Annotated in this window: 41 protein-coding genes; 15 read left to right on the plus strand and 26 right to left on the minus strand. The window is 64.9% G+C overall.

The window, feature by feature from the left end:
* From topA to VGE27_RS16185, 18 genes are all read right to left on the minus strand, one after another.
* On the minus strand, positions 1 to 1,943 hold a 1,943-nt coding region (gene topA, locus VGE27_RS16100), incomplete at its 3' end, for a type I DNA topoisomerase (RefSeq protein ID WP_331050696.1).
* A gap of 4 nt (positions 1,944 to 1,947) precedes the next feature.
* Positions 1,948 to 2,376 carry a DUF494 family protein gene (locus VGE27_RS16105; RefSeq protein WP_331050697.1) on the minus strand — a complete coding sequence of 143 codons (429 nt, stop codon included), beginning with the start codon at positions 2,374 to 2,376 and terminating at the stop codon, positions 1,948 to 1,950.
* Positions 2,377 to 2,379: 3 nt separating this feature from the next.
* Positions 2,380 to 2,931, minus strand: coding sequence for a shikimate kinase (locus VGE27_RS16110; RefSeq protein WP_331050698.1), 552 nt, complete (start codon positions 2,929 to 2,931; stop codon positions 2,380 to 2,382).
* 8 nt (positions 2,932 to 2,939) lie between these two features.
* Positions 2,940 to 4,136: a chorismate synthase gene (gene aroC, locus VGE27_RS16115; RefSeq protein ID WP_331050699.1), complete on the minus strand. Its 1,197-nt coding sequence runs from the start codon at positions 4,134 to 4,136 to the stop codon at positions 2,940 to 2,942.
* A 150-nt stretch (positions 4,137 to 4,286) separates the two neighbouring features.
* Positions 4,287 to 6,698 carry a hypothetical protein gene (locus VGE27_RS16120; protein ID WP_331050700.1) on the minus strand — a complete coding sequence of 804 codons (2,412 nt, stop codon included), beginning with the start codon at positions 6,696 to 6,698 and terminating at the stop codon, positions 4,287 to 4,289.
* Positions 6,699 to 6,720: 22 nt separating this feature from the next.
* Positions 6,721 to 8,886, minus strand: a complete 2,166-nt coding sequence (locus tag VGE27_RS16125) for an AMIN domain-containing protein (RefSeq protein WP_331050701.1) — start codon at positions 8,884 to 8,886, stop codon at positions 6,721 to 6,723.
* Complete coding sequence (locus tag VGE27_RS16130) at positions 8,883 to 9,416, minus strand: hypothetical protein (protein WP_331050702.1); 534 nt, start codon at positions 9,414 to 9,416, stop codon at positions 8,883 to 8,885. Before VGE27_RS16130 ends, VGE27_RS16125 begins: the two co-directional genes overlap by 4 nt.
* Entirely contained in the window at positions 9,413 to 10,033 is a 621-nt protein-coding gene (locus VGE27_RS16135; protein WP_331050703.1) for a type 4a pilus biogenesis protein PilO, read from the minus strand. The genes VGE27_RS16130 and VGE27_RS16135 overlap by 4 nt, the downstream gene beginning before the upstream one ends.
* A gap of 12 nt (positions 10,034 to 10,045) precedes the next feature.
* The gene (locus VGE27_RS16140; RefSeq protein WP_331050704.1) at positions 10,046 to 10,789 is read right to left on the minus strand and encodes a PilN domain-containing protein; all 744 of its coding nucleotides are present in this window, start codon (positions 10,787 to 10,789) and stop codon (positions 10,046 to 10,048) included.
* Between the two features lie 11 nt (positions 10,790 to 10,800).
* Complete coding sequence (gene pilM / locus VGE27_RS16145) at positions 10,801 to 11,841, minus strand: type IV pilus assembly protein PilM (protein WP_331050705.1); 1,041 nt, start codon at positions 11,839 to 11,841, stop codon at positions 10,801 to 10,803.
* Positions 11,842 to 12,129: 288 nt separating this feature from the next.
* On the minus strand, positions 12,130 to 13,182 hold the full coding sequence (locus VGE27_RS16150) for a hypothetical protein (RefSeq protein ID WP_331050706.1): 1,053 nt from the start codon (positions 13,180 to 13,182) through the stop codon (positions 12,130 to 12,132).
* Positions 13,183 to 13,259: 77 nt separating this feature from the next.
* On the minus strand, positions 13,260 to 14,126 hold the full coding sequence (locus VGE27_RS16155; protein WP_331050707.1) for a hypothetical protein: 867 nt from the start codon (positions 14,124 to 14,126) through the stop codon (positions 13,260 to 13,262).
* Positions 14,123 to 14,545, minus strand: a complete 423-nt coding sequence (locus VGE27_RS16160) for a hypothetical protein (RefSeq protein WP_331050708.1) — start codon at positions 14,543 to 14,545, stop codon at positions 14,123 to 14,125. Before VGE27_RS16160 ends, VGE27_RS16155 begins: the two co-directional genes overlap by 4 nt.
* 54 nt (positions 14,546 to 14,599) lie before the next feature.
* On the minus strand, positions 14,600 to 15,802 hold the full coding sequence (locus tag VGE27_RS16165; RefSeq protein WP_331050709.1) for a sensor histidine kinase: 1,203 nt from the start codon (positions 15,800 to 15,802) through the stop codon (positions 14,600 to 14,602).
* Positions 15,803 to 15,985: 183 nt separating this feature from the next.
* Positions 15,986 to 16,366: a type IV pilin protein gene (locus tag VGE27_RS16170; RefSeq protein WP_331050710.1), complete on the minus strand. Its 381-nt coding sequence runs from the start codon at positions 16,364 to 16,366 to the stop codon at positions 15,986 to 15,988.
* Positions 16,367 to 16,680: 314 nt separating this feature from the next.
* Positions 16,681 to 17,046, minus strand: coding sequence for a type IV pilin protein (locus VGE27_RS16175; protein WP_331050711.1), 366 nt, complete (start codon positions 17,044 to 17,046; stop codon positions 16,681 to 16,683).
* A complete protein-coding gene (locus VGE27_RS16180) occupies positions 17,043 to 18,422 on the minus strand; it encodes a sigma-54 dependent transcriptional regulator (RefSeq protein WP_331050712.1) in 1,380 nt (459 codons plus the stop codon). Before VGE27_RS16180 ends, VGE27_RS16175 begins: the two co-directional genes overlap by 4 nt.
* Entirely contained in the window at positions 18,419 to 20,131 is a 1,713-nt protein-coding gene (locus VGE27_RS16185; protein WP_331050713.1) for a two-component system sensor histidine kinase NtrB, read from the minus strand. Before VGE27_RS16185 ends, VGE27_RS16180 begins: the two co-directional genes overlap by 4 nt.
* A gap of 115 nt (positions 20,132 to 20,246) precedes the next feature.
* On the opposite strand from VGE27_RS16185, the gene VGE27_RS16190 reads away from it, so the two are divergent.
* Positions 20,247 to 21,605 carry a hemolysin family protein gene (locus VGE27_RS16190; RefSeq protein ID WP_331050714.1) on the plus strand — a complete coding sequence of 453 codons (1,359 nt, stop codon included), beginning with the start codon at positions 20,247 to 20,249 and terminating at the stop codon, positions 21,603 to 21,605.
* Positions 21,602 to 22,045, plus strand: a complete 444-nt coding sequence (gene arfB, locus VGE27_RS16195) for an alternative ribosome rescue aminoacyl-tRNA hydrolase ArfB (RefSeq protein ID WP_331050715.1) — start codon at positions 21,602 to 21,604, stop codon at positions 22,043 to 22,045. Before VGE27_RS16190 ends, arfB begins: the two co-directional genes overlap by 4 nt.
* A 36-nt stretch (positions 22,046 to 22,081) precedes the next feature.
* On the opposite strand, the gene VGE27_RS16200 is transcribed toward arfB, so the two are convergent.
* Positions 22,082 to 22,789, minus strand: a complete 708-nt coding sequence (locus tag VGE27_RS16200) for a hypothetical protein (protein ID WP_331050716.1) — start codon at positions 22,787 to 22,789, stop codon at positions 22,082 to 22,084.
* A gap of 389 nt (positions 22,790 to 23,178) precedes the next feature.
* On the opposite strand from VGE27_RS16200, the gene VGE27_RS16205 reads away from it, so the two are divergent.
* From VGE27_RS16205 to VGE27_RS16235, 7 genes are all read left to right on the plus strand, one after another.
* Positions 23,179 to 25,407: an ABC transporter ATP-binding protein gene (locus VGE27_RS16205; protein WP_331050717.1), complete on the plus strand. Its 2,229-nt coding sequence runs from the start codon at positions 23,179 to 23,181 to the stop codon at positions 25,405 to 25,407.
* 2 nt (positions 25,408 to 25,409) lie between these two features.
* Entirely contained in the window at positions 25,410 to 26,789 is a 1,380-nt protein-coding gene (locus VGE27_RS16210) for an HlyD family secretion protein (RefSeq protein WP_331050718.1), read from the plus strand.
* A 5-nt stretch (positions 26,790 to 26,794) separates the two neighbouring features.
* Positions 26,795 to 28,297, plus strand: a complete 1,503-nt coding sequence (locus VGE27_RS16215) for a TolC family protein (protein ID WP_331050736.1) — start codon at positions 26,795 to 26,797, stop codon at positions 28,295 to 28,297.
* Between the two features lie 118 nt (positions 28,298 to 28,415).
* A complete protein-coding gene (locus VGE27_RS16220; protein ID WP_331050719.1) occupies positions 28,416 to 29,909 on the plus strand; it encodes a CHAD domain-containing protein in 1,494 nt (497 codons plus the stop codon).
* A gap of 10 nt (positions 29,910 to 29,919) precedes the next feature.
* Complete coding sequence (locus tag VGE27_RS16225; protein WP_331050720.1) at positions 29,920 to 31,125, plus strand: HDOD domain-containing protein; 1,206 nt, start codon at positions 29,920 to 29,922, stop codon at positions 31,123 to 31,125.
* Positions 31,126 to 31,157: 32 nt separating this feature from the next.
* Complete coding sequence (locus VGE27_RS16230; protein ID WP_331050721.1) at positions 31,158 to 31,505, plus strand: hypothetical protein; 348 nt, start codon at positions 31,158 to 31,160, stop codon at positions 31,503 to 31,505.
* Positions 31,492 to 31,929, plus strand: coding sequence for an RNA-binding S4 domain-containing protein (locus tag VGE27_RS16235; RefSeq protein WP_331050722.1), 438 nt, complete (start codon positions 31,492 to 31,494; stop codon positions 31,927 to 31,929). The genes VGE27_RS16230 and VGE27_RS16235 overlap by 14 nt, the downstream gene beginning before the upstream one ends.
* Before the next feature lie 49 nt (positions 31,930 to 31,978).
* Here VGE27_RS16235 and VGE27_RS16240 read toward each other — a convergent pair whose 3' ends face one another.
* Entirely contained in the window at positions 31,979 to 32,260 is a 282-nt protein-coding gene (locus tag VGE27_RS16240) for a hypothetical protein (protein ID WP_331050723.1), read from the minus strand.
* Positions 32,257 to 32,694 (minus strand): RidA family protein, encoded by a 438-nt coding sequence (locus tag VGE27_RS16245; RefSeq protein WP_331050724.1) that lies wholly within the window; start codon positions 32,692 to 32,694, stop codon positions 32,257 to 32,259. Before VGE27_RS16245 ends, VGE27_RS16240 begins: the two co-directional genes overlap by 4 nt.
* Positions 32,695 to 32,719: 25 nt before the next feature.
* Here VGE27_RS16245 and VGE27_RS16250 point away from each other — a divergent pair, with 25 nt between their 5' ends.
* Positions 32,720 to 33,856 carry an alanine racemase gene (locus VGE27_RS16250; protein WP_331050725.1) on the plus strand — a complete coding sequence of 379 codons (1,137 nt, stop codon included), beginning with the start codon at positions 32,720 to 32,722 and terminating at the stop codon, positions 33,854 to 33,856.
* 7 nt (positions 33,857 to 33,863) lie between these two features.
* On the opposite strand, the gene ybaK is transcribed toward VGE27_RS16250, so the two are convergent.
* Entirely contained in the window at positions 33,864 to 34,334 is a 471-nt protein-coding gene (gene ybaK / locus VGE27_RS16255; protein ID WP_331050726.1) for a Cys-tRNA(Pro) deacylase, read from the minus strand.
* A 69-nt stretch (positions 34,335 to 34,403) separates the two neighbouring features.
* Between ybaK and VGE27_RS16260 the strand changes: the two genes are divergently transcribed.
* Positions 34,404 to 35,729, plus strand: a complete 1,326-nt coding sequence (locus VGE27_RS16260) for a DNA polymerase IV (RefSeq protein WP_331050727.1) — start codon at positions 34,404 to 34,406, stop codon at positions 35,727 to 35,729.
* A 136-nt stretch (positions 35,730 to 35,865) separates the two neighbouring features.
* Positions 35,866 to 36,129, plus strand: a complete 264-nt coding sequence (locus VGE27_RS16265) for a hypothetical protein (RefSeq protein ID WP_331050728.1) — start codon at positions 35,866 to 35,868, stop codon at positions 36,127 to 36,129.
* Positions 36,130 to 36,209: 80 nt separating this feature from the next.
* On the opposite strand, the gene VGE27_RS16270 is transcribed toward VGE27_RS16265, so the two are convergent.
* Entirely contained in the window at positions 36,210 to 37,832 is a 1,623-nt protein-coding gene (locus VGE27_RS16270; protein ID WP_331050729.1) for an ATP-binding protein, read from the minus strand.
* Positions 37,833 to 38,108: 276 nt separating this feature from the next.
* Here VGE27_RS16270 and VGE27_RS16275 point away from each other — a divergent pair, with 276 nt between their 5' ends.
* Positions 38,109 to 38,684 (plus strand): PEP-CTERM sorting domain-containing protein, encoded by a 576-nt coding sequence (locus VGE27_RS16275; RefSeq protein WP_331050730.1) that lies wholly within the window; start codon positions 38,109 to 38,111, stop codon positions 38,682 to 38,684.
* A 78-nt stretch (positions 38,685 to 38,762) separates the two neighbouring features.
* On the opposite strand, the gene VGE27_RS16280 is transcribed toward VGE27_RS16275, so the two are convergent.
* Together VGE27_RS16280 and VGE27_RS16285 are read right to left on the minus strand one after the other, a co-directional pair.
* Positions 38,763 to 39,932, minus strand: coding sequence for a GGDEF domain-containing protein (locus tag VGE27_RS16280; RefSeq protein ID WP_331050731.1), 1,170 nt, complete (start codon positions 39,930 to 39,932; stop codon positions 38,763 to 38,765).
* A 160-nt stretch (positions 39,933 to 40,092) separates the two neighbouring features.
* Positions 40,093 to 41,883 carry an acyl-CoA dehydrogenase C-terminal domain-containing protein gene (locus tag VGE27_RS16285; RefSeq protein ID WP_331050732.1) on the minus strand — a complete coding sequence of 597 codons (1,791 nt, stop codon included), beginning with the start codon at positions 41,881 to 41,883 and terminating at the stop codon, positions 40,093 to 40,095.
* Positions 41,884 to 42,098: 215 nt separating this feature from the next.
* Between VGE27_RS16285 and sppA the strand changes: the two genes are divergently transcribed.
* Together sppA and VGE27_RS16295 are read left to right on the plus strand one after the other, a co-directional pair.
* Positions 42,099 to 44,006: a signal peptide peptidase SppA gene (gene sppA, locus VGE27_RS16290; RefSeq protein WP_331050733.1), complete on the plus strand. Its 1,908-nt coding sequence runs from the start codon at positions 42,099 to 42,101 to the stop codon at positions 44,004 to 44,006.
* Between the two features lie 10 nt (positions 44,007 to 44,016).
* On the plus strand, positions 44,017 to 45,078 hold the full coding sequence (locus VGE27_RS16295; RefSeq protein ID WP_331050734.1) for a hypothetical protein: 1,062 nt from the start codon (positions 44,017 to 44,019) through the stop codon (positions 45,076 to 45,078).
* Positions 45,079 to 45,108: 30 nt separating this feature from the next.
* Here VGE27_RS16295 and VGE27_RS16300 read toward each other — a convergent pair.
* Positions 45,109 to 46,837: TonB-dependent receptor domain-containing protein (locus tag VGE27_RS16300; RefSeq protein ID WP_331050735.1), on the minus strand; the 1,729-nt coding region annotated here is incomplete at its 5' end.

Consider the following 46,837-nt stretch of genomic DNA (forward strand, 5'->3'; position numbering starts at 1 on the left):
GGCGTCCAGAAATCACCCAAGGCGCGCACCCAATCGATCTCACCTTCGGCGATTTTATCGAGCTCCTCTTCCATCTGCGCGGTGAAGCCAACGTTGAACACGTCGGGGAATTTCTTCACCATCACCTTCTCCACGGTCTCACCAAGCGACGTGGGGAAGAAGCGACGCTGTTCGAGCGAGACGTAACGCCGCTCGACCAGCACCGAAATGATGGACGCGTAGGTGGACGGACGGCCGATACCGGCGCGCTCGAGCTCCTTGACCAGCGAGGCTTCGGAGAAGCGCGGCGGGGGTTCGGTGAAGTGCTGGGTGGGCGTGATCGCCTTCACCGGCACCTTTTCGTCGACCTCGAGCACGGGCAGTGCCTGTTCGTCTTCGAGCGCCTTGGCGTCGCCTTCTTCACGCGCTTCACGGTACAGCGCAAGGAAGCCTTGGAACTTCACGACCGAGCCGGTGGCGCGGAACAGGTAGCGGCGATCGCCCTCCTTCACCGGGATATCGAAGTCCACGGTGGTGGTGTCGAACACCGCTGGCGACATCTGCGACGCCATGAAGCGCTGCCAGATCAGCTGATAGAGCTTGAACTGATCGGCCGTCAGGTACTTCTGCACCTGCTCGGGCCGACGCGATGGATCCGTTGGGCGCACCCCTTCGTGGGCGTCCTGCGCGTTGGCCTTGCCGCTGGGATAGAGCTGCGGTGTGGGCGCGAGGAAGTCGTCCCCGAACTGTGCGCGCAGCGATTCACGCGCCGAGTTGGCGGCGTCTTCGGAAACGCGCGTGGAGTCGGTACGCATGTAGGTGATGAGGCCCGTGGCCCCATCGATGCCCACGTCGATGCCTTCGTACAGGTCCTGCGCGAGGCGCATGGTGCGCTTGGAGCCGAAGCCGAGCTTCTTGGCGGCTTCCTGCTGCAGCGTGGACGTGGTGAACGGCGCCGCCGGATTCTTGCGCCGTTCGCGGCGCTTCACCTCGGTGACGACGAACTCCTTGCGACCGGCGAGATCGGTGATGATGCGATCGGCTTCGGTGCCGTTGTGGATCTCGGGCTTTTTGCCGTCGACCTGGTGCAGCTTGGCGGTAAACGGCTGCTGTCCCTTCTGCAGATCGGCGGCGATGCTCCAGTACTCGACGGGTGTGAAGGCGCGAATCTCGCGCTCACGCTCGACGATGAGGCGCAGCGCCACGGTCTGCACGCGGCCGGCCGAGAGACCCTTCTTGACGGTCTTCCAGAGCACCGGACTGGCCTTGTAGCCGACCAGGCGATCGAGCACACGACGGGCCTGCTGGGCCTCGACTTTCTTGTTGTCGATGTCCATGGGCTTGGCCATGGACTTGTGCACGGCGTCCTTCGTGATCTCGTGGAACATCACGCGGCGAATGGGCGCCGAGACGGCGTGCCGCTTGGGCTGCGTGAAGTACTGCTCCACATGCCAACCGATCGCTTCACCTTCGCGATCAGGGTCGGTGGCGATGAAGATCTCGCGCGCGCCCTTGGCGACTTTCTTGAGATCCGTGAGGATGTCTTCCTTGCCCTCGATGGTGACGTACTCGGGGGCAAATCCGTGATCGATATCGATGCCGAGCTTCTTGGCGGGCAGGTCGCGCACATGCCCGACCGTGGCCTTGACCGTGTAACCGCGGCCGAGGTACTTGCCGATGGTCTTGGCCTTGGCTGGCGACTCGACGATGACCAGCGCGGTGCCACCTGCGGGAGCCGGCTCATCGTCTTCCGGCAGGTCCACGGCTTCGGCGCGTGCGGCCGCCTTGCGGGCGGTGGTCTTACCGGACGCAGTCTTTCGCACGGCCGCCTTGGAGACGGGCGTCTTGCGCGCAGGCGCCTTGGTCGCGGTCTTGGCCGCAACCTTGGTTGCCGCCTTTTTCGCGGGGGCCTTTGCAGCGGTCTTTTTCGTCGCCGCCTTCTTGGCGGCCTTCTTGATTGGCATCAGCTCAGTGAATCAGGGGGCGCTCGCGTCCCATGGCGCCGTCGTCGACCCCGAGATCCTCCGCGATGGCGCGGACATCCGACAGGGTGATGCGGCCATCGACATGGATCAGCGCGCGCTCCACAAGTTGCTCGAAGTCGATCAGACTCAGGGACCCCGCCCGGTGCAACGCAATGAGGTGGCCCCAGGCATCGGTCGAGAACCGACCACGCTCGTGAGGACCCTGTACCCGCAGGGATGGTTCCAGAGCACTGTTGGTACCGCCCCACGCCGGGGTCGGCACAGTATCGCTATACAGTAAGGAAAGGATCTCACCAATTTGACGCCGGCTGTATCCCTGCGACGAGAGATACGCCTCAACCTCCACCACATCGGTGTCGGCGGCAAATCTCTCCCGCAATTCGGCAAGAACAGGCGTCCAGCGATCGTCCATTTCCTAACCTATCGCCGGCATCCTTCCGTGGGCAAGCGCCACGATAGAATCTGTAATCGCTTGCGGTTCAACAACTTCCACATTCAGGATCGTATCAGCGCTATTGTAGAGCCCGGCTCTCGCATCCCACAGGGCCTGCATTTTTACTGACGGGTCCGCCTGCAGTAGCAGTGGTCTGGTGGTACGCGAGCGCGACAACCGGCGGACCGCTTCGGCCGGGGAAACCAGCAAATGAATCAGGCAGCCGGGGGGCCGGAGCATCGCGATCACCCCCGAATTGGTCACCCAGCCGCCACCGGGCGACAGGATCATCGGGGGGGCGGCGGAGAGTTCCCGGGTCAACTCGACCTCCATGCGCCGGAAGGCCGGTTCGCCCAGTTCCGCGAAGATGCGCGCCACCGACATGCCGGCACGGCGTTCGATCTCGAGGTCGAAGTCGAGAAACGGTCGGCCGAGCGCCTTCGCTACGGACCGCCCGACGGTGGTCTTCCCCGCCCCAGGCAGCCCCACCAAGACGATATGCCCGTCGATCTGGCGCGGTGCGTCGCTGACCACTGACCGGCTCAGCGCACGCGCTCGTCGAGCCGCGCCAGGTACGCGTCGAGATTCCGCTGCACCTCGGCCAGCGAGTCTCCACCGAACTTGTCGAGCACCGCGTCGGCGAGCACAAAGGCCGCCATGGCTTCGGCGATCACTCCCATCGCCGGAACGGCAGTCACATCGCTGCGTTCGGCCACAGCCTGCGCCGACTGGCCGGTCGCCACGTCGACCGTCCCCAATGGACGCATGAGCGTGGAGATGGGCTTCATGGCCACCCGGATCACCAGATCTTCGCCGGTGGTCATGCCGCCTTCGGTGCCACCGGCCCGATTGCTACGGCGCTGCACATGTCCCGCGCGGGTGCGGCCGAGCGCCGGCTCGATCTCGTCGTGCACTTCAGCGCCTGTGCGGCGGGCGGTTTCGAAGCCCATGCCGATCTCCACGCCCTTCACGGCCGGGATGGAGAGCATGGCCTGCCCGAGGCGACCATCGATACGGCGATCCCAGGAAACGTGGGATCCAAGGCCCACCGGCAGGCCGGTCACGACCACTTCGCAGATGCCGCCGAGCGTGTTGCCCTCTTTCTTGGCCGCGTCGATGCGCGTGATCATCTGCGCCTCGGCGTCCTTGTCGAGCGTGCGCAGGGGCGACGCGTCGGAGGCGGCATTGAGGTCTGCGGGCAGCGTTTCCGGGCGCGTGGCGTCCACCCCGCCAAGGTGCACGAGGTGCGACCCGATGTGCACGCCGAGTTCGCGCAGGAGCACACGGCAGATAGCCGACGCTGCGACGCGGCAGGTGGTCTCGCGGGCGGAGGCGCGTTCGAGAATGTCGCGTGCGTCGTCGCGATCGTACTTGAGGATGCCGGTCAGGTCGGCATGTCCCGGGCGCACACGGGTGACGTGACGCTTGCGAAGCCCGGCCGCGTCCGTTTCGCGAGGCGCCGGGTCCATGATCTCCTGCCAGTTCTTCCAATCGCTGTTGCGCACGAGCATGGAGATCGGCGAACCGAGGGTTTCGCCGGCGCGCACGCCGGAGAGGAACTCGATGCGGTCCGTTTCGATCTGCATGCGCCGTCCGCGTCCGTATCCCTGCTGCCGCCGCGCCAGTTCAGTGTCGACATCGGCGGCGAGGAGTGGGACGCCTGCGGGCATCCCCTCGAGCACGGAGACGAGTGCGGGTCCGTGGGACTCGCCAGCGGTGGTGAAGCGGAGGTTGGACATACCCCGGAACGTAGACGGGAGGAGGGCTCGGCTGTAGGGCGGCGCCCGGGAGTCCCGTTGGGATCCCCGTTTGCCACCCGCACATGCCGTGCGCCTCCTCCCGTACTGTGCCGTCGGTGCCCTGATCAAGGGCACCGACGGGGCTATCGACTACAAACAGGTCGTCGTGAAGGTGTCCGGCAGAGCCACCATGGTCACGCCACGGACGGTCGCGCCGATCAACATGAGCTGACCGTTGGGGCGTACTGCGGCACGCACCGGTCCGATCATCGGGTCACGGACGGCGATCGATGCGATCTTACGGTAGCAATAGGTGTCGAAAACGTCGATCACCGGATCGCTCGAGGCGACAAAGGCAAGACGAGTCCGCAAAACCGTAGACCGCGGCCCTGCGTTCTGTGGGTGGAAATCCAGCCCACCCGTACTGGGCTTCGACTCCAGAATGCCCTGCAATCGCAGCGTGGGATCGAACACATAGGTCGAGTCGCCCTTCACCGCACTCAACTCGCCGTCGAAGTTGATGCCAACGCCCTGTACACGAGCGAACGTGTTGGAAATAAAGTCCGTCACGTCAATCGGCCGGGAGATACCGCGATCGATGACGGGAAGCGGCGGGGTACGATCGAAGCCCATCGTGGCATCGTACATCATCGCCCGGCTGCCGAGCACGGCACCACCTTCACCGAACACCGCGCGCCGGAAGTTGCCGGAGCTGCGAACAAAGGTGGTATCTCGGAAGGCCAAATAGTCGAGTCGACCAACGATGGAGTACTCCCAAGTCGTTCCGTCTGCTCGTCTCACCGTCTGCTTGTATGGCAGAAGGACCGAATCCGAACCGACACCTGCGGCAGCGAAGCGCACGATTTCAAGAGTATCAGACCGTCCTTCGCTCTGCCCGATCGCCTGCTCGAAGAAGAAGTGCGACGATTGCTTCGAAAGGTTCTCCCAGCGAATCGTACCCATCTTCGGGAACGGGCCACTTTGCCCAGGCGTCGGCGTGGTCGAGTACACCGCCACCACGTCTTCGCACGGAGAGGTCGGGGTGAGACCACCAGTGCAGGTGCCCGCCACGAACTGCGGGCGATCACTGAAGTCGTAGGCCGTTCGCTGCGTGATGATCTGGTCTGTGGTGGCAGACCGCGTCGACGTGATCGAGTAAACCATCAGATTCGGCAGCGGGTACCGATAGACTTCGCGTCCGTTGGATCCCGCACGCAGATCCACATAACTCAGGTTCGTACCACCCGAGTTGGCGACGATCAAGGTATCCCCCACATCGCCGCTGCGATTTCGCGGCCACGTTGCGAGCCCCCATGGACGCGAACCCACTGCAATCGGAGAACCGAAAGTGGAATCCGCGACATTGAACACCTCGAGCCAATTGCGCTCGATGTTGGTGAGGTACAAGCGATCGTTGCGTGAGAAGTAGAGCGCATCAGCCACCTGGCCGCCCTGTGGCAGCGACCGCGTGTGCCCCGCCACAACGAGCACCGTATCCTGACGCAGCGCGCCGTTAGTGAGGCGGGCGACATCCCGTCGACCATTGGCGTTCCGAGCGAAACCGTACACCGCGACTTGTGTCGGAAACACCGTTACGGGGATCCGGGTGCGGAATGTGCGGACCAACGTGGAGAAGGCCCCCGTTGACGACACAGAGTCGGCCGCCAGGAGCTGGCCCGTGGTGCTGCGCACTTCGTAGCCGAGGGTGGAGATGCCGACCGGATCGGTGCCTTCGACAAAGATGGTGTCACTCACTTCCACGCGGCGCGCAACACCAGTGCGGACCACCGGCACCGTATTCGCATTGGCCGGGCTCTGGACGGCATACGACACCGCCGTACCCGGGACACGCTGGTTGAGCGAGTCGATCACGAACGGCGTCACCTGAATGGTGGCACCGCGTACCGAGTCGGGGATGACGAGGGTGTCGAGCATGCCCACCGAGTCACGGAGCGGAGACGAGTACTGCACCGAGTCACGCGTGTTGTAGGCACCGGTGATCTGATAGCCGAGCGTGCGGACCTTGTAACGCGCCTTGCCGGACAGCGACAGCACCAGCGCCTTGCCACTCACGACGGGCGAGTTGGCGACCGGGCTGGTGATGAGCGATACGGGCGGCTCGAGGTTGCCGACCGTCAGGGACACCCGTGAGGTATCCGAGCTGTTGCCGGCTCCGTCCACGGCGACGGCGCGAGCGGTGACCGTGGCGCCGATCGGAGCGTTGGAGGGCACACGGACATTCACGTACAGTGTCAGTGTGGTCACCGCGCTTGTCATCGTGGTGTCGTAGGCGGCAGTGATGCCTCCTTCGAGCATCAGATGCACACGCTTGAGACCGATGTTGTCGCGGGCATTGATCGTGACGGCCAGCAAGGAGTCGGCCGTGGCATTGCCCTTGGCAACGGCCACCGTCGGCTTGATGGAGTCCTTGAACGGCGGGTCGATGACTTCGTCGCCACTGCAGGCGCCGAGGGCCAGGGAGGCCCCGATGGCGACCAGCGACGCGAGGCGACGCGTCAGGCTGGGGCGCGTCGATGCGCGCCCGGTGTTGTGTGAATTCATGATGGCAGCGTCCTTGGTCGCGTTAACGGCCTGGGGGCGTTACGCCTTCGTCCAGGATGTGCGGCGTGACCAGGATGAGCAGGTCGCGCTTGGTCTCGTTTTTGGTGTTCTGCGAGAAGAGCCGGCCGACGAACGGAAGATTCATGAGCACGGGGATGCCGCTGCGGAAGCGCGTCGTTTCGGTCACCGTGAGTCCGCCGATGACAGCAGCTTCACCGTCCGCCACCAGCACCTGCGATTCGGCGCGCTGGCGGTTGAAGATGACACCCACATCCGTGGCCGAGATTTCGGCGCTCGAGTTTTCCGCCTTGATGTTCAGCATCACCATCTTGTTGTTGGTGATCTGCGGCGTCACTGACAGCTTGATGCCGGCTTCTTCCTTGGACACAGTCGCGCGTGGGAAGAAGGCCGCCGCGTTGGGCTGCCCCGCAGCGCCACCACCGCCGCCACCGCCACCGCCGCCACCCTGTCCGCCGCCGCCGGACGAGGCGTCGATGACGCGGATCGGGATTTCCTGGCCGACGAAGATCTCGGCGCTGCGATTGTTCAGGATGGTGATGCTGGGCTCCGACTGTACGTCGGCCAGCGATGATGTCTGGAGGGCGTTCAAGAACGCGGTCAACTGATAGCGACCGAGGGCCGTGCTGTAGATCAGATTCAGTGCGTTGGGCTTGATCGCGTTGTTGGCATTCGCGATACCGGCGATGGCGTTGCCACCGAGGTTGATGCGCGCAGGGCCTTCATACGGCGACCCACCACCCATCGCATCCGGTACACCATCACCATCAGTATCAACTGGCGTCAGCGTGTTCGGATCGGTACGCGGCACGAGCTGCTGGAAGAACTGCTTGTTGCCGGTGCCGAGGTCGTACGCGAGGCCGATGTCCTGGATACCGGTGCGATTGACGAAAACGATCTTGGCCTTGATGGCCACCTGCGGCGTACGGATGTCGAGCTGCTGCAGGCGGGCCACGATCTCGGGGAGGCGCGAGGGCACTTCCGTGATGATCAGTTTGTTGGTTGCGCTGTCGGCGGCGACCGATCCGCGCACCACACAACCCTGTCCGCCCATCTGATTCTGCTGCCCGTTGCCACTGCCGTTGCCCTGCGCCATGCCGACACCCATGTCCCGGCCCGTTGCCGCGGTGCTCATGCCGGTGCAATCGCGTGCCAGCAGGGACTGCACCGTTCCGCGCAGCACGGTGGCCTTGGCGTAGTTCACGTCGACGATCTGGGTGATCAACGGCTCGAGGGCCTGGTTCTGCGCCAGATTGCGATAGCTGTCAACGGCGATGATGCCGCTGGCATCTTCGGTGGCGGCGAGGCCCTGCGCTTGCAGGATGGCCTGCAGCGCGACGTCCCATGGCTTGTCGGCGATGTCTGCCGTCACCACACCCTGCACATCCTTGCCGACCACGATGGTGCGGCCGGAGAAAGTGGCAAATGCGGCAATCACGTCGCGAATGTCCGTGCCATCGTAACTGACGGTGATGCGCGGCTTCGGCTGCGCCTGGCGACGCGTGCTGTTGACCGCGACTGGCGCGGCCTTCGGCAGTTCGGTCGGAACCGGCTCTGCCTTGACCACTTCCACCTTGGGCGCTTCAACCTTCGGTGCCTCGACCTTCGGCGCTTCCGTCATGAGTGCGACGGGCGTCGCCGGCACGATTGCCGCAGGTACGTCCAGGTGACCAGCTGCCACGGCCGTCGTGGTGCGCACGGTGTTGTTGCTGGCCCAGGGCGCGAAGGCCATGGCCGGTGCGGTCAGCGCGATGCGCACGCTGTTACCGTCGCGCTGCACGGTGTAGCGGCGCGAGACGTCGAGATCGATGACGAGGCGCACCGTGTCGGCACGGTACTGCGAAAGACGCACGTTGCGAATCGGGCCACGGGCCTTGCCGTCATACGCGGTGCGCACGGCGAGGTTCGCACCGCCGAGGTCGACGACGATGCGTGACGGGCCTTCGAGCGAGAAATGGGCGAGCGTCAAGCCGGAGTCCGCGGCGATGACAACATCCGCGCCACCAGCGGCCGGCGCGACTTCGACGGCGTGCACGCGTCCGCGGATCGGCGCACCATCTTCATGGGTGATGGCCTTGGCGGCCGAGGGGGCGGTTGTCGCCGGGGTGCTGGGCGCGAAGCCATACACCAGAAGGGCGGCAGTTACCGCTACGGTCGTCGGTCCCATCATGGGTTCCTCACTTTCGTCGTGTCGCTGCTCAGAGACAGCGTTTCCTGCCGATTGAATCCGAATTCTTCGATGGTGAACTGCACCGCCTTCTGGCGGATCGCGCTGACGCGGAGGCGTCCAAGCTGCTGACCCACGCGAATGCGGTACTGGAGCTTCGAGTAGCTGTCGCGCAGGATGGCGACGGAATTCTGGCCGTCGGGATCGAACGCCACTGCCGTCAAGCGGAGGTCACTGAGCAGCGGACGCACGTCGCTGCTGGACATGAGCGACTTGTACGGATCACGGCGACCGCCCCCGCTGTACGAGAACACTTCGCGATGCAGCGTGATTTCAGTGGCCGGCGCTGGAGCCGCACCCTTGCGAGCCGCCGCGGCCGCACCGACGGTGCTCACGGTGCCGGCGGCTTCCGCAGAGACGACGCGCGCAGGCGTGGCGGGCTTGGTATCTACAACACCCTGCGCGACGAGCGCCTGGGGTGCAGCGATCATCATCGCCGCCACGGCGAGACGGGACATGGTGCTACCGATCACGAGGCACGCTCCTTGGCCTTCGGGGCTGGGGTCGTCTTCTCGACATAAGTCTGCAGCGTGATAGTCGACGCGAGGGCGCCCTTCTCAGAGGTGCGAACCTGTCCGGGGCGATACGTGCCAGCCGCTCCGGAAGCGATGGAGAAGTTCACCGGTGCCACGATGCGAGGCAGAGAACCGACGTTGGCGAGGAACTCGCCGAACTGGTGATAGCCGCCGATGATGGTGACCGTGTATCGATAGGTGTCGAAGCGATCCCCGATGATGACGGGCTCGGGCACCACGCCGCCAACATCGAGGCCGGCACGACGAGCCGCCGTGCTGACTTCCTCGAGTAGGGCGGGCACTTCGTTGCCGGTGGGCACGAGGCGACGCATGACGGTGAGTGCCGAGCGGTTCTCGGCGGCCTGCGTCCGTAGCGTCTCGATGCTGCCGGAAGCGAACTCACGCGCGGCGCGCTGGTTCGCACCTTCGATGACGGAGATGCGCGCCTCGTCGAGCGCGAGCTGCTCGTCCTTGGCGGTGTGGGGGTACATCCAGTACAGGACGGCGAGCGCGATCCCGGCGAAGCCAATGAGAAGCTTCACCTGGTCGCGCTGACTGATGGGGGCAAGGGCCATGGTGATCTCTGGTCAGCGCACGGGAACAACGAGCGGCGACGTCTGCACGACGCCAGCGGGCGGAACTTCATAGGCAGCCGTCAACTCGAACTGCGTGACGTCCTTTCCGTCGACAATCACGATTTCGGACTTCGTGAGAGACACGGCCTGCACGAACGGCGAGCTCTCAAGCTGCCGCATGAACATCGTGAGCGCCTGGATATCGACGGTCTGGCCAACCACACGGAAGGTGAGCGGCGGATGTACATCCACCGTATCCGGCTTGGCCTCAGCGTCCTTCTTCGCCGCCGCGTCTGCCACCTTCGCCTCGGTATCAGTGCCCGGTGGGAGCGGCGTCTTGCTGGTCTGTTCGATGGTGGTCAACCAGGTGTACGCGGGCAGCGCGCGGCTGACTTCATCGAGGATGTGTGCCCAGTTGTAGCGATTGTCATCGATGGTGCGGATGATCTGCAGCTGGCGGTGCACGGAGTCACGTTCAGCTGTGAGGCGATGGCGTGCGTCGAGCACCTTGGCGTAGCGGGTCGAGTCACGCAGCGCGCGTTCGAGACGGACATCGAGCTCACTCGCACGTGCACTCTGACTGGTGAACAACACAGCTACCACGGCGATTGCCGCGACGACCGACGCTGCCGAACCCAGCAGGAACGGGTCACGGATGTTGGCGGCAATCGATGCCAGTGAGCTGGGCAACGCGAAGCCACCGGCGTTGCGGGCTCCCTTGCGAGCACCAGGAGCGAGGTTGATTTCGAGCATCATGGCGTAGATCCTCAGGCCGCGCGGAGCGCGAGTCCCACCGGCAGCATCAGCAGCGGTGCCACTTCATCGGTGGACAGAAATTCCAGCGCGCCTTCGCGCACCGTGAGCTTGGCCAGCGCGTTCGCCGGCTGTACCGGGATGCGGAGGCGATCGGACAACCAGGGCAACAGGCCTGGAACGCGCGCACCGCCGCCGCAGGCGTACACCGCACGGATCTGCCCGAAGCTACGTGACGAGGTCGCGAGGAATGTCGCGGCGCGCTCTACACCGACTGCGAGCTCTTCGCCGCGCATGGCGATGGCGTTGTCGAGAACGGACTGCCGATCGAAGCTGCGAATCAGATCCTCAGCCTCGTCGGCGCTCAGCCCTTGTTCACGCTGCAGGTCCTCGCGAAAGCGGCGGGTGCCCACGCCGAGGTCACGCGTGAGGATGGGCACGCCATCATCGAGAATATTGAGGTTCGTGACCTCGTTTCCGATGTTGAGCAGCGCCACCGTGCCATTCATGGCATCGGGATAGTTCGTTTCGAAGGCGTTGTGCAAGGCGAACGCATCGACATCGATCACCGCAGCGGCCGCACCCGCTTCCTGCAGGAGGCTCTGTTTCGACTCGACCAGTTCACGCTTGGCCGCGACAAGCAACACGCTCATGTCGAGTCCATCGCCATCGGGGTCGAGTACCTGGAAATCGAGTTCGACGGAATCCATGTCGAACGGCACATGCTGCTCCGCCTCCCATCGCATGAGCTCCCGGGCCTGCGCTTCCTTCACGCGCTCCATGGAGATCTTTTTGACAATGACATCACGGCCGCCGACAGCGGTCACGATGTGCTTGGTCTTGATGCCGGTTGCCAAGATGGTCTGGCGAATGGCATCTGCGACGATCCCATGGTCCATGACTTCGCCTTCGACGATCGCCGTGTCGTTGAGCGGCGTGATGACGACTTTAGCCAACTCGGGCGTGCCGTTGCTGTGGTCGATGACCACAGCCTTCACGAGTCCGGAGCCGACATCCAGTCCGACAGTCAGTTTCTTGCGGCCGAAGAGCGCCATGGGAGTGAGTGGTTGCAGCGTGAGTGCATGTTTGCACATGCGGGTGTCTCGCCGTGGGCCCATCCGACGGGACAGATTGACCTGCACAATCCGGTCATGTCTCCCTTGAAACGACCCGAGCCTCACGAGGTAACGGCTGCCCCTAGGAGGACGGCCGGTACGGCTGCCCACACCGTGATACTGGAGGCCTATTTCGGCCACACCGTCGGTCGGCCGTTCTGACCGGCTTGTGTCCACTCGATGGTGGTCGTGAGCGTCCTGCGTGGGCTCCGCACGTACCGCAGCGGTTCAAGGCGCGCCGGGATTCCACAGTTGAAACGGCGCCATTCGCGGGGTCGCCACCGTGGCGAGAGCCATGCCGACGCGACAGCGATCGAACTGCACACGTGTCGCATGCCCCAGTGTTGCAATCACTTGCCCGACAGCACCTCCATTCCCCAGCACCACCACCGCACCGTGCACAGTGAGCGCTCCCCCGCGTGCATCGAGAGCACCGCTTACCACCAGGAGCCCTTCCAGCGCGAGTGTTCCTGTGAGCACCAGATCACCGTCGATGAGGAGTAGCCCGCGATGATGGCTGTTCCCGTTGAGGCGGATGACGGGCCCCTGCAGTGACAGCAATTGCCAGTTGGGTGATGTACTGCCTGTGACGTTGACGGGAGCGGGGTCTGCCGAACGTGAGACGACGGGGCCAAGCCGCAGTGCTGTGAGGCGCAACCGGTCAAGTCCGGGAAGATCATCAGATGTGAGTGGTGAGCGCTGGGGCAGCGTCCAACCGTTCACTGTCTCAGGACTCACATCGTACGCCGTCACGGATCCAACGCTCAGCGTGTCGCGATCAGCTCCACACGGCGATGCCGCGTCGTTCAGATCGACCCCTGACAGTAGAGTGGGATCGCGTGCGGTGACGTCGCCTGCAGCGGTCAGCGCCGCCGTCAGATTGGCATCAGGCGGCTCAAGCCACACGATGTTCTGCGCATGCCGACGCATCTCCACTGCGTGTCGAGGATCGCGATAGCGCGCGTCGACATCCAACACCGCCACGAGGGGGTGTGTGCGGCGCACGGTGAGTGTCAGGCGGTCGCCTTGCGTCGCGACAGTGGTTCGCGTGATTCCCGCTGACAGCGGATGTGCCCAGAGTGAATCGGCGCGCCATCGGTCCATGGCCAATGCGAGCGCAGCATTGGCCGCCATGGCAAGGCGCTGCGCATGGGCGGCGCGATCGACAGCACTGGCGTCACGGATGGTGACTGTGACAAAGGTGAGGGCCATGATGCCGACGGCACCGAGTGCGATGATGACAAACGGTAGCGTAAATCCCGCGCGTACGGGTGCGGGCATATCGGTCGGGCTTGTTGCGGATGTGCGGGTCGCCGCGGCGTTCACTCGCCCGCACGTTGTCACGGCAAAGTTGGTGTTCATGGTGATGGCACCGCGCGTGCGGAAGCTGCGGCACCGCGCATGGCGATCTCGAAATGCACGGATTCATCGGCGGCGACTGGAGTCATGCTGACGGTGCGTGGTGCGTGCAGTTTCACGACCAAAGCGGCTGCCGAATCCGTCGCAGATGTGATGCTGCCCATGGCGTTCACGAGGTGCACGCGCATACCACGTTTTGCGTAGGACTGCAGGGGGCCGGCGAGTGGCTGTACGCCATCCCATGTGTGGGCGTCGCGGGTACGCCTGCCGAGCCACCAGTGCGTTCCGCTGCGGTAGTGGGAGTAGCGAGTGAGCCGCTGCAGTCGAGCTGGCGTTCCGACGAGGAAGGTCCCCGGGCCGACTCCAGCAATAGGGATGTTCCACCGTGCCTGGTTGGTGTCTGCGCCACAGGAACCGCGGCCGGTGGACGTTGCCGTTGCCAGTACGGTTGTCCGCACCGAGGTTGGCCGCGCCGTCGGTGAACGCCCTCCGCGCCATAGCGTGATGATGTCGCCAGCGCGCAAGCCGGCGAGCCAGAGTCTATCAGCATCCGCAATCGTCACGGTGACAGACCCAGTGGGATCGACGGCGCAGCTACGGGCGATCCCAAGGTGCGCCCGGAACTCGATGAGCGAATCGGCGACGCTCACCACGTCCTCTGCATTGAGGGATGCGAGATCGGTTTCCATGGTCAGCCGTGCGTGTCGCAGTTCGCGGACAGCACCGCTACGTGACTCGGATGTGCGCACATGCTGCGCCTGCCGCACCAGGATCACCGCTGCCAGTGCCGCGACGAGGATGGCGAGCGGCAGCGCAACGGTGAGTTCGACGAGGGTGAAACCGCGACGGGCGACAGCGGCACTCATGGGTCGCACCGGAATGCGGCGGTCAGGATTCGCTCGTGCTGGCGGGTGTCGCCGACAGCGAGGGCGGAGACCGTCCACATCGAGCGTGTGCTGAGGCCATGGAGAGCGCCATTGGCCTCCGGCACGACCGTCATGTCCAGGCGCACGGGCAGGGTGGGCATCCAGTGCCCAGGGCTCCCGTTGGCACAGGTGGCGCGGATCCACCGCTGGTGCACCAGATCCACCGTCCCGAGCGTGGCGTCCACCTGCAACGCTCGATCAAGCGTGGTAGCGCTACTGCTGGCGATGAGTTGCAGCAGCGCGGCGGCGCCTGCCAACAGCACCAGAGACACCAGGCATTCCACGAGCACCGTGCCCCCACGATTGGTGGGAGCGGGACGCTTCAGTGCGGTGGCGGTGTGACACGGAGGATTCGACATGGGACCACAGTAGGTTTCCCCTGCCGATGTTGTGTCACCAGAACGTCGCGGGACTTACCCTGGCAACGCCGTTGCATCCGGCACCACGGCACGCATGCCGCTACCGTGCAGTGGCAGCAGGATCACAAAGGCGGCCCCGCCTTCGCGTGCACGTTGCACCCACACGGTACCGCCCAGATTTTCGATCGTACTGGCCACGATGGCCAATCCCAAACCGGTTCCCTTGCCGGGCTGCTTGGTGGAGAAGAACGGCTCGAAGATCCGCTCCTCATCTTCCGGTGCCACGCCAGTCCCGGAGTCAGCCATCACGATCTGAAGAAACCGAGCCGGTGACTCGGGGCGGGCGAGCCAGGCCAGTGCTCGCTTGCTCGGGCGATGCGCCCAGCGCTGCGGTGCGGGGTCGGTACGACGCTTCTCAATCGAATCGGCAAACGCACTGGCCTCATTGATGCGCGAACGGATGACCACCTCACCTTCGCGATCCATGGCATCCACGGCATTCAGCAGCAGATTCACGAACACCTGCTCCAGATCATGCCGTTCTGCGTACACCACGCCATCGGGCGCTTCGAGCTCACGCGAGATGCGAAAGCGGCGGGTCAGCCCCTGGTCGGCGAGCAGCCGCAGCACATCGGTGATGACCTCATCAACCGCGATGGGCTTGGGCGTGAGGCGGCGTGGCCGGGCATAGTCGAGGAGCCCACGCATGATGCGATCGATGCGGGTGATCTCCCGCTCGAGGGCATCGATCGGTTCGGTAGTGCCAGGCACCTGCGACGTCCGCATACGCAACACATGCGCATAGTTCGCAATGGCCGCCACCGGATTGCCGATCTCGTGCGAGATGCCGGCAGCGATTCGGCCCATCGTCGCGAGCTTTTCCACGCGCATGCGGGACTGCGTCGCCGCGAGCATCTGCTCGGTCATGCGATTGATGCTCGTGGCCAACTGATCGAATTCACGCGTTTCCGCCCTGGGCACGATGCGGTTGCTGTCGCCGCCCGCGATGGCTTCGGCCACCTCTACCGATTCGGCCAGCGGTCGCTCGACATGCCGTGCGACCTGGCGTCGCAGCACGGAGGCGAAGACGATCACCACCAGCAACACGAGGAGCGCGACGACCGGCCATCGCGTGGCATGGGGTAGTTCCTCGGTCACCCACATCGTCACGATGATGGCCAGAATCGTCGGCGCGCAGGCCACAGCGAGCACGCGCTGCAGCCGATCGTGAATCCGTGGGCGGGTGGGTTCGGTCACGCCGTTCAGGATGCGTGCTCGGCGTCCGAGTGGCAACCGTCACTTTTGTATGAACGTGACGTGGCGCATTGCACCAAGGTCCATCAAACGGCAAAGGGGCCGGGCTTTCGCCCGACCCCCTCCCCCAATCCGGTGCAACTCGTCAGACGAGCCGGCCGTCGGTATTGCGTGTTGCGGACCTGCTTACTTGCAGGTGGTGCCGCCCGGCTCGCCTTCGGCGAGTGCCGCCGGCTTGCCCGTGCCGACGCCGATTTCGCAGCTCGAACCTGCAGCGTTCGTGTGCGTCGCCGTGGCCGACCAGCCCGTGGCCGAAAGCGTGCCCGGGGCGATCGCGACGCCCGACGAGCCGACGGTCGGCATGGCCCAACCCACATACGTGTTGTTCTCAGAGAAGAACGCTTCGCCGGCCGAGACCAGGTTCTTCAGGTCGGACTTCATGGCGGTGATGTAGGCCTTCTTCTTCGTGTCGTTGAACTTCGGGATCGCGATCGCGGCCAGGATGCCGATGATGACGACGACAATCAGGAGTTCGATGAGCGTGAAGCCCTTGCGCGTGCGGTTCATGGTGTTCTCCAGTTTGGGGGGGTTCGGCAAGTCCGCCGGTAGTGGCGAGCCTTGCGACACCGACGCATATGGCAACAGCCTTGCCACAGCATCTGGCACAATAGAACCCGTTGTCATTCAACGACTTGCATCATTTCTTCGCACACCTGGCCATTTCATTTCCGCTGGTGTTTCGCAAGAATCCTTGCAGCGTGCAACAGCTGAGCGCCCCCACGAGGATAGGTCGTGGCACGGGCCTGTGCCGGGAATGAAACAGCCGGTCTCCGTACGTGACGGACACCGGCCAGTCGCTAGCCTGAACGTGTAACGATGCCCTAGTGACAGTCGATCGACGACTGAAGCCCAGGTCCAGATTCCAGCGTGCAGGTCACGCCGGGCAGACTGCTGTGGGTCGCCGTTGCTTTCCAAGCGGTGATCGCTCCATCGAATGTCAGCGTCACACCGGCAGATCCCTTTGGCACTGGCATGTTGGCGTAGGAGTTCTCAGAGGTGAACCGAGACTCCGCAGTCGTTGCAAGAGAATGCAAATCCGACTTCATCGCCGCCAGATAGGCCCGGCGCTTCGAATCGCCGAACTTGGCCACGGCCAACACCGCGAGTAATCCGATGATGGTCACGACCGCGAGCAGTTCGAGCAGCGTGAACCCGATGCGGCGTCGCATTCCGGTATTCAACATCATGCGTCTCCGTAGCGTGCAAGTTTACGGTACAGTGTGGACGGGTCGATCCCGAGCATGTCAGCTGCCCGGCTCTTGTTGCCCCCCTCGTTCTGCAGCACCCACTGGATATAGGCGCGCTCGATCGCTTCCAGCGTGGGGTTGACCGGGGCTTTTTCACTCACGAGGGGCTCGGCGCGACGCGCGGTCACGCGTTCCGGCAGGGCCTCGACCGAGATGTTGTTGCCACTGCACAGGATGACGGCCCGTTCCAGGGCGTTCTCCAGCTCACGCACATTGCCGGGCCAGGTATAGGCCATCAGCGCGTCCAGGGCGCTATCGGTGAGCAGCTTCGGCTCTTCTTTGCGCAACGACGCCGAGCGCGCGAGGAAACCTTCGGCCAACAACGGAATGTCGTCGGCACGCTGACGCAGAGGCGGCAAGTGCACCGCGATCACATTGAGACGGTAGAACAGATCGGCGCGGAATCCGCCCCGTTTGATCTCCTCCTCGAGGTCCCGATTGGTCGCCGCCAGCACGCGCGTATCCACCGTGACCGATTCCGTGGCACCGACCGGAATCACTTCGCGCTGTTGGAGCGCACGCAGCAGCTTGACCTGCGTGGACGGCGTGGTCTCGCCGATTTCGTCGAGAAAGAACGTGCCCTGATTGGCAGCGGCGAACAAACCCTGCTTGTCCTTCACGGCACCGGTGAACGATCCCTTCACGTGACCGAACAGTTCGCTCTCGAGGAGCGACTCCGGCAGGGCGCCGCAGTTGATCGACATGAAGCTGTGATCGGTGCGGGCGCTCAACTCATGAATGTAGCGGGCAATGACTTCTTTACCGGTACCTGACTCGCCCGTGATCAGCACGGTGGAATCGGTGGGCGCCACCGTCTCTGCCAGGCGCAACACTTCGAGCCAGCTCTTGCTGCGACCCACCGGACGCTGCGACGCATTGCGCTCGCGACGACGGATCTCCTGCTTGAGCACCTGATTCTCGACGCGCAGCTTGCGGTGTTCTGCCGCACGGCGAAGAATCGCGATCAACTCGTCGTTGCGAAACGGCTTCTGGATGTAGTAGAACGCCCCCTCATTCACCGCCTGCACCGCCGACTGCAACGTGGCCTGTGCCGTCATGAGGATGACCGGCACGTCGGGATCCATCTGGCGCGCAGAGCTGAGCACCTGCACGCCCGTGACGTCAGGCATCCGCACATCGGTGAGCACGATGTCCGGTCGCAGCTCGGGTAGCCGCTCAACACCCTGGCGTCCCCCCTGTGCAGTGAAAGGCGCGAAGCCCTCCGTCTTCAGCAGGATGCGCAGGGAATCGAGAATGCTCGTCTCGTCGTCGACGACGAGCACGCGCGGAGCATCTTCCGAAAGAGCGTAGGTCACGCGGCCACTCCAAGATGGCTGGAACTGGTGCTCACCGCTGACAGCGGCAAGACAATAGAAAAGCGCGTGCCCTGGGGGAGTGAATCCACCAACACCACGCCACGGTGTGCTTCGACAGCTCGATGTACGACAGGAAGGCCAAGCCCCGAGCCGCCGCTCTTGCTGGTCACAAACGGTTCGAACAGACGCTCCCGCAGCTCTGCGGGGATGCCCGGGCCGTCGTCGGTCACGCTGATCGCAATCAAGTCACCCGTGATGGCGGTGGTGGGCACGCCATGCGATGCGGGGTGATAGCGATCCACCTCCACGAAGACATGCCCTTCGCTGCCAAGCGCCTGAATGGCATTGAGCACGAGATTGAACACGGCGCGGTGCAGCAGGTCTTCGTCGCCATGCGTGCGTGGCAGATCAGGCACGACATCCACCGTGACCTGCACGCCGGGGGCACGATCGGGATGTGAAGCGGCCAGCATCGCAGCGGTGTGCGCAAGCGCGCCCAGATCCAACGTTTCCATGCGCGTCACGCGGGCACGCGCAAAGTCGAGGAAGTCGGCCAGCAATCGACTCAGGCGATCCGCTTCGCGCACCACAAGTCCGTGCAGGATACGCTCGTCTTCATCGGCGTCCACCTGACGCGACCGCCGCCGAGCCAACTGCTCGGTGGCGCTGCGAATGGAGGCCAAGGGATTGCGAATCTCGTGGGCCAGCGAGGCACTCAATTCCGCCACCGCTTGCAACCGCTCGGCGCGCACATTCAACGCCTGCAGCCGCTTGCTGTCCGAGATGTCCTGAAAGATGGCGGTGGCGCTGGTCGTGCCGTCTGCGCGTACGGCATCGGCCACCGTGGTGGTCACACCGATCTCAATCTCTTCGCCGTCGCGGAAGATCATCCCTTCCGCGCGTGTCGTCCGAACGTGGTCACGCGCGCTGTGCTCGAGCAGCTCGGCGAGCCGCGGCGCGACGCGCATCAGCAGCGGAAGGATCGGGTGTCCGGTGTGTCCCCGCAGATCTATCCCCAGCAACTCCGAGGCGGCCGGATTGGCGTACAGCAGAAAGCCGCGCCCATCGATGGTCATGATACCGGAGCGGATCGTGCGGAGGATGTCTGCCGCTTCGAGCTGCACCTTGATGAGCTGCGCGGCCAGGGCCTCGCGTCCGATGCCAGCCTGCCGGAGTCGCAATACCACAAACCCCGACCCGACGGCCACCACAGCGAAGACGCCGATCTGGACCGCCATGCCGATATACGGCGGGGTGCCAGGGCGGAGCCAGACGATATCCACTACATAGAGGGCGCACGCGCCGACCGCGACGACCAGGCCGCCACGAAAGGAAAGCAGCAGTGCGCCGCTCGCGATAACCAGGATGTAGAGGGCCGCGAACTGCGAACTCCAACCGCCGGTGATGTGCACGACCGCCGTCACCAGCAGCAGATCGAGGGCGCACTGCACGGCGTAGAACGCCGAACCAACGACCCGCCCCTCCATGCCTCGGTACATCACCGAGAGACCGGTGCCAAGAATCGCGCTCGCGAAAGTCAGCGTCGCGATGAGCGTGGAGGTCGGGTCTGCTTCGTTCCAGACGAACACCGCCGCCACCAGAATGGCGCAGGCGAGCACGGCACGGCCCAGCCAGACCCAGCGCAACATGCGCGAGGGATCGAGCATTTCCTGTACCGGAGCCTGCGGCAGGGCGGGCGTGTGACGCACGAAGTGGATCGTCTGGAAATCAGAGTCATGCAGAATGCAAGAGGAGCGGAATGCCCGACGGTCTTGCAGATTGCACTACTCTGACGAATTACCCGCCCCACCGTTTCCTTTCGGTATGATTGCCGACCCTGCGTTACCCGCCGAAGCCGAGATCACCCTCGGCACCATTTCGGTGCGTCTTCTGTTGGTGCTGCTACTGGTTCTGCTGAACGCCTTCTTCGTGGCCGCCGAGTTTGCGCTCGTGGCGGTACGACGCAGCCGCATCGATCAGATGGCGGCCGACGGCGACAAGAGTGCGCAGGTCGTCCAGCGCGCACTCAGCCAGCTCGACCGTTACATCTCCGGCACGCAGCTCGGTATCACCCTCGCCTCCCTGGCCCTTGGCTGGATCGGCGAACCGGCCCTGGCGGTGCTCGTCGACCGGGCGCTGCATCTGGTGGGCATCAACCCGAGCCCTGGTGCCGCCCATACGGGCGCCGGTATTGCCGTGGCGTTCCTGGTCATCACCTTCCTTCATATCGTGCTGGGCGAACTGGCCCCGAAGTCGGTGGCGCTGGCCAAGCCCGAGAGCGTGAGCCGCCTGATCGTGCGGCCGCTGATGGTGTTCTCGCAGGCCATGTCGCCGTTCATCGGGTTTCTCAACGGTACGGCCAACCGCATGCTCAAGGCGTTTGGTATCGAACCCGTGTCCGAAGGCGGACATGTGCACAGCCCGGAGGAGCTGCGGCTGCTGGTTATGCAGGCCCGCGCCCACGGCACGCTCGACGAATCCGACTCGGCCATGCTGGCCGGCGTGTTCGACTTCCACAACAAGCGGGCGGTGGACGTGATGCGCCCCCGCACCGAAATGGTGGCGATCGCGGAAGACGTGGACCGGAGCGAGCTCGCGCAGATCCTTCGCCGCGAGCGCTATTCGCGCTATCCGGTGTATCGCGAGACAGCCGACGATATCGTGGGTGTGTTCCTCGCGAAGGATTTCTGGCTGGCCGACAACCCCGAGACCTTCGAACTCCGACAGGTGTTGCGTGAGCCGTTGTTCGTACCGGCCACTCGCGCGGCGGAGCGTGTGCTCGACGACTTGCGTCGCACCCGTGCGCACCTGGCCGTGGTGCTCGACGAGTTCGGTGGCACCGCAGGGATTGTGACGATGGAAGATCTGGTCGAAGAGGTGGTCGGCGATATCTCCGACGAATACGACCCGCTCTCCCGCGATGCGTTGCTGTTCGACGGCGTGCTGGAACTGGCCGGCTCGATGTCGTTGGTGGACGTGCGCTCCGACCACAAGCTCCCCATCCCGGAGGGGGATTGGAGCACACTGGGCGGATATGCCTTTGCGACGCTGGGCCGATTGCCTCACGTGGGTGATCGTGTGGCGTATCCCGGCGGTGATCTCGAAGTGGTGGCGATGGACGGTCGTCGCGTGGCCGCCCTGCGCGTACACAAGCGCCCTGAGAGCATGGAAACGGCATCGTGAGTGCACACTCTGCTGAGACCAGTCTCGCGGTGGCGCCGGGTGTCTTCATTCCTCTGGACGAACTCGACATCCGGGCCATCTCCGGCGGTGGCCCTGGTGGGCAGCACGTCAACAAGAGTGCGACACGCATTGCCGTGCAGTGGAACGTGCGAACAACGCGCGCACTCCGCGATGAACAACGTGTGCGTGTTCTGGAGAAGCTGGCGTCACGGCTGGACAGCGACGGCGCATTGCGGATCGTGGCCGGCGAGTTCCGCAGCCAGCAGCAGAACCGACGCGCGGCGCTGGAGCGATTGCAGCACCTGATCAGTCACGCGTTGATCGTGCCACGTGTACGCCGCGCGACGCGCCCGACCCGCGGATCGGTGGAAGATCGCCTGAGTGACAAGCGCCGTCGTTCGGAGACGAAACAGCAACGCCGGCGCGATCACGGGGAGTGACCGGCCGGCGTCTCACGGTATGGCAAGCGTACTCGCTCAGAACGCGATGATGTTCACGCCGAGATAGTAGGTGATGAAGTCGACCCGGCCGCGAATGGGGATGGCCGGACGATCGTTCTCGAAGGCTTCCTTGACGCGCTGGTCGTTGAGGTAGCGCGCGTCGTCATGTCGCAGGAAGCGGGCACCCAGGTCGAGACGCACCGGATTTCGTCCGTTGTACACGCGGATATAAGCGCCTGCGGCCCCACCGTACGCCCACACCACATCACTCGAATTGGTGGTGCTGGCAAACGGCGTGTTGGTGTTGTCCGAGCCTTCGATGGTGCTCTGGGTGGCAAAGACCGTGAACCCACCGAGTGCGGTGGCGTACGGAGTGAACACACCCGTGGGGCCCAGCAGCTGGGGACCCGCGACCACGGAGAAGATGTTGCTGTTCGTACGCAGGTCGAGCTGGATCAGCCCACCCGTGCCAGACAATGGAATACGACGGCGGCTGTTCGCGTAATTCACGAACGAAAAGTCGCCCCGGAAATTGATGATGCTGTTCTGGTCGAGACCGCCGAGGAAGTAGGCGCCCAGTCCCCAGCCATTGCTGGTGTTCTTGGCAAAATCGCCCTTCGGCTCGGAGACCTGGGCATGAATACCAAAGGAGCCGCGGCCACTGGGGGCCGACTGGGCCGAAGCGGCAGAGAAAGCGACCAGCGTCGTCGCCATGGCCGCGAGAAGTGTCTTCGAGGTGCGCATGCGCTGCATTACGCCAATGGCACCGAAAGGTGTCACCGAGGGGCCCAAGCGCGCCTTCTGGATGCCGCTCCCCCAGCAATGCGGACATCCTGGGCGTATTTTGGGCAGTAGCGAACGGAACGCTGGCGGTGCTCAAGGGTGATATGGGCAACGTTTCCGAATGCCCGAATAGCGCCGGCCACCCCGACGGGGTCGTGCCTCACGGTTCGTGCCAGTCCCTCTGGTCGGGATTTGGTGCTGGATCGGCTCGCCGGGCCCCGAGCAGCATTCGCGGGTTCGGTCCGTTCATCAACGTGAAATGACGTGTCATCCAGACTGTCTGGCGGTTGGAACGCCGGGTAGCCTGGCTGTGCCATGTCTGCCCATGATCTGACGTCTCTCCCGCGAGCATGTCTGCACAGGCTACCCGAATCAATCAGCTGATCGCTGATGCGCTTGATCTCGATGTGGATCAGGCGCATTGGCGCGCCCTTACGCGCCAGGTTCCGCCTGATGATCCGCTCGCCGCGCGCATCCGTTCCATCGGCGGCGCGATCGACGTCGGCTACCTGGATAGGGATCTGGCGGCCGAGCAGGTCCAGGAGGCCATCTTGGATCCCCAGGGGCCGCTGGTCCTGCTCTGCGTGGGTGGTGAAGACGCAATTGTGGTGCGCCGGCAGCACTCAGGTGGAGCGTCCGCCGTTCGGGTCATGCGCAATGGTACCGACCGCTCCATCGACGCGTCTCCGAAGGAGTTGGCCCAGGCGGTGTTGCGGGAGTCTGGCCACCGGGGTCGAGTTCCGACCATGGCGCCCATGGCCCTGCGCTCGGCCGGTAGCGCACGTGGTGACCACGCGCCGCACAGCCCCATGCATACCCACGAGGAAGAGGAACTCCAACACCTCAACCCGGTGGATCGTACGATCGCTCTGCTCAGCCGCGAGCGGCGCGAAATTCTCACCGTGTTTTTCTATGCCACGCTCGCCGGTGGCCTGAGCCTTATCTTGCCGCTGGCCGTGGGCGGTATCGTGCAGCTCGTGCAGGGACGCCTCTTCCTGCAACCCGTGATCGTGCTGATCGCTCTGGTCATCTTTGGTACGATCGTCGCCGGGGTGCTGCAGATCGGTATCCTGCGGGTCGGTGAGCGCATCCAGCAGCGCGTGTTCGCACGCATGGCCATGGAGTTCGCGTTCCGCATTCCGCGCATGAAGTACGGTGCGTCGCTGGAGACGAACCTGCCCGAGAAGATGAACCGCCTGTTCGAAGCGGTCGCCATCCAGAAGGCACTCCAGAAGCTGCTCATCGACGTCCCCACTGCGCTGCTCACGGTCGCGTTCTCGCTGATCCTGCTGACGTTCTACAGTCCGTGGTTCTCGGTGTTCGCCATCGTCGTGGTGTTCATCCTGTACCTGATCATCCGGTGGACTGGCCCCGAAGGCATGTCCACCTCCATCGACGAATCGAAGTACAAGTACAAGGCCGTGCACCTGCTGCAGGAAATCGCACGCGCCATGCACGCCTTCAAGTACGCCGGCGACTCCACCCTCCCGGTGGAAAAAATGGACGGCGTGGTCACCAGCTACATCCACTATCGCAAGCGACACTTCGCGGTGCTGGTGAAGCAGACCGTCGCGCTCATCGGCTTCAAGACGTTCATCACGGCCGCCGTGCTCATCCTCGGCGCTGCGCTCGTGCAGTCCAACCAGATGCTGCTCGGCCAGTTCGTCGCCGCCGAAGTGGTGATCGTGACCGTGCTGGTGGGCGTGGAAAAACTCATCACGAGCCTGGCCACCGTGTATGACATGCTCACGTCAGTGGACAAGGCCGGGCATGTGAGCGACCTCCCGCTCGAGCCGCGAGGCGGCCTCGCGGCCACGCACGACCCGAGCAAGGGGATCGCCATCGAAGCCCGTGAGGTGCGATACCGATATCCCGGTGCCTCGCATGCCAGTGTGGCGGGTGTTTCGGTGCGCATCGAGCCCGGCCAGCGCGTGTGCATCATGGGCGTGGACGGTTCCGGTCGTAGCACACTGCTCAAGCTGCTGGGTGGCCTGATGGAAGACTACGACGGCACGTTGCGGTTCGATGGGGTGACGTTGCGTGACCTCGATCGCCCCGCCCTGCGCACCCGTATCGGCCAGATGCTGTCGTGGTCCGACCTGTTCGACGGCTCGGTGGAAGAGAACGTGTCGGTGGGTCGTGCGCACATCACGCCGCGGGATGTCCAGCAAGCGCTGGACGATCTCGATATCAACGATGCCGTGCAGCTCCTGCCGCAGGGCATTCGCACCGAGATCACCAACGGCGGCCGCAACCTGCCGGCGCACCTCGCGAACAAGTTGCTCATCGCGCAGGGTATCGTGGGCAACCCGCGACTCGTTGTGCTCGACGACTTCTTCCAGAACCTCGATGCGTCGTCACGTACCCATATCATCCGGTTGCTCACCGACCGCAGCCGTCCGTGGACGGTCGTGGCCGTGTCGCACGACCCGCAGTTGCTGAGCGCCTTCGATCGTGTGCTGATCGTGGAGAATGGACGCATCGTGTGTGAGGGCAGTTTCAACGACCTCCGCAACGATGCGGTGTGCAAGAACCTGCTGCACGAATTTGCGAACGACTTCACTGCGGAAGGTGCCTGATCATGGCCGGTTCCGATCACCTCGATGTCGAACGCGAGCTGAAGCACCTCCCGCTCGAAACCGCCACCCTGCTGGGTACCGCCAACACCAGCCGCATCGTCTCACGCTGGCTGATCGGTATCCTGTTGGTATTGGTGGCCATCATGTTCCTGCCTTGGCAGCAGAACGTGCAGGGTATGGGTTTTGTGACGGCGCTCAGCCCTGCCGACCGCCCGCAGCAGTTGCAGTCGCGTATCGACGGCCGCATCGAGGCGTGGTATGTGGGGGAAGGTCAGTTCGTGAAGAAGGGCGACTCCATCGTGCGCATTTCGGAGATCAAGGAGGAATACCTCAATCCGAACGTGCTGCCGCTGACCGTGGCCCAGCAGGAGGCGAAGCAGGAGGCCATTGGCGAGAAGCTCAACAAGGCCGCGGCACTGGCGACGCAGATCGAACAGCTGGAGCAGCAACGCGAACTCAAGCTGCAGCAAACGCGCAACAAGGTCTTGCAGTACCAGGCCGAGTTGCGGCAGGTGGTGCTCGAGGACAGCGTGGCCCGCGATCAGTTGCGACGTCGCGAGCGGTTGTTCCGTGACTCGCTGGGCCTCGTGTCGGTCAACGACATGCAGTCCTTCCAGGTGAAGGCGCAGCAGACGGCGGCCAAGCTGGTTGAGAAGCAACAGATGTTGGCCATCACGGAAACGGACCTGTCGAGCATTCCTGCGGAGTACGGCGAGAAGATTTCCAAGTCCCGATCGGACCGCGCGGCCACGCTGGCCGAAGTGAGCGAGGGGCGCTCGGAAGTGGCCAAGCTGCAGGACAAGGTCGGTTCACTCACCCTGCGCAGTTCGTTCTACGTGATCGAGGCGCCACAGGACGGCTATGTCGTCCGCGCCACGCGTGCTGGGCCGGGCGTCATCGTGAAGGTGGGTGAGCCCATCGTCTCGGTGCAGCCGGCCCGTCCGCAGAAGGCCGTCGAACTGTACGTCAAGCCGATGGACGTGGCCCTGCTCAAGCCGGGCCGTCATGTGCGTGTGTTCTTCGACGGCTGGCCGGCGCTGCAGTTCTCCGGCTGGCCACAGGTGGCTGTGGGTACGTTTGGTGCCATTGTTGCCGTGATCGACCAGTTCCCCAGTGCCGATGGTCGTTTCCGCGTGCTGCTCGTGCAGGACACCACGCACGACGAACCGTGGCCGGCGCAGCTCCGCCTCGGAACCGGCGCGGAAGGTTGGGCCATGCTCGACAAGGTGACGGTCGGCTGGGAAATCTGGCGACAGCTGAACGGCTTCCCGTTGTCCATCAAGGCGAGCGATGCGCCGCCAGGCGATCTGGTGGCCGGCGACAGTGAAGCCAAGGGTGCGGCAGGCAAGAGCGGCAGCTCGGGAGCAGGAGGCTCGAAGTGAGTCGCATGCACCCGCTGGCCCGCTGGGTGACAGCAAGCACCATCATCGCCACGCTGTTCCTGCCCGACGTTGCATCCGCGCAGGCCGACAGCACACGTGCGATCGGCACAGCCACGAGCACCAGCGCGTTGCTTGGGGTGCGCGTGGATACAAGCGGCACGCCGTACACCTTTCCCGCCTTCATCGACGAGCTGCTGGGCAATCACCCCGTGGCGCAGCAGGCGCGCCTGGTGGCCGAACAGGCGCGCGCTGAACTGCGCATGGCGTGGGGCGCGTTCGATCCCAAAGTCTCAGCCAAGTGGGACCAGAAGCGTTCAGGCGGCACCGAGTACTACAACTACCTGAACTCCGAACTGAAAATTCCGCTGCCCATCGGCGCTGACGTCACGCTGGCGTACGACCGCACGATGGGACGCTACTTCAATCCGGACCGGCGCACCGACGGCAACGGCACCTTTGCCGCGGGCATCTCCATTCCTCTCGGCCAGCGCATCATCACCGACGAACGGCGCACCGCGCTCACGCAGGCGCGGGCCGCGCGCGACGCCGGTGATGCCGAACGCCTGGGCATCGTCAACAAGCTGCTGTACTCGGCGGCCAAAGACTACGGCTCGTGGTACGAGAGCTGGCGTCGCCGGGCGATTGCACAGGAAGGCGAAGCACTCGCCGCGTTCCGTCTGCAGGCCGTGCGTGCCCGCGTGAACAACGGCGAAAGCGCGCCCATCGACACGGTGGAAGCGTTGCTCGAATTGCAGCGGCGGCAGGTCAGTCGCTACGAAGCCGAGGCGTCGTTTTACATGTCGTCGCTGCACCTCACGGCCTACCTGTGGGATCCGGAAGGCCGGCCCGCTTCCCTGCCCGATGATGCGAAGCCGGTGCTGCATGGGCTTGGCCGTGGCGGCATCGATTCCACGCAGTTGAGCGCGCTCGTCGACCGGGCCGTGCAGCGCAATCCGGAGTTGGCCAAGGTGCAGGCCAAGATCCGGCAGGCATCCGCCGAACGTCTGCTGGCGGCCCAGGGCATCCTGCCGTTTGCCGAAGGCAAGCTGGCGGGGATCGCCGAGCGTGGGTCGGATGAATCGTTCTTCAATCGCGATCGGCTCGACGACAACTACAAGGCCGCGCTCGTGATCTCGTCTCCGCTCCTGTTCCTCAAGGAGACGGGCAAGTTCAACGCGACCGACGCCAAGCTCGACTTCCAGCGTCTCGAGCGTGATCTGGTGCGCCGGGACATCGAGATCGACGCCCGCACGGCCATCTTCGATCTCGCCAACCTCCAGCGGCTGCTCGTGGCGCAGGAGGCCAACGTGCGTAATGCCCGCCTGCTGCGAGACGCCGAACAGGTGCGTTTCGAGAATGGTGAAAGCACCCTGCTTATCCTGAATCTGCGCGAGCGGCTGGTACTGGATGAGGCGGGCAAGCTGGCCTCGCTCGAAGCGAAGGTGGCATCGGCACGCGGCGCGCTGGTGCTGGCCACCGGTGACCGGTCACTCCTGACGATCCCGTAGTACCTTCCGTGGATGGTTGATCCACGGCTTCCCTCCGCTTCAGGCAGCACCTCCGGCGAGCGCACCCTCTGCACCGCGTTGACTGCCCCGTCCGCTGCCACGCTCACGACCAGGTCCGATGTCACGCCCCGCTGAACCGCTGACGCAGGAACAGGTGCGCGGCCTCATCGATGGGGTGCTCACGCGGCCGGCGCAGGAGGGGGCGCGCATTCTCGCTCTGCTGTGGCTGCACCAGTTGGTCGCCGCGCGGGCGGCATGGAAGGCGTCCACCGAGGCGGCGGCTGAAGTAGAGCGACCCGCAGATGCGGCACCCGACGGCAAGACCGACACGACATCGGAATCGCGTGACCTGCTGCACAAGGCGCGCGTGAGTCTTCGCCGTTTGCGGGCCACGCTGCGTGAGAACACGCGGGTGCTGGACGATGTGGTCAACCGCCGGACGATGCGTGCCCTGCGGCGACTTGGTCGTGAAACCGGCGACGCGCGTGATCTGGATGTGCATCGCGAGTGGCTCGATGCAAATCTCGAAGTGCTGACACCGGAAGCCCGCGCCGAAGCGGAGACGCTGCGGGCGCGACTGGCGCGCAAGCCGGACAGTTCCGCGCAGGCGATCGAGCGGGCGTTTGCCCGGCGGCTCGATCCGATGGTTGCCGATCTGATGGCCGCGCTGGGCACGTATCGATTGCGCCTGCCGGTGGGTGTGAAGCCTGCACCGGTGAGCCTGGCGCGACATCTCGCCGCGATCCTGCAGCGATCCGGCGATCGCCTCCGGCGCGACCTGGAGAATGTTCGCGGCATGGACGAGTCCCAGGAGGAGTTGCACGAGCTGCGTATCCGGCTCAAGCGGCAGCGGGCCCTGCTGGCGCCGTTCGTGAAGACAGACCGGCGCGTGGGCGCGTGGTTCACGCTGGCCACGCGTGGACAGGACCAGCTTGGTGCGATGCGCGATGCGATTCTCCTCGCGGAGCGGGCTCGTCGTCATCGGCTGCCATATCTCGAAGCGGCACTGCGCGACCAGGCTTTGTCCTATCATGCCGCATTCTCGACAGACTGGCTGCAGGCAGAGTCGCCGTTCTCGCTGCTCGACGAGGCACGTGAAGCCCTGCGCGCACAGGGCGCACCTCGGGAGTCGGCGAGCGGGCTGCCGCTCGAGATCGAGCGCAAGTTCTTGCTGCGTGAATGTCCGCCGGCCGTGCGCGCTGTGCGCCCCACGCTGATCGATCAGGGGTGGCTGCCGGGCAAGGCGCTCAAGGAGCGCTTGCGTCGTCGCACCGAACCCGATGGCACGATATCCTGCTGGCGCACGATCAAACTCGGCCCTGTGAAGGCGCGCATCGAGGTGGAAGAGGCGACCACGCCGGAGCTCTTTGCCTCGATGTGGCCGCTCACGCGTCTCTCGCGTGTGCGCAAGGAACGCTACACCATCGCCGAAGGGCATCATCACTGGGAGATCGACGTGTTCCTGGATCGTCAGCTCGTGCTGGCAGAGGTGGAACTCGAGTCGATGGAAGAACCCGTGACCCCACCGGCCTGGCTTGCCCCGTACATCGTACGTGAGGTGACCGGGGAAGCGGCGTACTTCAACTCCGAGCTGGCGCGGCTCGACGCATGAGGCGTGCGCGATGATGATCTCGATGCTGGCCCTTCGCGACCGACGTGCGCGTGTCGTGGGCTATTTCGTATCGGGATGCCCGGACGACGTGCGCAACAGCGGTGGCCCCGACGAAGAAGCCAAACGGCTGGTCGAGCGGGTGCCCACCCTGGCGCGACTCGCCGGCCGCAGCGTGATCGTCCCCGTCACGCCCACACTGGTGCGCGAGGGCGCCATCACGCGTTTTGCGTCGGTGGATGCCGTGTGGCTATTGGCCACGGAAGCACTGGACGATCCGGCCACTCGCCGCGCGGTCGACCGCCTGATCGGCGCAGGCTTTCAGTTCGCGCTACTGGGCTATCCGGAAGGAGAACCGCTGCCGCCGTCGCTCACCGGCAGCACCATCCTGCTCGATGCTGCGCGCACTGCACCGGCCACCCTCGAGGCGCGCATCCGCGTGCTCAACGAAGCCGGCCTGCGTCCGCTCGTGCGCGGTGTGGACGATCGCGTCACCCGGCACCGCGTGCTGAACGCCGGCGCGCCGCTCTATTGTGGCCGGCAGCTCACGCGCGGCGCTTCTGTCGCGCCGGATCGCACCACCGAAGACAGCATCATCCGCGCCATCATGGTGCTCGCCGCCTTCGCCGATGGTCGTCCGCCCGATGCGGAGTTCGACGCATTTGTACGCGACGATCCGCATGTCGCCGCGTCCTTGCTCAAGGCGATGTCGTCGGCCTCGCTCGGCGTGCGTGGCCCGCGTTCCGTATCGCACGCCCTCACCATGCTCGGCCGCGACGCCATCATGGAGCGCATGGTGGCTGTGATTGCACGCCTGATCGGAGAGGCGGCGCAGGATCCAGAACTCGCCTTTCTCACGCTGCGTCGCGCGCGCCTGTGCGAACGGGTGGGCACCGCCCTCGATACCACGCCACACCCGCGGGCCCGTGTCATCGCGGGACTGCTCTCCACGCTCGAGTTTGCCCTGGGTTCCCCGGGGCCAGTCATAGCGCAGCGCCTGTCGTTGCCGCCAGCGCTCAAGGACGTATTGGTCGATCGCGCGCAGCCACTGGGACAGTTGCTCGATGTGGTGGACGCCATGGACTACGGCTGGTGGGATGACATGTTGTATCGCTCCCAACGCCTCGGCGTGCGCCCTCGGGTGATCGCCGAAGCCTGGACCGACGCCTGGCGTGCGGCACGCGACGAACTGGGTATTACCCGCGCCGACGGCTTCTGATCGACGGACCTCTCCGCAGATAGATTTCGCACATGAGTGAGCACGCGAAGCAGTACCTGATCGACCGGTTCCACGAGGACGCGCACGCCCTGCGTGAGCGGGTCGCCACCATGCAGCGCGGCGTGCAGGTGCCCGGCCCCGATGCGGCCACCTCGGAGCGGATGGCGGCGGCATGCGACGATGTCGCCGCCCTGGTTGCCTCCGTGGCCACACAGGACGATGCCACAGCGATCGACACATGGGTCGCGGCCGTGGTCACGCAGCTCGAGGAGCGTCAGCGCGGCAAGGCGCTGCACCCGGCCGTGCGCGCCGTATATGCCGGCGGTATCGCCCGCGTGCGTGAAGTGGCCGAAGCGGAGAAGCGAGATGAGTCGCGGTAAGCGCGCACCGGAAGAACAGGACGACGACAACGACGGCCTGCCCGCTGGCCGGGTACGCCTCGACAAATGGCTGTGGGCAGCGCGCTTCTTCAAGACACGTGCGCTGGCCGCCGAAGCCATCGACGGCGGCAAGGCCGACGTGAACGGTGAACGGGCCAAGCGTGCCAAGCCCGTGCAAGCCGGCGACGAAGTTCACCTGCGTCAGGGTCCCATCGAATGGCACCTCAAGGTGCTCGACGTGTCCGCGCGACGCGGCTCCGCTGAGATCGCGCGCCAGTTGTATGAAGAAACCGAGCAGGGTCGCGTGCGCCGCGAACGGGTGAGCGAGCAGCTGCGCTCGATGCCCACGGCTTTTGCCTATGGTGACAGCAGGCCAGGCAAGCGTGACCGTCGCGCACTGCGCAAACTCAAAGGCGAAGACTGAAAGCACGCCCCGTGCTTGGCACTGGGCTTAGCCCAGGCTGAATACAGCATCACGGCTGCACTGAACTTATCGCGCGGACTTGTTCCACCAGCGCGCCCGTCGTCGTGTCATGGTGCAGCGTGATCGTCGCCACGCGTGATCGTATCGCCTCATCGACCGGCGACGCATCGTCATGCACCAGCAGCGTCACGCGTCCATCGGACACCGCCTTGGCCAGTTCGGCAGGCCGTGAGGCGAGACGCACCACATGTCCCGCCTCTCGCAACGCGCGATCGTACGCCAGGCGCTGCGTACGATCGGCGAGATACACGACGACGAGCATTCCACTCACCGCACGGCGGCGATGGCCGAGATCTCCACCATGATGCCGCGCAGCGATGCGCCCACCACGGCGCGCGTGGGATAGGGCGGTGAGAACACCGTACGATAGATGCGATCGAACTCGCCCCAGTCGTCTTCATCGACGAGATAGACGGTCACACTGACCACGTCGGCCAACGTGGCACCACCCGTGCGCACCACGCGTTCCAGATTGGCGAGGGTGTAGCGCACCTGCTCTTCAAATGTCGTGCCCACGATTTGGCCGGTGGCCGGGTCACGCGGTGTCTGTCCCGATACGAACAACAACGACGCGCCATTTGCGGTGCGCACGCCCGGCGAGTAGGCTCCCGCAGGCGGCGGAAGATCGGGGAGCATCACCGATGACCACGCGCGCGCGGTCGATTCGTTCGGCGTGCTGGACGAAGCGGACGATTCTGCAGGCATCTCTCGGTTGGCAGGAGGAATTGCAGTGGCAACGTATCTCGAACAGCTCGAGACTCCGGTCCCGGTCGTCGATCTCGACCGGCTCGCTCTCAATCTGGACCGGATGGCCGCATACGTCACCCTGCACGGACTCAAACTCCGGCCTCACGTGAAGACGCACAAGTCGCCACGCATCGCCGCCGAGCAGTTGCGGCTTGGTGCGGTGGGGCTGTCATGTGCCACGTTGCGTGAAGCGGAAGTGATGTCGGAAGTGTGTGACGACTTGCTCATCGCGTATCCGCCGGTCGGCGCCGCACGCCTGGAACGACTGGCACGACTGCCCAAGGATGTGCGCGTCTCGGTGGCCGCTGACGACATCCAATCGCTCGATGCGCTCTCGGTGGCCGCACGTCTGGGCCAGCGCACATTCGATGTGCGCGTGGAAGTGGATCTCGGCATGCATCGCGTCGGTGTGCAGACACCGGAGAAGGCCGTCGCAATCGCACGGCAGATCGACCGCACGACGGGACTCGAGTTCGCGGGACTGCAGTTCTATCCCGGACACATTCGTGCCAATGTGGGCGAGCAGGATGATCTCGTGCGCAAGGTGGGCAAGGACCTCGGCGTTTTCATCGATGCCCTCACCGAGGCGGGGCTGCCACCGCGTGTGGTGAGCGGCGGCTCGACGCCTGCCGCATGGCGTATGCACGAGATTCCCGGCGTGACCGAAGTGCGTCCTGGCACGTACGTGTACAACGACCGCACCACGGCGAGCATCGGTGCGTGTGACTGGGACGATTGTGCGCTGACCGTACTGGCCACCGTGGTGAGTGTGGCTGTGAAGGGACAGGCGGTGATCGATGCCGGGACCAAGACGCTGGGCCGGGAGCCGCTGCGCGCCGAGGGGGATGGGTTTGCGATGGTGCAGGATCATCCCGATGTGTTCGTGACGCGATTGTCAGAGGAGCATGGCATTCTCGATCTGTCGCGCACGTCATGGCGCCCACGCCTTGGCGATCAGGTGCGCCTCGTGCCGAATCATGTGTGCATCGTGGTGCACCACTTCGACGAGATCATCGGCGTGCGGGGCCATGCAGTCGAGACCCGTTGGCCGGTGGCTGCGCGTGGCCGTGCCTCCAATCAGGATTTCGACAACACGCCCAGCAAGCCGCGCGCGGTCTGAGTGAAGGCTACTCGCGCCCAATGGGTGCGAGCCGGCCTTTCGTGAGCAACAACAGATCGGCGGGGGCGAGCGCGATCTCGAGCCCCCGACGACCGGCGCTCACATGAATGCGTGGGTGGGCCTGCGCGCTGTCGTCCAACACGAGCGGCAGTGATTTCTTCTGGGCGAGCGGACTGATGCCGCCCACGATGTATCCCGTGGCGCGCTCGGCGGCGGCCTGTTCCGCCATCTTCGCCTTGCGGCCGCCCACGGCGTCGGCCATGGCCTTGAGATCGAGCATGCCCTGGACGGGCACCACGGCGCAGCAAAGCCCCACACCCTCCACATCCACCACCAGTGTCTTGAACACGGTACGCGGGTCGAGGCCGAGCACTTCGGCGGCTTCCTTGCCGTAGGATTCGGCCGACGGGTCGTGCGTGTAGCTCAGCACCTCGTGCGCCACCTTGGCCTTGCGGGCGAGCAGAATGGCGGGCGTCATGTGGCCTGGTGGCGCGGGGGATGTGCGGCGGTCGGCATACGCTTTCAGCTTAGCGGCTAGATTCCGGGTGTGTCCACACCACCACCTGTCGCTCCGCGCCGCATCCTGCTGGTCGATGCCGATGCGTTCTTCGTGGCTGTTGCGCGCCAGGAAGATCCTGAGGGCGCGGGCAAGGCGACGTTGCTGATCGTGGGCGGGCGTCCAGGCTCGCGCGGCGTGGTGTGCAGTGCGTCCTATGAATGCCGGGCCTACGGTGTGCGCTCGGCGATGCCCATCGCGCGGGCCCTCAAGCTGTGCCCTCAGGCGATGTGCGTGCCGGTGCCGCGTGGCGTGTGTGGGACGCGCAGCCGCGAGATTCAGGCTGTGCTGGCGCAGTTCGCGCCGGTGGTGCAGCCCTCGAGTATCGACGAGTGGTACTGCGACCTCGGAGGCACTGAAGCCTTGTACGGCCACGAACCACTCGAAGAGACCGCACAACGCATGCGGCAAGCCGTCTTTGCCGCCACGGGCCTCTGGGTGTCGATCGGCGCTGGTACCTCTCGGTTGGTCGCCAAGATGGCCGTGGAAGTCGCCAAGCCGAAGCCGGGCACCGGTGCCACGGGTGTGCGCTGTGTCGCGCCTGGCCAGGAGGAGGAGTTCCTGCGTCGGTTCAAGCTGGCGGACCTCCCCATGGTGGGACCGCGCTTCGCGACAAAACTCGAGCGCATGGGCCTCGAGACCGTGGAGCAGGCGCAACGCTGGTCCGAAGAGGCGTTGGCGCACCGTCTGGGAGAGCGTGCCGGGCCCTGGCTGGCGCGTCGCATCCGCGGGCAGGACGAAAGCATCGTGCGTCCACGCGACCGACAGAAGCAGGTCAGCCGCGAGACCACCTTTGGGCGCAATCTGCATGAGGACGACGTAGTGGAACGCGAGCTGTTGCGGCTGGCCGTGCGCGTGAGCGCCGACCTGCGGCGGCAAGCCCTCAAGGCCCGCACGGTCACGGTCAAACTGCGCGACGGCGACTTCCGCACCCGTTCGGCTCAGCGGACGCTGTCCGGGTTCATCGAGTCGGAACGCTCGGTGGTTCGGGCCGCCAAGCCCCTCCTCCTCCAGATGCGGAAGACCCGGCGCGCGCCGGTGCGCCTGCTGGGTATCGCCCTGTCGCACTTCGAGGACGACGACGAACCCCGTCCAGCGGTCCAGTTGGGCCTGTTCCCGGCGGCGTTCAAGGGGCCCGGCGCCAAGAGCACCGGCACCGCCCCGCAGGAGCCCCAGGACGACCCACAGGAGACCGCGCGCGACCGAGCCCTGGTCCTGGCCCTCGATCGGATCCGCGGGCGTTACGGGGCCGATGCCATCGTCCCGGCGCGGCTGGTGGACCAGTCACGGGATACCGGACCGAGGGTGGAAGAATGACTCGCCTCCGTGTAATTTCTGCGCTGAGTATCTCCGGCGTCCTGCCGGCCAGATCACGAGCCTCATTCCCGGGGCTCATCCATTCGCTGCCCACGCGCCGCCGTTTCTCAGGCGCGCTTTCCGTCAGGGTGTCTTCATGAGTGCCTCGTACGATCCGAACAAGCAGGGTTGGGGTGCAGCCGTCGTCACGTGCGTGTTCACGGGTGCGCTGCTCTTCGGAGCCTGGACGATCCACAAGAACACCTACCGCCATCCGCGCGACCCGATGGCGCAGCAGGTCTATCACGAGCGTGACGCCGCCAAGCACGGCGCCGCTGCCAGCCATGACGCGCCGGCCGGTGAGCACGCCGCTCCCGCCGCCGAACATGGTGCCGAACAGCCGGCCGCGGCCAAGCACTGAGCGGTCCTGCCACATGCACAACGCGCCGTGTCCTTCGGGGACACGGCGCGTTGTTGTTTTTCATCGGGCCAGGAGCGGGATCAGACCAGTGGCAATGTGAACCAGAACTCGCTGCCCTGCCCCAACTCGCTCACCACGCCGATTGTGCCGCCATGGGCTTCCACGATGCCTTTGGCGATGAACAATCCCAGCCCCGAGCCCGCGCGCAGCAAGCGCGGCGCCTGCCAGTAGCGCTCGAACAGTCGCGGCACATCCTCGGGCGCCACGCCCGGGCCGGTGTCGCGCACCGCAATGCGCAGCATATCGTCTTCACGGCGTGCCGTCAGTGAGATGGACCCACCACGCGGCGTGAAGCGCACCGCGTTGCCCAGCAGGTTGGACAGCACCTGCCCCACACGATGTCGATCGGCCTTCACCAACGGGGCGTCGTCGTCGAAGTCGCGATTGAATGCCAGTGCCGCATCTTCGACAACAGGCTCGAAGACATCAGCCGCCTCCTTGAGCATCTCACTCGCCGGCACCGGTCGCCGTTCCACGCGCAGACGTCCGGCCGAGATGCGCGACACGTCCTGCAGGTCCTGAATCAGACCGTCCACCTGACGCGCCGCACCACGAATGGCTTCCACTTCTTCGCGTCCCATGATGCCCGCGTCTTCTGCACCGGCAGGCACCTCGCGCGAGAGCACCGCGCCGGTGAGCATCACCACCGCGTTCACCGGATTGCGCAGGTCGTGCGACACGATGGCGAGCATCTCGTCGCGCTCGCGCACCGCGCGCCGCGACTCCTGATACAGCCGGGCATTTTCGAGCGCGAGGGCAGCCAGACCCGCAAACTGATCGGCCACATGCACCTCTTCTCGGGCATGTGATGCACCGGCACGTGTGCGCACCAAATGCAACGCGCCAATTGCCCGGCCACCGGCGCGCAGGGGCACCAGCAGCACCGCACTCGCCCCCAGCGCCTCTGCTCGCGCACGCGACGCCGCATCGGGGAAGTTGGCATCGAGCCACGCCGAGATGTCGGTGATGCGCTGCGCTTCGGATTCGTGTGCCACACGCAGGGCGCTGGTGGACGGCAGATCCGACGAGGACTGTTCTTCCCCGCGGGCGACCAGCGCAGAGGTGTCTTCATGCCGCTGCGGATCGACATGGGTGGCCGCAGCGCGCCGAATAAAGCCGTCTGGCGTGAGCAGCTCGAGCAGGCTCCATTCACCAAGCAGCGGCACCGGCAACTCGGCGATAGTGGCCATCGTCGATTCCACATCGAGCGATGCGGCCAGCACCCAGCCCGCCGTGGCAAGCAGCTTCTGTCGCTCCTCGGTGCGACGACGCTCGCTCACATCGCGCAGCATCACCATGAACGTGCGTTCGCCGTCGATGGTCACCCGCGAAATGGACGCTTCGGCGGGGAACTGTTCGCCGTTCTTGCGCAGGCCGGCAATCTCCCGACGATCGGCCATCGTGCGGGCATCGCTCGATCCCTCGGCGAAGGTGCGCACATGCCCACGATGGACCGCGCGCGATGCCATCGGCAGCAGGCGATCCAGCGGTTGCCCCAGCATGTCCCGCTCTCCCCAGCCGAAAATCTGCTCCGCACCGCGATTGAAGCGGACGATACGAAACGAATCGTCGAGAGCGATGATCGCGTCGGCGGCAATGTTGACAATCGCAGCCAGTGCCGCGTGAGAGTGTCTATCGGGCATGATCGAGAATATTGCTCCGCATTGACGAAGGGCAGCCTGATATCGCGTCGTCACCGACACACAGCGTGGCTTGCATGCAGCGACTATCACAACGACAGGGCAATCCCGGAGAGGGGTATCGGGATTCCAAGTCTGCAAGTCTTTGCGAACAAACGTCTTGCAAACTCTTACGCGCGACCGAGACCGTCACACCCGAATGACTGTATCGGGTATAAAAGTTGCTCAACCATAATGGCATTTCAGCAACACTCAGGGAAGTCAGCTCGGGAGAGCACCATGTTCAAGCGGATCGCGATGGCGATGGCGATGGCCGTCCTGCTGCCGTCAGCGGGTCAGGCCCAGGTCAATTGCGCGGGTACGTCGGGGGGCGCGTTTTACGCTTCCAGCTTCAATTGGGGAACCGGCATCTCGTATGTCGATTGTTACGGCGCAGTCTCCGGCAACGACAACGGCAATCAGACGGCAACCATCAATTCGGTCTGGAGCAGCTACGGCACCTTCTCGTTGCTTGGCAGCTCCGATGGTTCTGGCAATGGCCCGTTCACGTCGCTCGACGGATCACCGCTCGGATTCGACAGCCCACTCTCCGGGTACTTCGCACTCACGCTCAAGCAGGCCAGCTATTTCAGCGTGTACCTGCTGTTCGCGAATACGCCTGTGACCTCGGTGAACTGGGACAGCCGCGGTGTCGCCTCCAATGGCGGCACACAGGACCCGGACAAGCTCTCACACGCAGTGCTGTATTCGACACCGCAGTCCACTACGGTTCCGGAACCCACGTCGTACTCGCTGATCGTGGCAGGGCTCGCGTCGCTGGCGTTTGTCTCCCGCCGCCGTCGCGCGAAAGGCTGATCAACCATCGTGAATGTCAAACGAGCCGCTCCTGCGATGCAGGGGCGGCTCGTTTCGCATTCTGTCCTTGCCGATCAATCAGGCCGATCGCAGCAGCAACGTGTCGGCGACGCACACCCGGTCGCGGCCGTTCTGCTTGGCCTTGTACAACGCCTTGTCGGCGCGGGCCAACCACTCACCCGGTTCCTCGTGCATTTCGAGCTGGGCCACACCCACCGACGCGCCGATCGAGAATTCCATGGCCGGATGCGGCGCCGGCATGGCCGCCAGCTGTTCCTGCAGGCGACGCGCCAGCGTCTGCGCCATCTTCCAATCGGTGTTGTGCAGGATGGCTGCGAATTCATCGCCGCCGAAGCGGCACAAGACATCCGACTGACGCAGGAACACCCGCCCCAGCGCGCTGGCCAACGTCTGAATGGCCTGATCGCCCGCCTGGTGACCGTACATGTCGTTCACGAGCTTGAGCTTGTCCAGGTCGATCATGAGCAGCACGACAGGCTGACGACCCAGCGAGAACATCTGCACCGCGCGCGGCGCCATCATGTCGAACAGCTTACGATTGCCGAGGCCCGTGAGCGGATCGGTGGTGCTTTCCTTGCGCGCTTCTTCCAGCTGCCGGCCCAGACGGTCGAGGCGCGTGGCCAGCGACACGTACTGCTCCTGCTGCTGTTCGCGGCGCGTCTGCAGCGCGGACTCGATGGCCAGTACAGCGCCCAGCACTTCGGTCTTGATCGTGCCGGTCTGCATGCGCTTGAGCGCCGTCTTGGCGCGCTCCATCTGATCGTCCGTCGTGGAGTCGGCAGTGTGATCCACCTTCACGGCGTTGTGCACCGTTTCCACGCAGGCCCACAGGGCTTCACGCAATTCGGAGATGGACGCATCGACATAGCGATGCTCTTCGCGGCGCTGCTCGGTCACAGCACGCACCACACCGTCCCAGTCGCGATCCCCGATCCCTACCGACCCCTGTCCGTTCCCTTCCTGCAGCGCGTAGCCCAGCGTCGCATGGCGATGCCAGAGTCCGAACTCGCGGGAGCTCTCCTCCCCCGATCGTTCCGGCAGGTCGATGGGATAGCGCGCCAAGGCGGTCAACATGCCGCCGAGCGCGTCGAGGACGAGTCCGAGGCTGTCTTCCGCCGACTTCGTTGATGACGCCACGACGATCTCCGCCTGATTCCCGGCGGCACCGGGAACGGCCTTCAACACGGTATTGCCGGTCGCGCCGTTCGAACTTCCTCGTTCGGACACAGGGCGAGGCTCGGACAGGAGCTTCTTGAAGAACATGATCAGGGTGTGAGGATGTTCTTAGTGATCGGCACCACTTGCTCCCAAGTTGAGTGCTCCGCCACGGATCGTCATCACAACGTTACGTGGCGGGCCCTCACCGTCATGCCCCTGCCGGGTTCTCTCAGAACTCGGCTGCCTCGAACGCCATGATCGGCGCCGCACCGGACTGAATCGCCCCGAGCAACGTCGCCGTCTCCGGAAGGACGCGCGAGAAGTAAAAACGTGCCGTCTTGAGCTTGGCCTCGTGAAAACGCCGATCGCCCGAGCCGCTGGCCAGCTTTGCACCGGACACGGTGGCCATGCGCAACCACTGCCAACCCACGGCGACGTAGCCCATCAGGTGCAGATACTCCGTGGCCGCCGCACCCACTTCATCGGGATTCGCGAACCCGCGTTCCGCCAGCAGCATCGTGGCCTTCTGCAACTGATAGAGGCTCGCGCCCAACGCCTTGGCGGCGTCTTCCAGGCCATCCACCGAAGCGGCGGCGTCGACGTCCGCCTTCACGATCTCGAAGAAACGCCGCACGAGACGCCCGCCTTCCATAGGCAGTTTGCGACCCACCAGGTCAAGCGCCTGCACGGCGTTGGTGCCTTCATAGATCTGCGCGATGCGTGCATCACGCACGTACTGCTCGATGCCGTATTCCTTGATGTAGCCGTGACCACCCAGCGTCTGCAGCGCGATGTTCGTGTTGTCGAAGCCCTTGTCGGTGAGGAATGCCTTGATGACCGGTGTCATGAGCTGCACCATGTCGGCCGCATCCTGACGTACCGCTGCATCGGCATGACGATGCTCGAGATCGATGCGGATGCCCACCCAATACGCCAGCGAACGCATGCCTTCGTTGAGCGACTTGATGCGCAACAATCCCTTGCGCACGTCGGGGTGCACGAGAATCGGATCGGCCACGCCGCCGGCGTTCTTCGGGCCGGCGAGTGAACGGCCCTGCAGGCGCTCCTTCGCGTAAGCGAGCGCATTTTGGTAGGCCACTTCCGACAGGCCCAGCCCCTGCAGCCCCACCGCGAGTCGCGCGCTGTTCATCATGACGAACATCGCCCGCATGCCCTTGTGTGCTTCGCCGACCATCCAGCCCGTGGCATTGTCGAAGTCGAGCACGCAGGTGGCCGACGCCTTGATCCCCATCTTGTGCTCGACGCTGCCGCAGGTCACGCCGTTGCGTGCACCGATGCCACCATCGGGCGTGGGCAGAAACTTGGGCACCAGGAACAGCGAAATACCCTTCGTGCCGCTCGGCGCATCGGGCAGTCGCGCCAGGACGAGGTGCACGATGTTCTCGGTGAGGTCGTGCTCACCCGCTGAAATGAAGATCTTCTGGCCGGTGATGGCGTACGTGCCATCGGCGGACGGTACAGCCTTCGTGGTGATGATGCCGAGGTCGGTGCCGGCGTGTGCTTCGGTGAGGCACATCGTGCCACCCCACGAACCGTCAATAAGCTTTGGCAGAAAACGCTGCTTGAGCTCCTCGGACCCGTGACTCATCAGGGCGCTGTAGGCGCCGTGGGAGAGCCCCGGATACATGCTGAAGGAGAGGTTGGCCGAACAGAGCATCTCCTCCATCACGAACCGTGTCATCTCCGGCAGCCCCTGGCCGCCGTAGTTGGCATCGGCTGCGACGGCGGTCCAGCCATCGCCCGCATACCGCGTGTAGGCTTCCTTGAAACCGGCCGGCGTCCGCACCGCCCCGTTCTCCAGGTGCACCCCCTCCGCGTCACCGCTCTGATTGATGGGGAACAGCACCTCCTCACAGAACGTCGCGCCCCCAGCCAGGACCTCATCGATCATCTCCGGGGTCGCGTCTTCGAACCCTGGCAGCGCTGCGAGCTGGCCGATGTCATGGACGTCGTGGAGCAGGAATCGGATATCGTCGAGCGGGGCCTTGTAGGCGGGCATGGGGCGCGGTCTCCTGGCGGGGTGTCATTACACGGGCTGCTTGGAACCTGCGCCCGCCTCGGGCCGTCGGCAAGGGTTATTTGCGACGGAACCGTCATGTTTTTCCCGACCCCCCGTGGTCACCGTGCACCATGCCGCCGTCTCCGGGTAGAATGAAAGAGTGCCGCATCCGGGTGTGATGCCGCACGCGGATCTTCCCTTGGGGTGGAGCAGGCATGAAGCAGTTCTTCACGGGCGTCGCCGCCGCGCTGACCGCTAATCTCGTCACGGTCGCGTTGGGCGTCGTCCTGTTGATTGTGATCGCAGTGGGCTTTGCGGCTTCGGCCGGTACCCGCACGACGACAGAGGTGCGCCAGGGATCGGTGCTCGTGATTGACCTCGAGCAGCCGCTGTCCGACCAGGCCGCGCGCAGCGAAACGCGGGGATTGTTCGACGAGGCCCTCACCACGGGCGTGTCGCCGCTCCCGCTTCGCTCGGCGACCGTGGCCATTCGTGCCGCCGCAGATGATGACCGCATCAGCGGCATCCTGCTGCGTGGCGTCGTGACGAGTGATGGCGTTTCATCGGGATATGCCGCGTTGCGCGAACTGCGCGCGGCGATCGACGAGTTCAAGGCCTCGAAGAAGCCGGTGCTGGCCTATCTCGTGACGCCTGACGTGCGCACCTACTACGTGGCATCGGTCGCCGATTCGATCACGCTCGATCCGTTCGGCTCCCTGCTCTTCCCGGGACTCGCCTCGGAACAGGTCTTTCTCTCGGGCCTGTTCGAGAAATACGGGATCGGTGTGCAGGTGAGTCGCGTGGGGCGTTTCAAGGCGGCGGTGGAGCCCTTCACGCGCACCGACATGAGCCCCGAAAACCGCATGCAGGTGGTCGGCTATCTGGGTGATCTGTGGGGTGAGGTGAAGCGTGGTGTGGCGGAGGATCGTGAGGTGGACACGCTGGCACTGCAGGTCGCAGCGGACACTCATGGCATTCTCCTGCCGGCTGACGCGCAGGCGGCAAAGCTGGTGGATCGTATCGGCTACTTCGATACCGTGCTTGACGACCTGCAGCGCATGGCCAATACGGCGTCAGGTGACAGCGCCCAGGAGCGTGATTCCACGGGTGCGTCGACGCGCGATTCGGAGATCACCGCGTTGCTGGATCGCCCGCGGCTGCCGCAGATCACGCTCGACGCGTACGCACCACTCGCCATGGCCAAGCTTCGCATGCCCACGGCCAGTCAGGTGGTGGCGGTGGTGTACGCACAGGGCGATATCGTCGACGGAGAAGGTGGCGAAGGTCAGGTGGGCGGTGAGGCACTCGCCCGTGAGCTGCGCAAGGTGCGCAACGATGCCAAGGTGAAGTCGGTGGTGCTGCGCGTGAACAGTCCCGGTGGCAGCGTGATCGCCTCGGAGCGTATCCAGCGTGAGCTCTCGCTGATCAACGCGAAGAAGCCTGTGGTCGTCTCGATGGGATCGCTGGCGGCGAGTGGTGGCTATTGGATCAGCACGGCGTCGCGCCGGATTTTTGCCGAACCCAACACCATCACCGGATCGATCGGTGTATTTGCCATCGTGCCGAACGTGAAGGGCCTGGCCAACAAACACGGGGTAACGTTCGACACGGTGAAGACCGGACGCTACGCGGACATCTTCACACTCTCGCGGCCGCGAACGGATGCCGAGCTGGCGGTGCTGCAGCGCGGTACGGACGCCGTGTATGACGCGTTCATCGATCGTGTGGCTCAGGCACGCAACCTGCCCGTCGATTCTGTGCGCGCCATCGCGGAAGGGCGCGTGTGGTCCGGGACGCAGGCGTTGCGCCTGGGACTCGTCGATTCGCTGGGCGGGCTCGATGTGGCGTTGCGCACAGCGGCGCACCTGGCCCGCATCACGGGCGATTATGATGTGCGGGAGTATCCGCGCGTAAAAACCGCCACCGAGCGATTCACCGAGTTCTTCGAAGGTTCGCCGGCGCCGGTGGCCGCGCGCGTTTCCAAGGCGGTCACCGACCTGTCCTCGCAGGGAGCAGCGGGCGAACTGGCGCGTGATGTCGTGCGTGAGCTGTCGCTGCTGTCGTCGTACAACGATCCGCGCGGGCTGTACGCGCGTTTGCCTTTCATTCTCCGCATCCGGTAGCATCTCACTGATGTCCGTTCGTTTCATGTCGTTCCGTTCACTTCGCTCCGCTGCTGCGCTCCCGCATCTGTTGCTCGCGAGCGCCGCGTGGTTTGCGCCAGTTGTCACGTACGCCCAAGCCAAGCCCACAAAGCCGGCCGAGAAGCCCGCACCCGCCAAGACCACCAAGCCGGCTTCGCCGTCCGACAGCGGCAAGGCGTATCCCACGGGTGGCACTTCAGCGGCGGCGCGCGCACTCGCCGGCAAGCCCACGCCTGTGTGGCCCGTACCAGGGCCGCCGCCGCTCCCCGGCAGCATCCTGCCGGCCAAGCGCATCGTGGCGTACTACGGCAATCCGTTCTCCAAGCGCATGGGCGCGCTGGGCGAGTATCCCAAGGACGAAATGCTGTCCCGACTCGATCGCGAGGTCGCGGCCTGGAATCGCGCCGATCCATCCACACCCGTGGTTCCGGCTCTACACCTGATCACCACCGTTGCGCAGGGTGACTCGGGCAAGGACGGGCGCTATCGTATGCGGCACAGCGATGCGCTCTCCGAGAAGGTGTACGGGTGGGCCAAGGAACGAAACGCGCTGCTCTTCCTCGATGTGCAGGTGGGGCTCAGCACCATCCAGCAGGAACTGCCACGTCTCGAAGCGTTTCTTTCGCGCCCTGATGTGCACCTCGGCATCGATCCCGAATTCTCGATGAAGGACGGCACGCGCCCAGGCAAGAAGATCGGCACCTACGACGCCGCCGATGTGAACTGGGCGATCGATCAGCTCGCGCGCATTGTGACGGAAAAGAAGCTCCCGCCCAAGATTCTCGTGGTGCATCGCTTCACACGGCCCATGCTCACCAACGCCGACAAGATCAAGCGTGACCCGCGGGTGCAGGTGGTGATTCACATGGACGGCTGGGGCCCGCCGAGCCTCAAGCGCGACTCATACGCGGCGTATGTATACGCCGAGCCGGTGCAGTTCACGGGGTTCAAGCTGTTCTACAAGAACGACATCAAGTACGGCGGCCCGATGATGACACCCGCGCAGTTGCTCGCGCTCACGCCCAAGCCGCTCTACATCCAGTACCAGTAGGCGACGCAGCAGCAGGTACAACGGCGCTGGTCACTCCCAACGCAGTTGCATGGTGAGCGTCACGCGGCGCGGCAATCCGGGCTCGAAGTAGCGGTTGCGCGTCGCGTTCACCACCAGCGAGCTGGCATAGCGCCGATCGAACAGATTGTCGATGCCGATGGTGGGGGCGATGCGCGCCCGACCCAGGCCTCCATGTGCCACACGCGGCACCTCGATACCGGCGCGCAGGTTCCACACTGCGTAGCCCGACGCGATCACCGTGCCCGCATCGGTCGCACTCGCGTTCGATGCAGCGGTGAGCTCCATCGTGCTCCACAGCCCCGCCGCACGCGCCGTGACGAAGGATTGCACGTAGTGTTCCGGCACTCCGGGAATCGCTTTCCCGGCGTACGACGTGGTGCCTACGTCGTACCGATCGAAGCGGAAGCGCGACAATGTGTACGCCGTGCCCACGTCGACGTGACGCCCCGCGACCCGCACACTCGTCTCCGCGCCCCGGCGCGAGGTGCGCCCTGCGTTCCGAAACGCCCGGCGACCGGGCTGGTTGGGCACATCAAACGGCACCAGCTCGTCGAGTACCGTCGCCTGAAACACCGAGGCTTCGAGCCGCACGCGACCAGCGAGGAGGCCCTGCGTGCCCAGCTCCACCGTGCGCGTGCGCTGCGGGTCGAGATTGGTGTTGAGTCCCGCCGCGCCGTCTTCCTGATTGGTCAGTTCGGTGACTGTGGGCGTTTCGAATGCCGATGACAGGTTGGCGTACACGCTCCACAACGGACGCGCGCGCCAGGTGATGCCCAACATCGGACTGGCCGCACGTAGTGAACGATCACCCGAGTCATCGGCACTCGTGGAGGTGATGAAGCGATCGCGCACGCGGAACTGTACCGCGTCCACGCGCATCGCCGCACTCAGATACAGGCCGTGCGGGGCTTCGAGCTCCACGCGGGCGTAGCTGCCCACGCTGCCGGCCCGCTCCTGCTGATCGAGCCGCACCGCTCCTCGCTCCACACCACGGGCGGGGCAGCGCGCGGACAGCGGCGCCGATGCGGCGAGATCCGCGCAATTCTCGTAGTTGTAGCGATCATCCACCTGCCGCTGCGCATCCACACCGGCGCCCAGTCGCAGAGGCCACGGCCATGACGTCGTGCGCCACGTGCCATGCAGGCTGCCCCCCAGCACCGCGCGATCGACGGCCACAATCGCAAACGGCAGCGGGTTGTCGAGCGTGCGCGTCCCGGCGAAGACCGCGCCGCGCAGGTTGCCCTGCCCCATCTCGCGTTCGGCGATGAGCGCGACCTGCGTCTGCTGCGCCGCCTTACGCGACTGCTTGGTGATGTTGAGTGAGTCGGGCAACCGCGGGTCACGCGAGAGTTCGGCCGCCGTGAGTGCCCCCGTATTCTCCGCGCGAGGCGCCTCGTAGCGCGTGCCCTGCAATTCCACCGCCGTGCCACGAATGGTGGCCATGCCCCGCACAAACGCACTTGTGGCATCGAGCCGCGACCATTCACGCGGCCCGTTGCCGCGGGTGCGCGTGAAAGCGCCCAACCACTGTGCGTCGCGCCAGTTGCCTTCCCGATCGTTCGAGCGCCCCGACAGGGTCACGTTGGCGCGTTGCACACCCCCACCATCCCAGACGCGAGCTTCGGCGCCGAACGGGGCCGCCACCGCCTGGCGGGTGCGCATGTCGATCACGCCACCAGCCGCATTGCCATACAAAGCGGCCGCGGTACCCCGGACGATATCGATGCGATCAATGGTC

Origin of the sequence: Gemmatimonas sp., from assembly GCF_036405635.1 — a bacterium.
In the GTDB taxonomy this organism is placed as follows: domain Bacteria; phylum Gemmatimonadota; class Gemmatimonadetes; order Gemmatimonadales; family Gemmatimonadaceae; genus Gemmatimonas.

Excerpts from the sequence above, each read along its gene's own strand:
- VGE27_RS16105 (WP_331050697.1), bottom strand. The coding sequence starts at position 2,376 with ATGGACGATCGCTGGACGCCTGTTCTTGCCGAATTGCGGGAGAGATTT.
- aroC (WP_331050699.1), bottom strand. The coding sequence starts at position 4,136 with ATGTCCAACCTCCGCTTCACCACCGCTGGCGAGTCCCACGGACCCGCA.
- VGE27_RS16120 (WP_331050700.1), bottom strand. The coding sequence starts at position 6,698 with ATGAATTCACACAACACCGGGCGCGCATCGACGCGCCCCAGCCTGACG.
- VGE27_RS16125 (WP_331050701.1), bottom strand. The coding sequence starts at position 8,886 with ATGATGGGACCGACGACCGTAGCGGTAACTGCCGCCCTTCTGGTGTAT.
- VGE27_RS16135 (WP_331050703.1), bottom strand. The coding sequence starts at position 10,033 with ATGGCCCTTGCCCCCATCAGTCAGCGCGACCAGGTGAAGCTTCTCATT.
- VGE27_RS16140 (WP_331050704.1), bottom strand. The coding sequence starts at position 10,789 with ATGATGCTCGAAATCAACCTCGCTCCTGGTGCTCGCAAGGGAGCCCGC.
- pilM (WP_331050705.1), bottom strand. The coding sequence starts at position 11,841 with ATGGCGCTCTTCGGCCGCAAGAAACTGACTGTCGGACTGGATGTCGGC.
- VGE27_RS16150 (WP_331050706.1), bottom strand. The coding sequence starts at position 13,182 with ATGCCCGCACCCGTACGCGCGGGATTTACGCTACCGTTTGTCATCATC.
- VGE27_RS16155 (WP_331050707.1), bottom strand. The coding sequence starts at position 14,126 with ATGAGTGCCGCTGTCGCCCGTCGCGGTTTCACCCTCGTCGAACTCACC.
- VGE27_RS16160 (WP_331050708.1), bottom strand. The coding sequence starts at position 14,545 with ATGTCGAATCCTCCGTGTCACACCGCCACCGCACTGAAGCGTCCCGCT.
- VGE27_RS16170 (WP_331050710.1), bottom strand. The coding sequence starts at position 16,366 with ATGAACCGCACGCGCAAGGGCTTCACGCTCATCGAACTCCTGATTGTC.
- VGE27_RS16175 (WP_331050711.1), bottom strand. The coding sequence starts at position 17,046 with ATGATGTTGAATACCGGAATGCGACGCCGCATCGGGTTCACGCTGCTC.
- VGE27_RS16190 (WP_331050714.1), top strand. The coding sequence starts at position 20,247 with ATGATTGCCGACCCTGCGTTACCCGCCGAAGCCGAGATCACCCTCGGC.
- VGE27_RS16200 (WP_331050716.1), bottom strand. The coding sequence starts at position 22,789 with ATGCGCACCTCGAAGACACTTCTCGCGGCCATGGCGACGACGCTGGTC.
- VGE27_RS16205 (WP_331050717.1), top strand. The coding sequence starts at position 23,179 with ATGTCTGCACAGGCTACCCGAATCAATCAGCTGATCGCTGATGCGCTT.
- VGE27_RS16210 (WP_331050718.1), top strand. The coding sequence starts at position 25,410 with ATGGCCGGTTCCGATCACCTCGATGTCGAACGCGAGCTGAAGCACCTC.
- VGE27_RS16215 (WP_331050736.1), top strand. The coding sequence starts at position 26,795 with ATGCACCCGCTGGCCCGCTGGGTGACAGCAAGCACCATCATCGCCACG.
- VGE27_RS16220 (WP_331050719.1), top strand. The coding sequence starts at position 28,416 with ATGTCACGCCCCGCTGAACCGCTGACGCAGGAACAGGTGCGCGGCCTC.
- VGE27_RS16225 (WP_331050720.1), top strand. The coding sequence starts at position 29,920 with ATGATGATCTCGATGCTGGCCCTTCGCGACCGACGTGCGCGTGTCGTG.
- VGE27_RS16230 (WP_331050721.1), top strand. The coding sequence starts at position 31,158 with ATGAGTGAGCACGCGAAGCAGTACCTGATCGACCGGTTCCACGAGGAC.
- VGE27_RS16235 (WP_331050722.1), top strand. The coding sequence starts at position 31,492 with ATGAGTCGCGGTAAGCGCGCACCGGAAGAACAGGACGACGACAACGAC.
- VGE27_RS16245 (WP_331050724.1), bottom strand. The coding sequence starts at position 32,694 with ATGCCTGCAGAATCGTCCGCTTCGTCCAGCACGCCGAACGAATCGACC.
- ybaK (WP_331050726.1), bottom strand. The coding sequence starts at position 34,334 with ATGACGCCCGCCATTCTGCTCGCCCGCAAGGCCAAGGTGGCGCACGAG.
- VGE27_RS16265 (WP_331050728.1), top strand. The coding sequence starts at position 35,866 with ATGAGTGCCTCGTACGATCCGAACAAGCAGGGTTGGGGTGCAGCCGTC.
- VGE27_RS16270 (WP_331050729.1), bottom strand. The coding sequence starts at position 37,832 with ATGCCCGATAGACACTCTCACGCGGCACTGGCTGCGATTGTCAACATT.
- VGE27_RS16275 (WP_331050730.1), top strand. The coding sequence starts at position 38,109 with ATGTTCAAGCGGATCGCGATGGCGATGGCGATGGCCGTCCTGCTGCCG.
- VGE27_RS16285 (WP_331050732.1), bottom strand. The coding sequence starts at position 41,883 with ATGCCCGCCTACAAGGCCCCGCTCGACGATATCCGATTCCTGCTCCAC.
- sppA (WP_331050733.1), top strand. The coding sequence starts at position 42,099 with ATGAAGCAGTTCTTCACGGGCGTCGCCGCCGCGCTGACCGCTAATCTC.
- VGE27_RS16295 (WP_331050734.1), top strand. The coding sequence starts at position 44,017 with ATGTCCGTTCGTTTCATGTCGTTCCGTTCACTTCGCTCCGCTGCTGCG.